At 69.6% G+C, this 57,671-nt stretch carries 48 protein-coding genes and 3 pseudogenes (2 of these 51 cut by a window edge); 15 read left to right on the top strand and 36 right to left on the bottom strand.

Going from position 1 to position 57,671, the window contains the following annotated elements; all coding sequences use genetic code 11:
* The 4 genes from ACIRL2_RS28530 to ACIRL2_RS28515 form a co-directional block, all read right to left on the bottom strand.
* Positions 1-1,246, bottom strand: partial view of a multicopper oxidase family protein gene (locus tag ACIRL2_RS28530; protein WP_395868500.1) — the 5' portion only. The gene continues 374 nt to the left of window position 1, outside the view; only the first 1,246 of its 1,620 coding nucleotides appear in the window; it begins with the start codon at positions 1,244-1,246; the stop codon falls past the left edge of the window.
* Positions 1,243-1,605 (bottom strand): hypothetical protein, encoded by a 363-nt coding sequence (locus ACIRL2_RS28525; protein ID WP_402235663.1) that lies wholly within the window; start codon positions 1,603-1,605, stop codon positions 1,243-1,245. The genes ACIRL2_RS28530 and ACIRL2_RS28525 overlap by 4 nt, the downstream gene beginning before the upstream one ends.
* 302 nt (positions 1,606-1,907) lie before the next feature.
* Entirely contained in the window at positions 1,908-2,087 is a 180-nt protein-coding gene (locus tag ACIRL2_RS28520; RefSeq protein WP_395868504.1) for a hypothetical protein, read from the bottom strand.
* Positions 2,088-2,524: 437 nt separating this feature from the next.
* Complete coding sequence (locus ACIRL2_RS28515; protein ID WP_402235661.1) at positions 2,525-3,256, bottom strand: PLP-dependent transferase; 732 nt, start codon at positions 3,254-3,256, stop codon at positions 2,525-2,527.
* A 205-nt stretch (positions 3,257-3,461) separates the two neighbouring features.
* Between ACIRL2_RS28515 and ACIRL2_RS28510 the strand changes: the two genes are divergently transcribed.
* Entirely contained in the window at positions 3,462-4,088 is a 627-nt protein-coding gene (locus tag ACIRL2_RS28510; RefSeq protein ID WP_402235658.1) for a permease-like cell division protein FtsX, read from the top strand.
* A gap of 182 nt (positions 4,089-4,270) precedes the next feature.
* Complete coding sequence (locus tag ACIRL2_RS28505; protein ID WP_402235727.1) at positions 4,271-4,711, top strand: Scr1 family TA system antitoxin-like transcriptional regulator; 441 nt, start codon at positions 4,271-4,273, stop codon at positions 4,709-4,711.
* 951 nt (positions 4,712-5,662) lie between these two features.
* On the opposite strand, the gene ACIRL2_RS28500 is transcribed toward ACIRL2_RS28505, so the two are convergent.
* The gene (locus tag ACIRL2_RS28500) at positions 5,663-6,997 is read right to left on the bottom strand and encodes a GH1 family beta-glucosidase (RefSeq protein ID WP_402235656.1); all 1,335 of its coding nucleotides are present in this window, start codon (positions 6,995-6,997) and stop codon (positions 5,663-5,665) included.
* A 60-nt stretch (positions 6,998-7,057) separates the two neighbouring features.
* Between ACIRL2_RS28500 and ACIRL2_RS28495 the strand changes: the two genes are divergently transcribed.
* Positions 7,058-7,696, top strand: coding sequence for a TetR/AcrR family transcriptional regulator (locus ACIRL2_RS28495; RefSeq protein WP_395868512.1), 639 nt, complete (start codon positions 7,058-7,060; stop codon positions 7,694-7,696).
* A 170-nt stretch (positions 7,697-7,866) separates the two neighbouring features.
* Here ACIRL2_RS28495 and ACIRL2_RS28490 read toward each other — a convergent pair whose 3' ends face one another.
* From ACIRL2_RS28490 to ACIRL2_RS28470, 5 genes and pseudogenes are all read right to left on the bottom strand, one after another.
* On the bottom strand, positions 7,867-9,129 hold the full coding sequence (locus ACIRL2_RS28490; RefSeq protein ID WP_395868514.1) for an MFS transporter: 1,263 nt from the start codon (positions 9,127-9,129) through the stop codon (positions 7,867-7,869).
* Positions 9,126-11,186, bottom strand: a complete 2,061-nt coding sequence (locus ACIRL2_RS28485) for an alpha-galactosidase (protein ID WP_402235652.1) — start codon at positions 11,184-11,186, stop codon at positions 9,126-9,128. The genes ACIRL2_RS28490 and ACIRL2_RS28485 overlap by 4 nt, the downstream gene beginning before the upstream one ends.
* Before the next feature lie 130 nt (positions 11,187-11,316).
* Positions 11,317-11,427, bottom strand: a pseudogene (locus ACIRL2_RS28480) (transposase); the annotation flags it as partial.
* Between the two features lie 78 nt (positions 11,428-11,505).
* Complete coding sequence (locus tag ACIRL2_RS28475; RefSeq protein ID WP_395868884.1) at positions 11,506-11,886, bottom strand: hypothetical protein; 381 nt, start codon at positions 11,884-11,886, stop codon at positions 11,506-11,508.
* 117 nt (positions 11,887-12,003) lie between these two features.
* Complete coding sequence (locus tag ACIRL2_RS28470) at positions 12,004-13,305, bottom strand: phosphatase PAP2 family protein (RefSeq protein ID WP_395868518.1); 1,302 nt, start codon at positions 13,303-13,305, stop codon at positions 12,004-12,006.
* Between the two features lie 37 nt (positions 13,306-13,342).
* Here ACIRL2_RS28470 and ACIRL2_RS28465 point away from each other — a divergent pair, with 37 nt between their 5' ends.
* The gene (locus ACIRL2_RS28465; RefSeq protein WP_402235649.1) at positions 13,343-13,813 is read left to right on the top strand and encodes a hypothetical protein; all 471 of its coding nucleotides are present in this window, start codon (positions 13,343-13,345) and stop codon (positions 13,811-13,813) included.
* A gap of 869 nt (positions 13,814-14,682) precedes the next feature.
* The gene (locus ACIRL2_RS28460; RefSeq protein ID WP_402235646.1) at positions 14,683-15,039 is read left to right on the top strand and encodes a CAP domain-containing protein; all 357 of its coding nucleotides are present in this window, start codon (positions 14,683-14,685) and stop codon (positions 15,037-15,039) included.
* A gap of 182 nt (positions 15,040-15,221) precedes the next feature.
* On the opposite strand, the gene ACIRL2_RS28455 is transcribed toward ACIRL2_RS28460, so the two are convergent.
* Complete coding sequence (locus ACIRL2_RS28455; protein WP_402235643.1) at positions 15,222-15,980, bottom strand: LPXTG cell wall anchor domain-containing protein; 759 nt, start codon at positions 15,978-15,980, stop codon at positions 15,222-15,224.
* Positions 15,981-16,587: 607 nt separating this feature from the next.
* Between ACIRL2_RS28455 and ACIRL2_RS28450 the strand changes: the two genes are divergently transcribed.
* On the top strand, positions 16,588-17,421 hold the full coding sequence (locus tag ACIRL2_RS28450) for an arylamine N-acetyltransferase (protein ID WP_395868526.1): 834 nt from the start codon (positions 16,588-16,590) through the stop codon (positions 17,419-17,421).
* 481 nt (positions 17,422-17,902) lie between these two features.
* On the opposite strand, the gene ACIRL2_RS28445 is transcribed toward ACIRL2_RS28450, so the two are convergent.
* The 4 genes from ACIRL2_RS28445 to ACIRL2_RS28430 all read right to left on the bottom strand — a co-directional run bounded on the left by ACIRL2_RS28445 (position 17,903) and on the right by ACIRL2_RS28430 (position 22,566).
* Positions 17,903-19,237 (bottom strand): alpha/beta hydrolase, encoded by a 1,335-nt coding sequence (locus ACIRL2_RS28445; protein WP_402235640.1) that lies wholly within the window; start codon positions 19,235-19,237, stop codon positions 17,903-17,905.
* A gap of 456 nt (positions 19,238-19,693) precedes the next feature.
* Positions 19,694-20,680, bottom strand: coding sequence for a tetratricopeptide repeat protein (locus ACIRL2_RS28440; protein WP_402235638.1), 987 nt, complete (start codon positions 20,678-20,680; stop codon positions 19,694-19,696).
* Between the two features lie 252 nt (positions 20,681-20,932).
* Positions 20,933-21,658, bottom strand: coding sequence for a HEAT repeat domain-containing protein (locus ACIRL2_RS28435; RefSeq protein WP_402235636.1), 726 nt, complete (start codon positions 21,656-21,658; stop codon positions 20,933-20,935).
* A 470-nt stretch (positions 21,659-22,128) separates the two neighbouring features.
* On the bottom strand, positions 22,129-22,566 hold the full coding sequence (locus ACIRL2_RS28430) for a DUF4259 domain-containing protein (protein ID WP_402235633.1): 438 nt from the start codon (positions 22,564-22,566) through the stop codon (positions 22,129-22,131).
* A 397-nt stretch (positions 22,567-22,963) separates the two neighbouring features.
* Between ACIRL2_RS28430 and ACIRL2_RS28425 the strand changes: the two genes are divergently transcribed.
* Complete coding sequence (locus ACIRL2_RS28425; protein ID WP_402235630.1) at positions 22,964-23,383, top strand: hypothetical protein; 420 nt, start codon at positions 22,964-22,966, stop codon at positions 23,381-23,383.
* Between the two features lie 1,188 nt (positions 23,384-24,571).
* Here the strand turns inward: ACIRL2_RS28425 and ACIRL2_RS28420 are convergent.
* The 4 genes from ACIRL2_RS28420 to ACIRL2_RS28405 form a co-directional block, all read right to left on the bottom strand.
* Complete coding sequence (locus ACIRL2_RS28420) at positions 24,572-25,489, bottom strand: DUF6891 domain-containing protein (protein ID WP_402235627.1); 918 nt, start codon at positions 25,487-25,489, stop codon at positions 24,572-24,574.
* Between the two features lie 448 nt (positions 25,490-25,937).
* Positions 25,938-27,149, bottom strand: coding sequence for an amidohydrolase family protein (locus ACIRL2_RS28415; protein ID WP_402235625.1), 1,212 nt, complete (start codon positions 27,147-27,149; stop codon positions 25,938-25,940).
* A gap of 31 nt (positions 27,150-27,180) precedes the next feature.
* Positions 27,181-27,426 (bottom strand): hypothetical protein, encoded by a 246-nt coding sequence (locus ACIRL2_RS28410; RefSeq protein ID WP_402235623.1) that lies wholly within the window; start codon positions 27,424-27,426, stop codon positions 27,181-27,183.
* A gap of 5 nt (positions 27,427-27,431) precedes the next feature.
* The gene (locus ACIRL2_RS28405) at positions 27,432-29,117 is read right to left on the bottom strand and encodes an amidohydrolase family protein (RefSeq protein WP_395868543.1); all 1,686 of its coding nucleotides are present in this window, start codon (positions 29,115-29,117) and stop codon (positions 27,432-27,434) included.
* A 337-nt stretch (positions 29,118-29,454) separates the two neighbouring features.
* On the opposite strand from ACIRL2_RS28405, the gene ACIRL2_RS28400 reads away from it, so the two are divergent.
* Complete coding sequence (locus ACIRL2_RS28400) at positions 29,455-30,006, top strand: MarR family winged helix-turn-helix transcriptional regulator (protein ID WP_402235620.1); 552 nt, start codon at positions 29,455-29,457, stop codon at positions 30,004-30,006.
* A gap of 308 nt (positions 30,007-30,314) precedes the next feature.
* On the opposite strand, the pseudogene ACIRL2_RS28395 reads toward ACIRL2_RS28400, so the two are convergent.
* Both ACIRL2_RS28395 and ACIRL2_RS28390 read right to left on the bottom strand, forming a co-directional pair.
* Positions 30,315-30,827, bottom strand: a pseudogene (locus ACIRL2_RS28395) (ATP-binding protein); the annotation flags it as partial.
* A 32-nt stretch (positions 30,828-30,859) separates the two neighbouring features.
* A complete protein-coding gene (locus ACIRL2_RS28390; RefSeq protein ID WP_402235617.1) occupies positions 30,860-31,150 on the bottom strand; it encodes a hypothetical protein in 291 nt (96 codons plus the stop codon).
* 62 nt (positions 31,151-31,212) lie between these two features.
* Between ACIRL2_RS28390 and ACIRL2_RS28385 the strand changes: the two genes are divergently transcribed.
* On the top strand, positions 31,213-31,845 hold the full coding sequence (locus ACIRL2_RS28385; RefSeq protein WP_402235616.1) for a TetR/AcrR family transcriptional regulator: 633 nt from the start codon (positions 31,213-31,215) through the stop codon (positions 31,843-31,845).
* 633 nt (positions 31,846-32,478) lie between these two features.
* Here the strand turns inward: ACIRL2_RS28385 and ACIRL2_RS28380 are convergent.
* The gene (locus ACIRL2_RS28380; RefSeq protein WP_402235614.1) at positions 32,479-33,120 is read right to left on the bottom strand and encodes a hypothetical protein; all 642 of its coding nucleotides are present in this window, start codon (positions 33,118-33,120) and stop codon (positions 32,479-32,481) included.
* A 996-nt stretch (positions 33,121-34,116) separates the two neighbouring features.
* On the opposite strand from ACIRL2_RS28380, the gene ACIRL2_RS28375 reads away from it, so the two are divergent.
* The gene (locus ACIRL2_RS28375; protein WP_402235613.1) at positions 34,117-34,809 is read left to right on the top strand and encodes a hypothetical protein; all 693 of its coding nucleotides are present in this window, start codon (positions 34,117-34,119) and stop codon (positions 34,807-34,809) included.
* A gap of 403 nt (positions 34,810-35,212) precedes the next feature.
* Here ACIRL2_RS28375 and ACIRL2_RS28370 read toward each other — a convergent pair whose 3' ends face one another.
* From ACIRL2_RS28370 to ACIRL2_RS28355, 4 genes are read right to left on the bottom strand one after another with little or no spacing between them, the layout of a single operon-like run.
* Positions 35,213-35,809 carry a GTP-binding protein gene (locus ACIRL2_RS28370; RefSeq protein ID WP_395868556.1) on the bottom strand — a complete coding sequence of 199 codons (597 nt, stop codon included), beginning with the start codon at positions 35,807-35,809 and terminating at the stop codon, positions 35,213-35,215.
* Positions 35,790-36,173 carry a DUF742 domain-containing protein gene (locus ACIRL2_RS28365; protein WP_402235611.1) on the bottom strand — a complete coding sequence of 128 codons (384 nt, stop codon included), beginning with the start codon at positions 36,171-36,173 and terminating at the stop codon, positions 35,790-35,792. Before ACIRL2_RS28365 ends, ACIRL2_RS28370 begins: the two co-directional genes overlap by 20 nt.
* The gene (locus ACIRL2_RS28360; protein WP_395868560.1) at positions 36,170-36,604 is read right to left on the bottom strand and encodes a roadblock/LC7 domain-containing protein; all 435 of its coding nucleotides are present in this window, start codon (positions 36,602-36,604) and stop codon (positions 36,170-36,172) included. Before ACIRL2_RS28360 ends, ACIRL2_RS28365 begins: the two co-directional genes overlap by 4 nt.
* On the bottom strand, positions 36,601-38,946 hold the full coding sequence (locus ACIRL2_RS28355) for a nitrate- and nitrite sensing domain-containing protein (protein ID WP_402235608.1): 2,346 nt from the start codon (positions 38,944-38,946) through the stop codon (positions 36,601-36,603). Before ACIRL2_RS28355 ends, ACIRL2_RS28360 begins: the two co-directional genes overlap by 4 nt.
* Before the next feature lie 839 nt (positions 38,947-39,785).
* Between ACIRL2_RS28355 and ACIRL2_RS28350 the strand changes: the two genes are divergently transcribed.
* A complete protein-coding gene (locus tag ACIRL2_RS28350; RefSeq protein ID WP_402235606.1) occupies positions 39,786-40,895 on the top strand; it encodes a phosphotransferase in 1,110 nt (369 codons plus the stop codon).
* Between the two features lie 638 nt (positions 40,896-41,533).
* On the opposite strand, the gene ACIRL2_RS28345 is transcribed toward ACIRL2_RS28350, so the two are convergent.
* The gene (locus ACIRL2_RS28345; protein WP_402235603.1) at positions 41,534-42,589 is read right to left on the bottom strand and encodes a WD40 repeat domain-containing protein; all 1,056 of its coding nucleotides are present in this window, start codon (positions 42,587-42,589) and stop codon (positions 41,534-41,536) included.
* Between ACIRL2_RS28345 and ACIRL2_RS28340 the strand changes: the two genes are divergently transcribed.
* Complete coding sequence (locus ACIRL2_RS28340) at positions 42,584-42,922, top strand: hypothetical protein (protein ID WP_402235601.1); 339 nt, start codon at positions 42,584-42,586, stop codon at positions 42,920-42,922. The genes ACIRL2_RS28345 and ACIRL2_RS28340 overlap by 6 nt on opposite strands.
* A 368-nt stretch (positions 42,923-43,290) precedes the next feature.
* Here ACIRL2_RS28340 and ACIRL2_RS28335 read toward each other — a convergent pair whose 3' ends face one another.
* The 7 genes from ACIRL2_RS28335 to ACIRL2_RS28305 all read right to left on the bottom strand — a co-directional run bounded on the left by ACIRL2_RS28335 (position 43,291) and on the right by ACIRL2_RS28305 (position 52,034).
* Positions 43,291-44,118 carry an MBL fold metallo-hydrolase gene (locus ACIRL2_RS28335; RefSeq protein ID WP_395868573.1) on the bottom strand — a complete coding sequence of 276 codons (828 nt, stop codon included), beginning with the start codon at positions 44,116-44,118 and terminating at the stop codon, positions 43,291-43,293.
* 743 nt (positions 44,119-44,861) lie between these two features.
* Entirely contained in the window at positions 44,862-46,682 is a 1,821-nt protein-coding gene (locus ACIRL2_RS28330; protein ID WP_402235598.1) for a hypothetical protein, read from the bottom strand.
* Between the two features lie 723 nt (positions 46,683-47,405).
* Complete coding sequence (locus tag ACIRL2_RS28325) at positions 47,406-47,672, bottom strand: hypothetical protein (protein WP_395868577.1); 267 nt, start codon at positions 47,670-47,672, stop codon at positions 47,406-47,408.
* Between the two features lie 57 nt (positions 47,673-47,729).
* Positions 47,730-49,214, bottom strand: a complete 1,485-nt coding sequence (locus ACIRL2_RS28320; RefSeq protein WP_402235595.1) for a glycosyl hydrolase family 18 protein — start codon at positions 49,212-49,214, stop codon at positions 47,730-47,732.
* Positions 49,215-49,617: 403 nt separating this feature from the next.
* Positions 49,618-50,622, bottom strand: a complete 1,005-nt coding sequence (locus tag ACIRL2_RS28315) for a hypothetical protein (protein WP_402235593.1) — start codon at positions 50,620-50,622, stop codon at positions 49,618-49,620.
* A 251-nt stretch (positions 50,623-50,873) separates the two neighbouring features.
* Positions 50,874-51,110 carry a hypothetical protein gene (locus tag ACIRL2_RS28310; RefSeq protein ID WP_402235591.1) on the bottom strand — a complete coding sequence of 79 codons (237 nt, stop codon included), beginning with the start codon at positions 51,108-51,110 and terminating at the stop codon, positions 50,874-50,876.
* A 417-nt stretch (positions 51,111-51,527) separates the two neighbouring features.
* Positions 51,528-52,034, bottom strand: coding sequence for an Lrp/AsnC family transcriptional regulator (locus ACIRL2_RS28305; protein WP_402235588.1), 507 nt, complete (start codon positions 52,032-52,034; stop codon positions 51,528-51,530).
* 205 nt (positions 52,035-52,239) lie between these two features.
* Between ACIRL2_RS28305 and ACIRL2_RS28300 the strand changes: the two genes are divergently transcribed.
* Both ACIRL2_RS28300 and ACIRL2_RS28295 read left to right on the top strand, forming a co-directional pair.
* Positions 52,240-53,415, top strand: coding sequence for a MalY/PatB family protein (locus ACIRL2_RS28300; protein ID WP_395868586.1), 1,176 nt, complete (start codon positions 52,240-52,242; stop codon positions 53,413-53,415).
* 788 nt (positions 53,416-54,203) lie between these two features.
* On the top strand, positions 54,204-55,046 hold the full coding sequence (locus ACIRL2_RS28295) for an NAD(P)H-binding protein (RefSeq protein ID WP_395868588.1): 843 nt from the start codon (positions 54,204-54,206) through the stop codon (positions 55,044-55,046).
* A 275-nt stretch (positions 55,047-55,321) separates the two neighbouring features.
* Here ACIRL2_RS28295 and ACIRL2_RS28290 read toward each other — a convergent pair whose 3' ends face one another.
* Positions 55,322-55,630 carry a DUF4190 domain-containing protein gene (locus ACIRL2_RS28290; protein ID WP_395868590.1) on the bottom strand — a complete coding sequence of 103 codons (309 nt, stop codon included), beginning with the start codon at positions 55,628-55,630 and terminating at the stop codon, positions 55,322-55,324.
* A gap of 440 nt (positions 55,631-56,070) precedes the next feature.
* Between ACIRL2_RS28290 and ACIRL2_RS28285 the strand changes: the two are divergent.
* Positions 56,071-56,505: pseudogene (locus ACIRL2_RS28285) on the top strand (MSMEG_6728 family protein); the annotation flags it as partial.
* 760 nt (positions 56,506-57,265) lie between these two features.
* Here the strand turns inward: ACIRL2_RS28285 and ACIRL2_RS28280 are convergent.
* Positions 57,266-57,671, bottom strand: partial view of a hypothetical protein gene (locus tag ACIRL2_RS28280; protein ID WP_402235584.1) — the final stretch only. 443 nt of this gene lie beyond the right edge of the window; 406 of the gene's 849 nt are visible here — the last part of the coding sequence; its start codon lies off the right edge, out of view; it ends in the stop codon at positions 57,266-57,268.

Below are 57,671 nucleotides of genomic sequence, written 5' to 3'. Positions count from 1 at the left end.
CGTCACCTCGTGTCGGCAGCCTCGGCTCCGAAAGCCGTTCGGGAATCCGGGACTCGTCACGGGCCCGACGTACCACCCGGAACCGCATCACCTCGCGGGTGCCGGCGGTCTCGCCGAGCATGTTGCGCACCGTCACCTCGGTGCCGACGGGGTAGCGACCGAAGTCGACGACCAGGTCGAATCGCTCCGCCGGGGAGATCGGCACCCGGTCGTGCCCCACCGGCCGCTCCAGCAGGCCGCCGTCGCTGCCGACCTGCACGAACGCCGGGCTCCCGTCCGGTGGTTCGGGGTCCAACCGCAGCCCGTACCGGCGGGCGTTGGACGCGTTCAGCACGCGCAGCCGGTACCTGGTCGCCTCGACCTCCAGCACCGGCCACGGCGCCCCGTTGACCAGGACGACGTCGCCCAGGACCCCCTCCATGAAGTCGTCCTCGACACCGGGTCTCCCGATCAGGGTGGGGTCCAACGCCGGGTAGCGAAACTCCCCGCCGGCCTCGAACGCGCGGTCGCAGATCATCAGCGGGACGTCGCGTTCGCCGGACGGCAGCGGCAGCGCCTCGTCCTCCGCATCCGTGACCAGGAAGAAGCCCGCCAGGCCGCGCCACACCTGCGGCCCGGAGAAGTCCATCCGATGGTCGTGGTACCACAGCGTTGCCGCCCGCTGGGCGAGCGGATAGACGTAGTCCCTGGTGTGGGCGTGTGTCGTCCACTGGTTCGGGCGCACCACCATCGCCCCATGCCCGCCGTGCCCGCCGTGCCCGCCGTGCCCGCCGTTCTGTGTTGCCTGGTGGACGGCGTTCACGGCCGGGCTGTACCCACCCTTGGAGATCACCAGATCGGTGGGGTAGCCGTCGGACTCGGGCGGGGTCACGCCGCCGTGCAGGTGCGTGGACGTCGGCACCACCAGCTCGTTCCGCACCCGTACCACCGCCTCGTGTCCCGACCGCAGCCGAAACGTCGGGCCGGGAAACGTCCCGTCGTAGCCCCACACCGTGGTCCGCGTCCCCGGCAGGATCTCCACCTCGGCCGCCCGCTGCACCACCTCGAACCGTGACGCCCCCGACCCGTCCACCACCGGAACCGCCTGCGCGGGAATCGGCAACGGCACGGTGAACGGTTCGGGCAACCGCGCCCGGCTGCGCAACAACTCCCCGCTCGTCGTGGTCGTCGAACAACCGACCGCCGCCGACAGGGCCACGCCCCCGCTCAACCCCAGGAATCCCCGACGCGACAAGTATCGGCTCATATCGTCGGCTCCCGATGCCGACGAAACCCGAACGACCAGGTCAGATTCCAGGCCGCGACTCCCACGAGAGCCGTCCCGAGCGGGATGTGCAGGGCGAGATTGCGCGCGCCGCCCGCGCCGATCTGCGTGACGACCAGGACGAACAGCACAGGCGGATAGGCGAGGTACCAGACGGGGCCACGCCCGAACCACCACAGCAGCACGGCCGCGACCATCTGCACCATGGGAAACAGGACCAGCGACCCGCCCACGGCCCCGTGGACCCGGAGCAGATCCACATCACCGGTCACGAACCGGCCCGCCACAATCGCCTGGGTCAAAGTCCCGACCGCGAACAGGACGCCCAGTACGCGCACCACGACGACGGGCCACGCCCTCGGTCTGACACCCGATCGACGCGAACTCACCCGCCCCCGGCCACGTTTCCCTTTCAGCGCGGAGAACCGCGCTTCGTAGCGATCCGGTGGTACATGCATCGCGATCTCCTCGTTCCGGCGCAACCGGATCGCATGGGTGGGGGCATGTCGCCCACCCCGGGGGGATGGTCGTTTTCCCAGGTGTTGAAGCAGCACGACAGGCCCTTCGGGTCGGACGAGTCGCGACCGGACGTGCGTGCGTTGTGAGTCGACGTCCGGCCGGGGCAGCCGGGGCGCGAGGCCGCCTACTCGACGTCGATCAGCGCGGGCATTCCTTCGGTCCCCAGTGGCAGTTCTCGACCCGGGATGCGACAGCCGCGGGGGTGATCGTGCATGTCGGCAGCCGCCGCGGACGGCACGGCGCAGCAGAGGACCGCGACGGCGGAGATGACGCCCGGAAGACGGGTGGTGTTGGAAATGCGCATGGCAGTGCTCCCCTGGTTGTTGCCGCGTTGGGCCGCCGTCGGCGCGTCGAGGAAAGCGCCATCCTTCGGGAAGACGCCGGGACTGTGGGCATGCGGGACCTCGAACCACTCTGAAAACGAGGTGGTTTCGTGGGCCGACCCACTCGGTTGCGGAGCGATTCGAACTGAGATCAGTTTGTTCGACGGCTCGTGTGACGCCCTCATGAGCAAGAACGAAGTGCGCCGGCACCGGACGGAGTAGATCGGCTGCGCCGGCCACAACCGAGGTGGTACACGCACCACGTGCGCTCACAACTCCGACCGTACGAACACCCCGAGGCCGTCTCGGGATGGGTTGGCCGTAACCACGTTCTCCTCCCCGGCCGAACGGGCCCCGCTCGCCCAGGGCGTGAGCGGCGTACGAGCGGGGGCGGATGTCTACGAGCCCTGTGTCCGCGTCAACGCGTACGGGTTGCGGTGATGGCCGTGGTGAGGTCGTCCCACAGGTCTTCGACGTGTTCGCACCCGACACTGAGGCGAAGCAGGCCGGGCGGGACGTGTTCCTGGCCGAGGAGTTCGGCGCGTCGCTCGATCGTGCTCTCGACGCCGCCGAGACTGGTGGCCGAAGTGACGACGCGCACTGCGGCGCAGACGGCGTCGGCGTGCGCCGCGTCGACGAGTTCGAAGCTGTGGCCGCCCGGCGGGCGGAGACGCTGAGCGGATGGTCGGGGCCGAGCACGCGTTCGGTGTCTGCGGCCCATCGGAGGTGTTCGTCGCGTATCAGGGCGCGGGCCTTCCGCTCCGCGTCGGCCATCGCCGACGGCCACGTGCGTCGAGCCGGCGGCGCGCACGCGCAGGGTCAGCTCGTGGTCACGGCCCAGGACGCGGGAGGCGTCCTCGACGACCTCCCGCAGCAGCTCCCGGCAGAGCAGCACGTCGCCGGCCGCCGCGACGGTCTGCGCATGGATCAGCCGTACGGCGAGGGTGTCGACCGTCCGACCGCCCGCATCCGCGGCCCACTGCGAGGCGAGCTCCGCCAGGCGCTCCTTGCACGACGATGCGGACGCGGCACCGCACGCCTCTACCGCGGCCCGCGCTTTTGCGGTGAGCATGTCCTCGACGCCGTAGACGTGTTCCCCGGCCCGCCGTTCGCCGCGTTGCTGCGCGCGGGCGCGCCCGCGCGCAACCATGAGAGCACACGGTGCGCGCCGCCCGGCCCGGTCCGCGCCTATTGGACACCGACACCTGCGGCACCTGGCTGTGGCGGGCCCGCGGGACGAGTACGTGCGGTCGAGGAGCACGAATTCGCGCACCCGGGACGCCTTCGAAGGTGCGGTCGGATCCGGTGAGAGGCCCACCAACTACGCTCGGTACCAGACACGTTCACATCGGGGGATGAGCATGGGCAACCGGAACACATCCCGCACGGGCGGGGTCGCCATCCGATGCGCGACCGTGCTCCTGTCGATCACGACGGCCGCCGCCTGCTCCGGCGGCGACAACGGGAAGGCACACCCGAAGCAGCCGAAGGCGGCCCCCTCGGCGGTCGCGGGGTCGGCCGGGCCCGGCTCCGACGGCGGGGCCGGGGAGGCTCCCGTCTGGGGCGCGGACAACCTGCCGCCGGGTGTCGACTTCTGGGCCGGGAAGGTGGACTTGACGGTGTTCCTGTGCCGGGTCTCCGACCCGAAGACGGGCGGCTGCTCGAGCGGCGCCGTCACCAACGCCCAACGCGAGGAGATCCTCGCCGCGCTCAAAGCCATGCCGCAGGTCGAGCACGTGTACTTCGAGGACCGGGGACAGGCATGGGAGCTGTTTCGCGCGCAGAACGCCGGCAACCCCCTCCTCCTCGACGCCATGACGGCCGAGCAACTCCCGGAGTCCTTCCGCATCAAACTCAAGGACCCCGCCACCATCACGACGGTGGCGTCCGCGTTCGAGGAACGCCCGGGAGTGGCCTCGACCATGAAGCGGACCCCCTCCGGCCCGCCCGCCTCTCCCCCGGCCCCGCCACGGCGCCGCTGACCCCGGAACGGGCCAGGCGCGCCGTGCTTCGTGAATCACTTGGGCCCTGGCTCGAAACCGCGGGGCGTCGTGACCGACACCGAGCCCAAGCCGGCCGTCGCACCGTACTCGGGCCTCAGCTGCGCAGGGTGTAACCGTGCCCTGGCGGGTGCGCCGACCGGCCCGATCGCCGCGCTCCTGGGATCGACCCGACGCTTCCGAGGCGTTCGGGACGACGTCGCGGAGGCGGTGAAGGCCCGGTTGGAGCGGTCGCGGGTGCTCCACCGCCCCGGCCACCGCTTCGCGCGGTGATCGAGGAACGGGTGCTGAGGCAGCGGTACGACGACGCCGCGACCATGGCCGGTCCGCTCGGGCACCTGCTCACGGCGATGGCCTGTCCGCAGGTCGCGCTCGGCGTCATACCGTTCGGCGCGGCACGCGAACACATCCGGGGCGTGGAGTCGTTCACCGTCTACGACGAGGACCGGGTCGCCATCGAGTGGCCGAGAGCCGAGGTCGACATCACCGCTGCCGGCGACGTCGAGGACTGCGTGCGGGCTTTCGCCGAACTGACCAAACTCGCCGCCGTACACGGGACCCGGGCGCGCGCGCTCGTCGCTGCCGCGACCGATGCCCTGGAGTAGCCCGTTCGAGTGTTCCCCGCGGAATTTTGTGGAACTTCCTGGCCGCCGGGCCCGGCGCCGCGTCACGGTGGACGCATGGCCGCATCCGGCAGGTTCCCGAGGTCCGCGCGCTCGCCCCCCGATCACCGACATCAGGTTCCGCGTGTGCTCGATCGAGGCGGACGGGTCGGTCCGCGACGGTCCGGCGGGGAGAGCGCCGAACGTCCCCGGTCAGCCTTGCGACAACCACTGTGCCGGTCACCGCATCGCCCTCATCCCCGGGGATCCCTGTCGGTGCCTCGCGATCGAGGGATCGCGCCATGGTCGAACTCGGTTTTCGGACTCTGCGCCGCGGGTCACCGAGACGCGCCTCGGTGGGCCGCCCGCAACGCGAAAGGACAGGTCGGCGCCGCCACCCCTGGCAGGCTCGGCCGCGCCGACATCGGATGGCCCACCGCCTGACGATCCCGCGGAGGGACGCATGGACTTCGGCACGTGGCCGCGCCTGCTCGTCGTCGACGTCGAGGGCAACGGTGCCCAACCGCCGGACCTCGTCGAAGTCGCCGCAATCCCTGTGGCCGATGGCCAAGTGCGCTCGGAGTCCGCGCGCTCCACGCTCGTCCGCCCGCCGCGGCCGATCACCGCCTTCGCGACGGGCGTTCACCACATCACCAACCAGGACGTCGAGAAAGCCGCATGCAGGCCGAGCAGTACGACACCGCACACACCACCGACGAAGAACCGACGCGTGGCGGCCGACCACCAGACCCGGGCGGGAAGTCACCCGTCTGAGCGAACCGAGCCGGGCGTGCGGTCGGCCCCTGCGGCACCCGCGGGCCGAGTCCTGGACGGGCCCGCGTTCCGCGTCGGGCGTTCGGCGTGCAACGTTGCTGCCGATCCGGCTCGGGCGCGAGTTGGACGTCCGGGATCCGCCGGAGCTCGTACGGTGTCTGCGCGAACTCGGCGGGGTGTTCAGCCGCGCCGGGCGCGGATGAGGTCGCGATACCAGAGGAAGGACGCCTTCGGGGTGCGGATCTGGGTGTCGTGGTCGACGTGGACGAGGCCGAAGCGCTGGTGGAATCCCTCGGCCCATTCGAAGTTGTCCAGCAGGGTCCAGGTGAAGTAGCCACGGACGTCCACACCTTGGGCCACAGCGGCGTCGACGGCCCGGAGATGGGTGTCCAGGTAGTCGATACGGTCGAGGTCGGGGACGGTGCCGTCCGCGGTGACGACGTCGTCGACGGAACAGCCGTTCTCCGTGATGTAGACCGGAGGGAGCGTCGGGTAGCGCTCCTTGAGGCCGACGAGCAGTTCACGCAGGCCGTCGGGGACGACGGGCCAGTCGAAGGCGGTGCGGCGGTAGCCCTCGATGGGGGCCTCTTCGAACGGCAGGCCCTCGGACGTCGGGGCCTGAATCCGGGTCGGGTTGTAGTAGTTGATGCCGAGCGCGTCCAACGGAGCCGAGATGAGTTCGAGATCGCCGTCCCGGACGGAGCCGCCGAGGGTGGCGTCCGCGCCGTAGGCCGACAGGTCGGGGTAGGCGCCCGTAAGGATCGGGTCGTTGAACAGGCGGTTGTGCAGGTTGTCGTAGGCCTGCGCGGCGGCGCGGTCGCCGGGGGCGTCCGAGGCGGGCCAGACCGGGGTGCAGTTGTTGGCGATCATCACCTGAAGGCCGCGTTCGCGCAGCTCCCTCAGCGCCAGACCGTGGCCGAGCAGCTGGTGGTGGGCGACCGGCAGGCAATCGAGGAACAGGGTGCGGCCCGGCGCGTGGGTACCGAGACCGTAGCCCCAGACCATGTGGATGAACGGTTCGTTGAGCGTGATCCACTTCCGGACGCGGTCGCCCAGCCTGTCGGCCACGATGGCGCAGTACTCGGCGAAGCGGTACGCGGTGTCGCGGTTGAGCCAGCCGTCGTCGTCCTCGAGGCCCTGCGGGAGGTCCCAGTGGAACAGGGTCGGGACGGGCTCCACGCCGCGCGCGAGCAGACCGTCGACCAAGCGGTCGTAGAAGTCCAGGCCCCGGAGGTTGACATCGCCTCGGCCGGTCGGCTGGATTCGGGGCCAGGCGATCGAGAAGCGGTAGCCGGTGAGGCCCGCCTCGGCCATCAGCGCGAGGTCCTCCTCGTACCGGTGGTAGTGGTCGCAGGCCACGTCACCGGTGTGCCCGTCGCGGATCGCGCCGGGGCGGGCGGTGAAGGTGTCCCACACCGACGGGCCACGGCCGTCCTCCTTGGTGGCGCCCTCGATCTGGTACGACGCCGTCGAGGCGCCCCAGATGAAGTCCGCGGGCAGATGGTCAAGCGCCACATCAACCTCCAAAACATGAGTAGTACTCATGTTAGTGCGGATCGATGGGATGATGGAAGCGTGAATCAAGATCGCACCTCGGGGACGCTGCGCCGGCGGCCCGTGCAAAGGCGCAGCGCCGAACGATTCGAACGGCTGTTGGACGCCTGTGCCGAGCTCCTGGACGAAGTCGGCTACGTCGCGCTGACCACCAAGGATGTCGCCCGCAGGGCCGAGGTGCCCATCGGGACCCTGTACCAGTTCTTCTCCGACAAAGAGGGGCTGATCGGCGCGCTCGCCGCCCGCAACCTGGGCGTCTTCCTCGAGCGGGTCTCGGCCCGGCTGGAGAGCGAGCAGCCCGAAGACGTCTCGGGCATCGTGGAGGTGACCGTCGACGAATTCGTCACCATGCGTCGGACGATCACCGGGTTCGGCGTGGTCGACTTCGGAGCGGAGGGCCGGGACCACACCCTCGATCCGGCCCTGGACAACAACACCGCGGTCGCCGGACGGCTGCTCGGACTGACCGCGGCCCTGACCGGGGCTCGGGACGACGCCGAACTGGAGATCGTCGTCCGAGTGGCCCTGGAGTGCGCGGACAGCCTGCTGAAACTGGCCTTCCTCACCGATTCGCAGGGCGATCCCCGGCTGATCGCCGAGTGCAAACGAGTCCTCAACAGCTATCTGAACGATCGAATCCGTGCACTGACAACACGGTAGTGGCATGACACGCTTGACCGTTGGTGGCATGACACACGCTTGGCCGCCGAAGGACACGAACGGCGCTGCGGCGACTGCCTACACGAACGCGGCACCCGCCCCCCGCCGAGCCGCGCGCGTCCGATGTGACCGTCCGGCGCCATCCGACCGTGCCGCGGGAGCGCGGACCGCTAACGAACGCTCGTGACCTTCCAGACCAGTGCCGCGCCCAGCACGGACATGGCCGCGGAGCAGAGGAACAACGAGCGGTAACCCCCCAGTTCGCCGAGCACGACCGAGGCGATCGGGGGGACGAGCACGTACGGCAGGGAGGTCATCAGGTTGGCCAGCGCCATATCCTTGCCCCGGTTCCCCGAGGCCGGGAGCACTTCGGTGACCAGAGCGGTATCGACGGCCAGGTACACGCCGTAGCCCAAACCCAGAATCACGGCCGCGACCAGCGTCATGGTCCAGGTGGGCGACAGGGCGAGCGGGACCGCGGCGACGGCCATGGTGACGCCGCCGAGGAACACCGGCATGCGGCGCCTGCCCAGCCTGTCGGAGAGCCAACCGCTGAGGACGACCGTCGAGATCGTGGCCAGGCAGTTGACGCCGATCACGATGAGCAGGCCGTCCTCGGTGGACTGGCCGGGGAAGAGCTGTTCGTAGTGCAGGACATCGTCCAGGAAATACGGCAAGTACAGCGTGCCCAGCCCGTAGCCCAGACCCATGACGAACCGGGAGCCCATCGCCCAGACGAAGTCCGGGTGTTCGCGAGGGCTGATCCGGTAGCCGGCCAGGAAACCGCGCAGCGAGAAAGACTCGCGGTGGCTGCCGGGCAGCGGCGGGTCCTGCGAGACGACCGCGAACAACACGATCAGTAGCGGGAAAGCGGCCATCAGCACGTACTGCGCGGAGAACCCGACGACGAGGCCGATCGACAGCCCGCCCACGATCAGGCCACCCGCCTGCGGGACCGTGGCCCAGCCCAGCACCACGCCGCGCTGCCCGACCGGGACCCGGTCGGGCACCACCGGGGCGAGCCCGGCACCGATGATCATGAAGCCGGCGGACAGTACGAGAGAGCCGAGTGCGACCCCGACGACCGTCGTCTGAACGCCGGTGCAGACCAGCGCCGCCATGCAGGCCAGCGAGCCCGCGATCATCCACGGCCGGCGGCGACCGAACCGACCGGTGGTGCGGTCGCAGAGCGCGCCGGCCAGCGGCGCGACGACGATTCCCGAGATCGCGCCCATCGCGCTGACCCAGGCGTAGCTGCCGACCTTTCCGTCCGGGTCGATCCTGGCGATCTGTTCGGGCATCAGGAACGTGGTCGACACCAGCATCGGGATGTACATCCCGGCGTTGGCCAGGACGTACAGGACAACCCAGCCGGGACCGACCCTGCGGGTCGGCTCGGCGAGGGCCTCGGGCCGTACGGGGGCGAGGGTCATCGGGGCACTCTGCCGAGGTGGACGAGCTCGCTCGTCCGGTCGAAGGACAGCAGCGGCGGGAGGCCGTGACCGAGCAGGACGGCACCTTCGTGCACGGCGCCGGTGGCCTCGTCCCGGTAACGGGCGTCGGGATCCAGACCCTTGAGCCGGGTGCGGGCAACCGAGCGCATCAGCGCGGACGGCTGGAACCGGAAGACGACGACCTCATCCCGGGTGAGGTACTGCACGGCGTGGTCCCCCAGGCGGTATTGGACACCGCCGTGCACCACGGGCCGGATCCGCTTGTACTGCTCGACCAGCGTCCGGGACCAGGCCATGTCCTCCTCGCTCCAGTTCCGCAGGTCGCCGCCGATGCCCATCGCTCCGGCCATCGAGACATGGAAGCGGTACCGGATCGAGGTCGGGCGGGCGGTGAAGCTGTTCGGGCTGTCGGTGACCCAGGCGCCCATGGTCCGGGCGGGCAGCATCTGACAGTGTCCGTGCTGGATCGCGACCCGGTCGGCGGCGTCGGTGTTGTCGGACGTCCAGACCTGGTCCGCGCGGGCCAACACGCCCAGGTCGGCCCGGCCGCCGCCGCCCGCGCACGACTCCAGGTACAGGCCCGGGCGGGCGGCGCGCAGCCGGTCCATCACCTCGTAGACGCCGCGTGTGTGCTCGATCCACACCCGGTCGGGGTCGGCGGCCCCGGGTTGCCCGGCCTCGCTGAAGGGCCGGTTCATGTCCCATTTGAGGAAGACGACGTCCAGCTCTGTGACCGTCCTGACCAGCCATTCGACCGCCCATTCACGGACGTCGCGGCGGGCGAAGTTCAGTACGTGCTGCTTACGGCGCTGGGTACGGGCGCGGCCGTCCTGGCACAGGATCCAGTCGGGATGCGCACGGAACAGGTCGCTGTCGGGGTTGACCGCCTCGGGCTCCACCCACAGGCCGAAGCCCATGCCCAGCGCACGAACGTGGTCGGCGAGTGGGCTCAGACCGTCCGGGAAGCGGTCCGGGTTGGGCCACCAGTCGCCGAGCCCGGCCATGTCGCTGGTGCGGGCGCCGAACCAGGCGTCGTCCACCACGAAGACCTCGACACCGATACCGGCGGCCAACTCGGCGAGTTCGGTCTGCTGCTTCTCGGTGATGTCGAACTCGGTGGCCTCCCACGAATTGAAGATCAGCGGGCGTTCGGCCGGACGGGCGGGCAGCACCCGGCGTTCTATGTAGGCGTGCCAGCGGCGGCTGGTGCCGCCGAAGCCGTCGCAGGCGTAGAGCCCGGTGAAGACGGGGGTCTCCAGGCTCTCGCCGGGAGCCAGTTTCCAGACCAGGCCCTCGTGGCCGAAGCCGCCGGTCCAGGAGGCGCGGCCGTAGGGGTCGCGGCGCAGGGTGATCCGGCGGCTGCCGCTCCAGGCCAGGGCCGCGCTCCAGACCTCGCCGTGCTCCTCTGCGGCGTCGTGCGCGTCGAGCATCAGCCAGGGTCCGGCGTGTTGTCCCGTGATGCCGAGGCGGCTGGTGAGCACGGTCTCCCCGACGGGCAACCGGTCGCGCTGGAGCTGGAACTCCCGGCCCCACTCCCCCACGACATGACTGACGCGGTAGTCGTCACGGGCAGGCAGTGTCCAGGCGGCGGAGTCGAACCGCATGACGTCCACGGCCTCGTCCGCGGTGAGGACGGCCCAGCGTTCGATCTGGTCATCGCCGTCCCGAATCCGGTAGTTCAGGTCGAGACCGAGGGAGCGGACGCGGTCGGTGAAGTGGAGCGTGAGCCGGCCGTCCTCGGCCGTGTGCGAGACGAACCTCCACTCGAAGCCGCGGACGCCGTCCTCGAACCGGACGGTCAGCGACGGCGCCCCGAAGCGCAGTGCGCCCTCGACCGCGTACTCCTCACCGCCGGGATCGTCGCCGCCGGGATCCTCGGCGGGTAGGTCAGCCGCTATCACGACGGCCTGCTCCAGGGTCAGCGGCCGACCCCAGTGCACGTGCCGGGGGACGTCGTCGGCGTCCAACCGGAAGGCGTAGGAGGTGCCGGGCGTGCTCAGCAACCACAGGCGGGCTTCGGAGTGATGAGAGATCATACGGAACCCTTAAATATGAGTCGCGCTCATGTTTCGCTCACATGTTAGGTACGCGCACCCACGACGCCAAGCCCTTGACGGGGGCTGTTGTCGGGAAAGGGGGGGATGATCGCTCCCCAAGGGCGGGGCATCCCAATGCTCGGTCCGAGTCCCGCGGCACCGGCGCGAGCCCCGCGTGGGCAGCGAGGTGCCCGGCGTCTCGGCCCGCCGACGTGTCGCCGACCACGGCAAGGAACTCGGCAGCCGCGGCCATCCTCGTCGGTCCCCGCCGCACGACGGATCCGACGCAGACTGGCAATGCCGTCGGTGACCTCGCAGATCAGGGTCCGGCTGCGCACCAGGCGCAGCGACACGGGCCCCTTGGACAGTCCCCGCCGACTTCCGTTCCTTCGGTCGCGGGCAGGTAGCGGGCCGCCGCGGTGAGGGCCGGCGTCGGGGGAAGGGCACGAAGCAGCGGCCCCTGCTGCAACTGACGGGCCCGGTCGTGCTCCGCGTCGTAGAGCCGGGCCCGCGCGAGGGCTTGGGCAACCAGCAGCGGGGCGGGTGGGAGTTTCGCGTCGCCGAGCCTCGGGGCGATGCCGATCCCTGGTCGCACCGGCAGCAGTTCCGGCGGAGCCTTCGACCGATCGTCGATCCGCACCCGCACCCGCACCCGCGCGTAGAGTGCGGCAACGAGGGTGTCCAGTCTCCGTGTTCGCACACCGAGCCTGGACACCCTCACCTCGTGTCCGCGGGGACCCCTTGCATCAGTCGTCCAGGGGCCGTGAAACCACCGCTGAGCACACGGTCGGTGGTGACGTGACCGGGTGCACAGCGATCACGCCGGTTGGAGTTGCGGTTCCACCTGCTCCGCCGGCGCGGCCTTCGGGTCCCACACATTGGTGGTCCGCGCATAGGCGTAGATGACCGAGGTCATCGCCAGAATGAGCAGTGGTCCAAACACCCACGGATATCTGGCCATCTCCATCGGCAGATAGCGGTACGACACCAGGAGCACAGCGAAAACCGTCGCGCCGTAGATGACCAGACAGATTCCTTGCCAGTCCCAGCCCCGGTCGAGCGAGCGCATTGCAGTCTCGATCGTGAGCGCAAAAACCACACCGGCCACGAGGTCCACGCCGTAGTGGTAGCCGAATCCCAGCGTGGCCGCGAGCGTGGCAATCAGCCAGAACGTTCCTGCGAATCGGATAAACCGCGAGCCCTTGCGAGAGTGAACGAAAATTATGGTAGCCCACGCCGTGTGCAGGCTGGGCATGCAGTTGCGAGGGGTGATCTCGTCGAACTGCATCGAGAGTGGGGTACTGATCGGCGGCGGCGTGTTCGGCCACAGGTCGGCCATTGCCCAGGGCCCGCCGTCGGGGCCGTAGGCGAAGACCGGTCCGACCACCGGGAAGATCATGTAGATGCTCGGCCCGAGCAGGCCGATGGCCAGGAAGGTGCGCACCAGGTGATGGCCCGGGAAGCGGCGCTCGACCACTACGTTTCGCAGTTGGTACAGCGCAACGATGGCCGCTGCCAGCGGAAGCTGACCATAGACGGTGCCGAGCACATCGGAGCTGATCGGGTCGGTGGCCGCGACCATCCGGCCGGCCAGCCACGACGGGTCACCCAGCGCGTGATCGGCAGTCGCCACGTACTGGTCGAGCACAGCCGGGCGGGTTTCCGACGTGATGAGCAGCCAGGTAGCGCCGGTCTTGTGGCCTGCCACCAGTAGCAGTCCCAGTCCCGCGCCCTTCAGCATCAGGACGCGTTCCCGGCCGGTGCGGCGCGTGAGAGCAAAGACCGCGCAGCCAAAAATCACCCACAACGCGCCGTTACCGTAGTTCATCCTGGCGTCGACCACCCACCGCACCAGCCAGAAGACGATGTCGATGCCGATTGCCGCACTCACCGCAATAAAACGTTGCCGCCAGGTGAGCACCACCATCGTCAACGTCAACCCGGCATACAGCAGCTGCCCCGAACGGGGAGCGAATATCACCTCGCGCGCCTGGCTGGTGATCGGCCCCGGTAGGCCGTAGCGACGGGCGAACATCTCCATGGTGATGAGAAATCCGAGGACCGCCACACCCACTGCGACCCACGAAATCGCCTGCGGCCGGCGCTGCACGGCGACCATGGTTTTGCGACGTATTCGCGAAAATATTCGCGGTATTATGAATGTCAATTACTCGGCCAATTTGTTAGATTCCAGTAACAGATCAAAGTCCACCGGCGCACTGAAGCCGGGCTCCAGTATCGCGGCCACGGCCTGCTCCGGGTTCTCGGGGGTTCGCCACACATCGACCGGGCGGGTCCGGTCGATCGCGCAGGGTGAATCCCGGTCTCAGGACAGGTTCGCTTCGGGGGCGAAGGCGGGCAGCTTCTCGAGACTGCTGCGCACGGCCTCGGCGCCGTACTCGAACATCCGCCGCTCGTACTCGCTGGTCCGGCAACGGCGCCGGCACCAGGACCAGGAATGGGTACTCAGCCGCGAGGAGTTGTTTGACCGCTTCACCGCACTGCCTGCCGAGAAGTTCCCGCAGACTCGACGCCATGCCGCCGAGTTGATCTCCGGCACCGGACACGAGCGCTTCGAGTTCGCCCTCGGCCTGCTCATGAACAACCTGCGGCCCGCATCCGGTTGACCGGCGGAGCGCGGTGGCCACATGGACGCTTGGCGGCTTGGCCGTCGTGCTCACCGACTACGTCGGCAGCGACGTCATCCGTCATAGCGAGTTCTCCGGGTCACACCACGACGCGCGACCCACCCAGCCGTCAACACTGCCGGCGACGTCGACGTCGACCTCGTCGGGACCCTCGCAAAGCCGGGGCACTACTCCGAACGCGGTGTCGCGCGCGAACACAAGTCGTCGACGGCCGACCGCGCCGCTTCCACCGAACCGGCGGGGCCGAGGCGGATTCGGAAATCGGCTCGGCTTTTTCGTTATGCCTCTCCGGCCACCCGGTCTCCTATGTGTCGGCCGCTCCGGGCCGGCTCACAGCAAAGGGGCGCAGGTACGTGAACAACGACTCCCGCACCGCATCAAGGCGGCGCCGTTCGGGCCGGCGGCGCGCGGCCGGGTCCGGACACCGCCGGCGCGGGCACAACACCGCCCGCGCGGTGGCGATCACGGTGGCCGTGGCGGCCGTCGCGACAGCGGCCGCAACAGTGGGCGGCAGTGGTGGTGACCGCACGGCGGCCGACCGCAACTCGCAGAGCGCCGCGCTAGCGTCGGGCGACTCGCCCGCCCACGCTGTCGCCGCGACCAGTCCCGCAGCGGTGTCGACGGCGGGCACACCCAGCCCGATACGCACCGATCCCCCATCGGCCGCCTCATCGCCGTCCGGTTCCGGCGGCAGCACCCCGGCGGGGGCCACCACCGCTCCCGGCACCCAGCGTCCACCGGGCGAAACCGGCCCGGACTCCCGGAACACGTCGCGAACGGCGAAACCGTCGCACCCGGCCACCACCGCGGCCGGTTCTGCGACGCCGTTCGCCCGGCAGGTCGTGGAGTTGACCAATGCCGAACGCGCCAAGCACGGCTGCGGGCCGCTCACCGACAACGCCAAGCTCCAGGCCGCGGCGCAGGGGCACAGCCACGACATGGCCAAACGCGGCTACTTCGACCACATCAATCCGGACGGCGCCGATTCGAGCAGACGTATCAGCGCGGCCGGCTACCGATGGAGCGCATCGGGCGAGAACATCGCCGCCGGGCAGGCGTCCCCTGCGGCGGTGATGAACGCCTGGATGGCCAGCTCGGGCCACCGGGCCAACATCCTCAACTGCTCGTTCAAGGACATCGGCGTGGGAGTCGACTTCGCCCCCGGCGGCCCCCGCTGGACCCAGAACTTCGGAGCCCCCCAGTGACGTGACCTGCCCCGCACGGGGGCGAAGCGCGGGGCGTCGGTGAAGGATCCGGCGCGGCAGGCACGGTAGTTCGGGCGAATCCTCGTGATCGGTGTTCGTCGTCCCGTCCCGCCGAGTATCAGCTCGGCGGGACGGGACGATCGACGGGGTCCGTCGTTCACGGTCGAGCCCGATTCGGACCGTCAGGCAGCGTGGTTGCCCCGGCGCTTGCGCAACAGGATGCCGCCGCCGACCAGGATCGCGGCGGTGGCTAGGAGTCCGCCCACCGCGACCGTGCCGGTCTGCGCGAGCGACTTGCCGCCGCCTCCGGTCGTCGCGGGCTTCGAGGTCGTCGGGGCCACCGAGTCCGAGGCGGTCGGCGACGCGGACGATGAAGGACTACCGGTACCGGCCGACGAGGTGACGGGCGCGGGGGTCTTCGTGCCGTCGACCGGCGGCTTGCTGGTCGAGGGAACAGTAGTGGTCGGCGGCGCGGTGGTCGGCGGGTTGGTCGTCGGGGGCTTGGTGGTCGGCGGCGTTGTCGGCGGCTTGGCCGGGCAGGCATGCGAGAGGTTGAACCACTTCACCTCGCCACCCTTGACCTGGGCGACCGCGGAGGTCAGCGTGGCCCCGGCCGGCGACGCCACGTACGCGTGCTTGTCGCTGGGAGGACCGAAGGTGGTTATCACCTGCTGACCGCCCGGCTGGAAGGTCACGGTCAGCTTGACGAAGTCCGTCCCGTTCGTGGGAAGCACGAAGTGCCACCCGTCCTTGTCGGCGGGGATCGTGTTCGGGCACTCACCCCGCTCCACCCCATCGCTGGTGGCGGTCAGTGGGAGCTTCTGGTGCAGGTTTACGGTGTACGTGTCGCCGGTGGCGAAGGCCGGCGCCGTGCCGGCGGCCAGGACGAGCGGCACGGCGAGTGCGGTGGCCCAACGCGTTGCCTTGGAAGGCGAAGACATGGTGATACCTCTTGGGCAGAAGTAAGTTGCGGCCCAGGGAATCCGTCGTGCCGCCCGGCACGAGAGCCGCAGCCGAGACCTCTCGACACGCTCGCCCGGAAGACCGTTTCGTCCGCCCGGAACCGAAAAGACCCTCGATGAGGGGAGCCGAGATTCCCATCACGGAGAGTTCCACGTCAAGATAGAATTGTCCGAGTAGCAGTAGATATTCGCTTCATCCACCTTGCTCGGGTATAACGATTTCCTACAACACGGTATTTTTTGGCCGTCGCAGCACACCCGGACGCGTTGACCGGACCCGATTTCACGCCAATATGCCCCATTTCAGCACATCGCGAAGCCCTGCGATGCCGAACGAACCATGTCGGCCGAGCATTTCCGGCCACTGAACGCGCGCCGCACCCTCGACGCCTCCTCGATCCACGCACCTCGAGGCGGCCGAACGGCGACAATCCGGCGCTGCGGCGAAGTCGACGCGGCGAGCACGTTCGCCTCTCGCGAGGTCGACGGTGTCGTCCGGGCCGACTACTTCGGCGGTGACATCCGCGCGGTCTCCTCGTCGACACCCTCCAGACAGGCCGGACCCGGGCACTGGTTGACTGGCTGCGTGAGTACCGATCTTTGGCAGGTTGGCGGGCTCGATCTCGACGGCTACCTCGCGCGGCTCGGCCTCCCGGCGCGGACGCCGGGGCGGGAGGCGCTGGACGAGTTGCACGAGGCGCACGTACGGACGTTCACGTTCGACAACATCGACGTGTTCCTCGGGCGGCCCGGCGGCATGGACCTGGCGGCCGTACAGGACAAGTTCGTGGGCCGAGGCCGAGGCGGCTACTGCTTCGAGCACTCGACGCTCTTCGCGGCCGTACTGGAGCGGCTGGGCTATGACGTACGCCGCCGTCTCGGGCGTGTCGGCGACCCGGCGGACGGCAGCCTGCAGGGCCGTACCCACATGGTCGTCGAAGTGGCGCTGGACGGGCAACGGCTGCTGTGCGACCCGGGATTCGGGATGAGCGTGCTGCGCCCGATCCCGCTGGCGGACGGCGCGCAGGACGACCACCTCGGCTGGCGCTACCGGGTCGACCACTCCGACGGCGTGTGGGAGATGCGCCGCCGGCGCGACAACAGCTGGCTGATGATGCACTCCACCGACGAACTGGCAGTACTGCCCGTCGACGTCGAGATCGGTCACTACTACACGAGCACCCATCCGAAGTCGCACTTCAAGCGCACGCTGATGGTCACCCGCCACCTGCCCGACCGGCATGTCACCGTCACCCACGCCACGCTCACAGTGCGCCGGGCCGATGCGCCCACCGAGCACCGCCCGCTCCGCGACGGCGAACTCGCCGACTGGCTGCGTGTTCTGGAGGTCCCGCTCACGACGGACGAGGAAAAGCGCCTTCTCGAGCGGGCCGCAGAGGCGGTTGCGGCAAACACGTGATCACACGCCTGCCTCGCTGCCCGGCTCCGCTGACGGTTCAACGAGTCCGGGGCGTGACCACCGGCTTTTCCGCAGGTCGGGAGCCTCTTCACGCTGTGATGTGTCGATCGGTGCCGTGGGATAGCCAGGCAGGCAACGACCGGAGAAGCACGTGATCGATCGACGTCGACGTCTTGCCGGGGCCGGACGGTCGGCAAGAGCGAACACCACGCAATCGCGCCGACACCCCGGCTGGGTCGGCGGGCTGACGATCCATGTTCGACCTCGCCGTACGCCGCTCACGCAGGACCTCGCCGTGGTCGGCGACAAACCACGCGACCCGGCCGCGCTATGGGGGGCGACGGTGGTCGATCGTCCACTGCCGACCCGCACCTGATGTTGCGTCAGGGCCGGGCCCTGGGCGCCGGGCGCAGCGCGAGCGGTTGGTTTCACGGACCCGGACCCGGCGGGCCGCTCCTGGTCGGCCCGCCGGTCCGTGTGCTCAGCCGGCCGGGCCGGGCCGGCTCACCTGGGCATCGACCACGTCGGCCGGCACCCCCGGCGGGCGCCGCGTACCGTCCAGGATCGGGTCGAACGTGGTCTCACCGTGGAGGTAGCGACGGAAGAACGCCGAGGCGTACGCGGACGTGAGAGTGCGTTGAGCGGGCTCGGTCAGCTGGATCTGGTCGAGGTTGCGGTCGTCCTGGGAAAGGCAGGTACCGGGCTTGCTGCCCGGTACCGCGTCGTCTTCCGCGCTGACCTGGCCGCTGCTCGGCGACCACTGGGTGTTGAAGAAGGCGTGATTGGCCCCGCGTACGGTGAATTTGTGAATCGGGACGGTGTTCCGCCCGGCGTTCCACTCGAAGTAGTTGCCGCCGCGCACCGCGTCGCACGTGCCCCACATCACCGCGAACGGGATGTGGGTGACCGGCTCGTTGTCCCAATTGCTGGTCGGCGCCAGACCGAACACACCCTTCACCGTCACACCCACCGGCCAATTGCCCCGGCGGAGGTCGGCGGCCTGCTGCATGACCCCGCCGCCGCCCATCGAATGGCCCATCGTGCCGACGTTCGCCATGTCCAACCGTCCGCGGAAGTCGATCCGACGGGGCCTACCGTCGCGCGGATCGGTGAAGCGGTGCGCGAGTTCGCCGCCACCGGTCGCGGACAACTGTTGCCACATGGCCAGATGCCGATTGAGCAGGGCGGCCCGGGCGTGGTACACCGTGGGCGCCTGTCCGAACGACGTCGCGTTGATGCCATTGGTACCGATCGACACCACCACGAAACCCTGCGCGGCCAAGTCCCGGGCGAGGTAGTCGTATCCGCTCTTGCTGGAGATTTGCCGTACCCCGGGCGCACACGGCCAACCGCGCAGCCTGTCGCCCGCGACGTCGGCCAACTTCTGCTGTCGCTCGGCCTCGACGGTGTCGCCTGCGGCAATGGCCGCGTCCCTGGCCTTGAGCGCCGCCGCGAGGTCGACGGAGGCCGGGCGGTCGGCGCAGGTGTCCCACAGGCCATGCTGGATCACCACCAGCGGGAAGCGCCCGCGCGCCAGGTCGGTCGGGTAATGCACCACCCCGGCAAGCTCGTTCACCCCCAGGTACTGGCCCGCCTCGACCGGCGGCGGCACGAATGCCCGATCGCCGAGGTTGTACTGCACCGACGCGACCCGGTGCGAGCCGGCTTGCACCGCGCCCGCTGCCTCCGCCGACGCCGCCGCCTCGGCCGGCGCCGGCGTCGGCACCACGAGCAGCGCCGCAACGCCCGCTGCGGCCAGGCACGTTCTGACCCAACCACTACCGATCGTTGCTCGCCGCAAGTCGCGAAACCTCATGCATGCCTCCATGTCTCCGCGCACCGGCCATCTCGACGACTTCCGGTGATCTCATAGGCATACGTGAGTGGGACGCCGAAGGGTTGCACCGGACGTCGAGCCACCTGTCTGCGCTTCGTGCGCGGGACGCCGAGCCCGCCCGCGTCGAGTCGCGTCCCATCGCGTCGCGTCGCGTCGCGTCGAATCCGCAACGCGGCCGACGCGAACCGGCATTCGACGCGGCGAAGGCGGATGCACGTCGGCGTACTCGCAATTGCCCGGCAGGTCGGAGGGATCGTCGTCCCCACCCGGGACAGACCCAGGGCCGTCGCCGTTGCAAGTGACGACGAGGCCGCCGCCGGGTTCAGCCGGACCGGGCCCGGTCCGGGAGAAGAAGGTCACCCCGTCCCGCGTCCCGAAGTCCACGCCGTAGACGAGGGTCGTGCTCCCGCCCCGCACCGTGTCGGAAGCGGTGTCTCAGCCGTGGAGGAGACGACGAGCCTCGGTGATCAGCTCGGCAGGCAAGGTGGGGCCTGCGCACGCGTGATCGATCAGCAGTGCCCGGTACGAGTCGTTGGGCAGGTGGGGGACCAGGGCAATGAGGTCGCGGAGTGCGTCCGGCTCACCGGTGTGCCGGGCGCGGTAGGCGGCCTCGGCCGCACGGAGCGTGGTTTCCGTCGGGCCGTACTTTATCCCCTCCCCCGCAAAGCGCGCCGCGGCGGCGAAATCGCCCTGCTCGGCGTGCAGGTCGGCCAGGTCGAGGTACAGCGACCAGTTGTCCGGCTCCAGGGCGAGTGCGCGGTGGAACGCCGCCGCGGTCTTTTCCGGGTCACCCAACCTGCGCCATGTGCCCGCCCGTACGACCTCCGTCAGCATGACTCGTTCCATCGAGTCGGCGCGGTCGCAGAGGGCGAACGACTCGTCGGTGAGTCCACATGCCCGCAGGAAGATCGCCATCTTGGCCATCGCCTCCGGTAGCGGCTCGCGGTCGCAGACCACGGCGACGGCATCGAACCAGGGAAGGAGCCCTCCCCGCACCGTTGGTGTGTCCAGGTCGTGGCCGTGGTCCATGGTCCGCATGACCGCCTCGGCCACCGCCTCTGCGCCCACCGCGCCGAGGAAGCGTGCGTCACCGAACCAGGGAGCCTTGGCCCAGGCAACGGTGGGTCGCGCGCCGGTGACCGAACCGAGTGCCATCACCGCGACGTTCATGTCGTTCTCGAGAAAAGCGACATAGGACCGCGCCAACACCGCCGGCAGCGAAGTGGCCCCCTCGAGTGCCGCGGCCAGACCCTGTCGTTGTTCCTGCCACAAGTCGACGAGTACCGCGTACGGCTCCGGGGCCTCGGGCGCCGAGGCGATGGCGCCCGCCAGGTACCGGACGGCCGCCCCGGGATCGCCCCCACAGTGCGCCATCACTCGGGCAAGGCCGACCCCGGCAACAGCCGTTCGATTCAACATCATCCGAAGATAGTGGAGACCCGGGACCGCCGGGCCACACGTGCATCGGCACCTGCATATGTCCATTCGCCACGAGGGGCCAGGACCGATCGGACGGACGTCCCGCCCCGGTACATCGCCACCGGCGTCGCGCCGGCGACCTCCGGGTGCCGGCGACGACCGGTCCACAACCGGTCCCACGAGGCCAAGTCGTCGGGGCCGGCGTGGTGTCCGGGCTCTTGGTGGCTCGTTTCCGGAGTCACGGCCGAGGACCGATCACAGATCGGCGGCGTCGATCCAGCAGATCGTCGCCACCAAGTCCCGAGCTGTGCCGGTGGATTCGGCCGCGAGCAGAGCCCACTCCCGGCATTCGGCGACGATCTGCGGCCAGAGCTTGCCGCGGTCGATGTTCCAGTCGATGCCGGGTCCGTGACCTCCATACACTCCACCGTCTGCCTCGATCTGCCAGACCTGAAAGGAGAGCACCGCCTGCCCGTGGCCGGCGAGATCCTCGATGGCCTCGGCAAGATGGGCGGTCGGCCATGCGGAACCCAACCCCGGAACCTGATGCCGCAGCGCGGCGGCCCGGGCCGGAAGCACGACGTCGCGGGCACCGAGCTCGGTGAGCGCCCAACGCAGCGCTCCGCCTTCACAGTCGTCGGGATCCTCGCCCCGCCGCCGGAAGGCTTCATAGGCCTGCGACAGACACGGCACGGCACGGTGGATGCCGAGATCGCCCAGGGCTTCGGCGGCCCACTGCCGGACCACGCTGTTGTCGCTGCCCAGCATGCGCGTGAGAGCGTCCCCGGGACGCGGATCGCCCAGCGCGGTGAAGACCTCGATGGCGCACAGCTGCCCGAACGAGCCCAACCCCGGTGCTGCCGCGATCAACTGGTCCAGCACCCGCGGCCCCAGGGCGATCAGTGCATGCTGCGCGTCCTCGGCCACCTCACCCGAATCCGCGTCCAACTCACCGACCCGCCGCGCGATCACATCCTCCATGGGCGTCGAGTCTGGCCTACGGGTATCCGGCACGCCGGCGAAATATCCCCGGCCCGCGAGTCCACCGCGCGCCACTCGCCAAGCCGCGCGCAAATCCGACCGATCTTCCCTGCACGTCCTTGACCGCACGACGACTGAGCCAATACACGGCAATTGCCATCCTCGACGGGCACACGCCTGCGACCACGCGCTCAGGATGCGCGATAGTCGTCACCGGATACGCGTGCCTCTCCTCGCCAACGCACGGGGAAGTACGATTGCCGCAACCCGCTGCAGGAGGCGCCGAACCACCTCGCCCGGTGCCGGCCCGTAAAGGCGTTCGAACATCGCGATCTGCCGGTTGGCGGAGGGGGAAAGCCGCGGATGATCGAGGGCCGACGCGCCTTGATGCGCCGTGAGAGCCGCGCTCTGATCTCGCCCGGTGAGCGGCGAGCCATGGGAACTTCCCGACGGTCGTGTGCGCGCTGAGCCTACCGGTCGAGCAGACGATCGGGCGCGGGCCGGCCTCGAGTATCGATGATCCGCCGCGTGTGGGTGATGTTTCGCCGCCATCGGGGACCGTCGCCGGTCTCGTCCCACAGCTCGGCGAGTTCGCTGTCCTCCGCCAGGACTCGGTCGAGCGCGTCGAGCGCGAGTGCGCGCAGGTCGAGGGAGAGTGGCGGGATCGACTCCTTGGGGCCGTGGGAGGAGGTGATCGGTGCTCCTCCCGGGCATTGGGCCGCGATCAGTGCGGCGGCAGCGACGGCTTCCGTTCCCTCGAAGGCGTCGAGGTAGCCCCGGGTGGCGATCGTGGAGGTGAGCGCGGTGCGGACGATGTTCTCGCGCTCCGTTTCAGGGGCCTCGTCCAGGGTGTCGGCGAAGTCGGCGCCCATGTCGTTGTCGAAGGGGCCGATGTCCCAGCTGCCCATGCCGTTCCTCTCGCAGCGTTCTCTCGCGCATGTTCGCATTGATCACCGACACACGGCCGGCGACGCGAGCGCGGCGTGTTCGAAGCCGTCGGCATCGCGTGGAAGCGGCAGTTGACAGTGGGGCAATCGAAGCCTGGCCCCACGAGGATGCCGTTTCCGATTGCGGGGTTCGGTGTCTGGGCACCGGTCGGTGACCTCCATCAGCCCGGGCGGGACGACCTCCAGCTCCTCGAGGAAGTCGGGGACCGCGGAAGGGGCCGCGCCTGGCCCCAGTTGCCGTGGGTGGCCTCGCCCATGAAGTCGGTGACACCCCAGCCTCGATGAGTGGGGACTGCGAGGAGGCGCGGACGACGATGGCTGACCTTGTCGTTTACCCTCGTCTCGGTTGGGGGTGGGTATGGATCAGGCTGTCTTCGAATCCGTCCGGTACTCCGCGGTGTGCCAGGACTGCGATGCGGAGCTGGGGTGCTGGGGAGTCCAGGCCCTGGTGAATGGCCGGTTGCGCTGGGACGTCGAGTCGACCTGTTCCACTTGTGGCTTTGCTGTAGCCGTGTGCGGTGGCACCGTACCGACGGAACGGCGGGATCAGATGCTCGCCGAGCATGGGCCCGCGTGGCTGCAGGTGAGCACTCCGCCGGCGACGAGCGTCGCCATCATGCGCGTGCTGCGGGCCGAGCTCGGCGTTGACCTGATGAACGCCAGGGCTGTGCTGCGCCAAGTGCTGGATGGTGACTACTCAGGAACGCTTCCCGAGATGGAGTATCTGGCCCGCGCGCTTCGGAAGTCCGGCGTCCCCGCTGCGGCTACTCGTCCCTAAGCGTCTGACCTGGCGATCTATGCCGCGTAGGCGGTTCCGACAGCCCCAGCCGCCCATCGCTCGGCGGCCGAAGTGCTGATCCCGAGCAGGCGTTGGAGAACCCCTGGGGATCTGTGTGCCCCTGGCCCGCGCCGGCAACGGCAGGGAGCCGCGCCGTCGACGTGAGCGCACGACGGGACTTCGGGGATGGCCACTCGCCGCGCGCACCCGACCTCCGGCGGATCGCTGCCCGTAGAGCGCATGAACGACACAGGGCACAGCGGACGACCCGCGCGACAGCCGCCGGCGCGCCGAGAGTCGACACCCGACGATTGATCAGCCCGTCCGGTGGGGCGGCACGGGCCCGAGGAGTGGTGACGCGGGGGTGCTCGGGGCCGCGCGGGGCGCAGCAGTAGGGTTGGGCGTCTTCTCCCGTTCGTAACGGTGGCGGGCCTCACCGGTCGTGGGGGACGTCGAGACCTCGGCCACGAGTACGTCCCAGCACGCCTGCGAGGACGGAGAGCCGATCAGGGGGTCGGTATCGACGTGCGCGACCGTCGTGCGCGAGGACGCGCGGGCGGTGGCCGGCGCGGCGCGGAACTCGGCGAGCCCACTCACCCGGAGCACATCCGCGCCCAGGCACGTCGCGTTCGCGGCCAGGCCGACCGGCAGGATCCCACCGAAAGCCGCCGCCCCCGCCGCCCGATCCCAGTGCCATGCGCCGTCCTCTCCCCACGCCGACCCTGTCCGCCTTCGGCCTCCTCGTCCGGTCCGGCTATCGACTCGTGGCCGGCGGGTCCAAACTGGCCAGGACCGTTCCGTCGGCCGCGTAGGCGACCGCCGTCAGTCCTCCACCGCCGACGAAAGGGCTGTTGACCAGTAGCCTTCGGATCGAGCAGCAGCCCGACCGGCGTCTTGACCGGCCCGTCCGCGCACGGCAGAGCATCCGCCGGGCTTGAGCAGCGCGTCCGAGCGCCGGGCCGGACAGGCAGGCAGGCAACTCACCCTGGACGTACGACAGTTCCGCGAGCGCTTCAGCGCGTTCTCGCCTGTGCGGCAGACAGCCTCGGGCGCCACGGGCCTTCGCCCCGATCCGTCATGTGGCTCTTGGTCGAAGCACAGCATCAGGCGTAGGCCGCCCACGTCACATGTGATCGCCGAAAGCCCGGACACCTGCGCGGCAGGCTGCCATCGAGGCGTTCCCGGTTGCTATCCGACCAGGCGGCGGCGCCAGTCCAGGGGGCTGACGGTGATCGCCCGACCGGGGTCGCGGTCCCACTCGACGGCCAGGCCGGCCGCTTCGAGCGCGGCCACAACCTCGTCGCCGACGGCTGCGGTGGTCTCGGACGAACCGTCGAAGCCGCCGTAGAGGAGCGACAATCCGTGGCCTGCCGCCGCCGAGTCCGTGCACTGGGTGTGGAAGTAGACGTATCCGCGGGCGCCGGGCCCGCTTTCGCCGCCGATCTCGGAGTCGCCGCAGGTGCGGCAGCAGGTGAAGTGCTCACGGGCGGTGATGCCGGCCTGCTGAAGGACGGCGAACGCGCGGGCAAGCCGTTCCGGGTCGGTCTCGCCCTGCCACTCGGCCTGCTCCGCGACGCGCTCCAACCACAACCGATCGGCCAATGCCGCCCCCTGTTCACGCGAAACGGGACGGCGATCCTTGGTGACCAGGTACTCCTCGGCGAGTTCCGCCAGTTCAGCGCGGGAGGCGTAGCCACCGACCAGTTCCTCGCGCACCCGCCTCTCCAACAGCTCGTAATCGCCTTCATCCAGGTCGAGCGGCGGCACCTCACACGACGGACCCATGTCCAGCACCGCCCAGGCCAGACCGGCGTCCCAGCCGGACTCCTTGCGGGCCCAGCCGGTCATTGCCGCGATCACGGCCTCGGGATTGGCGACCGTCACCTGGAAGTGCCGGTCGGCGGCGCCGTCGCGGTGCTCCAGCGTGTAGTCCCCGCCGGCCGCGTGCCAGACCTGAGCGAAGACATCCGGCAGGTCGGGCACCCGCTGGACCACCAGGAATCGATCACCTTCACCGCCGATCCGCCGAACCAACTCCGCCAAGTCCTCGGCGGACACACGGACATACCGCCGCCCGCTCTCCGTCCCCACCACGATCTCGAGCATGCCCAGACTCTGACACAACCCCCTGACAACAACGCACCGGCCTCGGGGGGCGAGCGGCAAGCCGACACTTCCCGTGTCGCAGCGACCGCCATCTCGTATGGATGGGCTGGAGGGGCGACCGGGCCTCGGCCGTGGCATCCCGACCGGCACGCTCGGACCCATAGGCGCCCACGCTACGGGGACGCCGAACACGGACCCCCTGGTCGGCGCCGTCCGTATGCGGGCCGAACGAAGTGATTCACGCGTCCGGCCGACGTCGCCGAACGCACCGAAACAGATCTTCGGCACTCGGTCCTTCCTGGCCCACCGCCTCGGCGGGCCCGCCGCCGGCCTACCCCGCACAGCCCGCGCCCCCACCTCGATCGCCGCCGCCAGGTCGGTGAAACGCGGCACAAGCGGATGAAGAGAAGCCGGTTGCCCGTTCAGCGCACCTCGCGCAGCAGCCGGGTCAGGGCGTTGCGACGGTGTGCCGGTAGAGCGCAGCGGCATTTCCGTGAGTCATGCGCTCGACCTCCTCGTCCGGAACGCCGGCGAACTGCCGAGCGAGGACTTCCTGGCTGTCCGGCCAAGTGGAGTCGGGGTGCGGGTAGTCGGTTTCGACCATGATGTGATCGACGCCGATGAGGTGCCGCAGCCGCATGGTCGCGGGGTCGGAGAGCACGGTGAACCAGAAGTTGCGGCGCAGGTAGTCGACGGGCGAGTGGGTCCCGAAGTCGGCGCGGTAGTCGAGGTCGCGGCCCATGAACTCGATGCGGTCGATGAACATCGGCACCCATCCGATACCTCCCTCGGACAAGGCGATCTTGAGATCCGGGAAGCGCACCGGGATGCGGGCGAAGAGCCAATCGGCGGCGGTCGCCATCGAGTTGATCGGGAACAGCACGCCCAGGACCGCGGCCGTCGAGTCGCGGGAGGGGACGATCGTCTCGGAGGACGAACCGACGTGGAGGTTCACGACCGTGCCGGTCTCCTCGCACGCGCGGAAGAACGGATCCCACGCGTCGCTGTACAGGGACGGCAGCCCGAGACGCTCCGGGTTCTCGCTGAACGTGACGGCGACGAAGCCGCGTTCGGCGTTGCGCCGGACCTCGGCGGCGGCGAGTTCGGGGTCGCCGAGCCAAGGGAGCTGACAGGCGATGAATCGTTCGGGGTACGGAGTGATCCAGGCGTCGAGCAGCCAGTCGTTGTAGGCCCGCAGGGAAGCGAGCCCCAGGTCGTGCTCCCTCATGGTGAGAAAACGTCGTCCGGCGAAGCCGAACGGCGCCGACGGGAAGTTGAGTTGTGCGGCGACGCCGGCGGCGTCCATGTGGCGTACGCGTTCGCCCGCGTCGTATGTCGCGGGGTGCAGCTCGTCGAAGTTGACCGGGCCGAGGTAGCCCTTGCCCGCTTCCCAGCCGCGGATGGCGTCGGAGCCGAGCAGCGGGACGCGTTCGTTGTCGAACACCCACCAGTCGTTGCCTGCCGCGTCGCGTTCGAGGTGCGGCGCGGCGTCTCGCATGCGCGCGGGCACGCGGTCGCGGAACAGGTCGGGGGTTTCGATGAGATGGTCGTCGACCGAGATGATGTGGAATCGGTTCGTGCCGGTCGGGACTTCGCCGCGCAGCACGAGGTCGCCCTTCGGACCGGCGTAGGCGAGGATGCGTTCGAGCAGGTCGGCCATGGGATGCCTCCGGAGATTCGGGGTGCGGTGATCAGGGCGCGCTGATGGGGGTGCCGAGCGGGGCCGCGTGGCCGTCGAGTTCGACGACCGCGCCGTCGCGGCGGAGGAAGAGGGCGTGCGGCGTCGCGCCGGTGATGCCGTGTTCCTCGAACGAGTGCGAGCGGTCGATGGTCGGTTCGCGCGCTTCGGTGACGCGGCGGTTGTCCCGGTGGAAGCGGCTGGACCGGTCCGTGTCCGTGACGCGGATCGTGATGGGGGCCAAGCGGTCGCAGGGCATCGTGCTCACTCCGCGTCCCGGGCGCCGCTGCGCAGGATGGTGCCGGGCAGGCGGTCCAAGCGGTCGGTGACCTGCGTGCCGTGCTCGCGGATCGCGACGCCGGCCACGAGGATGTGGTCGAGTCCGGTGGGCGCGTCGGCGATGAGGCGTTCTCCGTCGGCGGGCAGGTCGCGCACCCGTCGGGTCGGGCCCGGGGAAAGGGCGTCGTAGTCGACGACGACGAGGTCGGCGTGGCCCCCTGGGCGCAGCCGTCCGCGGTCGACGCCGAGCACGTCGGCGATCTCCCCGGTGAGTTTGTGGATGCCGTGTTCGAGCGGCAGGACGTCGCGGTCGCGGACCCAGTTGGCGAGGAAGTCGGTGGGCATGACGGCGTCGCAGATCTGTCCGACGTGCGCTCCGGCGTCGGACAGGCCCATGATGCAGCCTTCGCCGCGGATGAGTGTGGTGACGCCGTCCTTGTCGTCGTTGGCGAAGGTGACGGTGAAGCGGCTCGCCAGAGCGTCGTCGAGGGCGAGGTCGCAGATGACGTCGAAGGGCGTGGTGTCGCGTTCGGCGGCGATCGCCGCGACCGGCGCGCCGACCAGGTCCGGGCGCGAGGGCGAGTGTGTGACCGTGATGGTCTGCCAGCGCGGGTCGAGCCACCGGCCGCTCTCGAACTCGTCCCAGGCACGCGCCCTCCAGGTCCGGTCCCGGAAGACGGTGTCGCGGCGGTCGACGGGCACGGCGACCAGGTCGGCGAACGCGGGCAGCGCGTAGAAGGAGGTCGGCTCGGCGACGGAGAACTCCTGGGTGATGGGTCGACAGGTGACCTGCGCCCAGACGTCCGCGCCGTCACGGCGGCCCCGTAGATGATCGGCGAGCTTGTCCCGGTACGGCGCCCGGGAGGCCGTTCCCTCCGGGTAGGTGAGGATCGACGTCCAGGTCAGCGGGCGGCCGAGGCGGCGCTGGAAGTCGTACACCCAGCGGTAGTTCTCCCCGGTCGCGATGTGCACGATGCCGAGGCCGACCTCGGCGGTGACGGACGCGAGCGCTTCGACCTCCTCCTGGGTGGCGACCATGGACGGGACCAGGCGGCCGCCGTCGCCGAGGTGGAAGCCGGCGCGGTCGCTGGAGAATCCGAGGGCGCCGCCGCGGAGCGCGTCGGCGACGACAGCGCGCATCCGGGCGAGTTCGTCGTCGGTGGCGGGGCGTTCGTACGCCTCCTCGCCCATCACGTACGTGCGGACGGCGGTATGCCCCACGAATCCCCCGAAGTGGATCGCCGTCCCGCGCCGCCGCACGGCGTCCAGGTATTCGGGGTAGGTCTCGAAGTCCCATGCCACCCCGGCCGCGAGGGTCGCGCCGCGCATGTCCTCGACCATCTCCAGCGTGCCGAGCAGCGAACGGCGGTCCTGTGGACGGGCGGGGGCGAGGCTGTAGCCGCAGTTGCCGGCCACGACTGCGGTGACCCCGTGCCACGACGACGGCGTCAGGAGCCCGTCCCACAGGACCTGCGGGTCGTAGTGGGTGTGGATGTCGAGGAAGCCCGGCACGACGAGGCGCCCGGTGGCGTCGATCTCGTGCCGGCCCGTCACGGTGTCCTCGATCTCGGTGACGCGCCCGTCGCGGATGCCGATGTCGGCGCGGCGCGAAGGTCCGCCGGTGCCGTCGACGACCCTCCCACCGCGCACGGCGATGTCGTTGGTACTCATGTCTGTTCTCCCGGTCGTTGCGTTCGGCGCCGGACGCGCCGGAGGTGAGTGCGCCGGAGGTGGGTTCGCCGGAGGTGGGTGCGCACCGCGCCCGGACGGTGGTCTGGGGTGGCCGCCATGACGTCCACGACGACCGGCGGGTCCTCCGGCGTGCCGCGGCGTCTCTGCGAGCCTGCGGAACGCCGGGGAATCCCCGACGGCCTCGCCCGTTCCTTGCCCGCAACGTATCCGGAGTAGATGTCCAAGGCAAGAGTTGCCCTAGGCATTCCTTGAATGTGAACAGGCACCTCGGACCAGGGGAATCACCGGTCAGCCGGTCAACCGGTACCGTTCTGCCATGGTTGATCGCCGTGCCCGCAGCACACCGAACGCTTCCCGACCCCCGGCCGAACCCGCCGCCGCGGACGCCGGCGGCGAGGATTCCGGCGACCGTGTGATCCGGGCCATCCAGCAGTTCTCCCGCAGCCCGGCACACGCCGAGCTGGCGCATTCGCTGTACGGCTCCGGCGGAAAGGAACTCACTCCCACCCAGGTCGACGCGCTGGAAACCCTCGCGTCGCGGCCCGAGTGGCGCATGCACGAGTTCGCGGAGGCACTCGACATCGACCGGGGCGCGGCCAGCCGCACGACCGACCGCCTCCTCAAACTCGGCTTGGCCGAACGGCGGCCGGACGAGGGCGACCGGCGGTACGTCATCGTCCAGGCCACCGCCGCGGGTCGCCGCATCAGCCGCCGGATCCAGCGCGACCGCTACGCGCTCATGCAGGAGGTCCTCAGCGGCCTTTCCGGCCGCCAGCGCTCGGAACTGGCGGAACTGCTCGAATACGTCACCGCCGCCATGGAGGCGACACTGAGCCGCCGGGCGGCCGCGGGAGAAACGCCGACCTGATCGGACATGCCCCGGTTCGAACGTCGGCGGATGCCGAACCCACGGATGAACAGCCCTTCCCGCGAGCACTCGGTGCGGAATCCGGGTGGAGCCGTAACGCCGGAACCACCTACCAAACCCGACGGGGAATGGTCTCCGACGGCACCGCGGACCAGAGCCGGGCCCGCCGTCCGGCCCCCATGTCCCAGACGCGTCCGAGCACTCGCGCGGCCACCGGCAGAACGCCGACGTCGATGTCGGTGGGGGGCGAGCCGGGATTCGCAGGGCGAGGGCGCGGGACACGGCGCGCACCGGGGCCACGGCTGCCCTTACGGCATGATGCCGCCCAGGGGTTGCTCGGTCCAGATGGTCTTCCCCGTGGGGCCGTAGCGGCTGCCCCACCGGGTGGTGAGTTGGGCGACCAGGAACAGGCCTCGCCCGCCTTCGTCACTCCACTTGGCACGCCGCAGCCGGGGCTGGGTGTTGCTGGGGTCGGACACCTCGCACACGAGCATCTTGTCGCGGATCAGGCGTAGCACCACCGGCCCGCCGGCGTAGCGGATCGCGTTGGTCACGAGTTCGCTGGCGACGAGTTCGGTGGTGAAGGCCGCGTCCTCCAGCCCCCACGCGGTGAGTTGTCGGGTGACCAGCTCACGCGCACCGGCGACGGCGGCCGGATCGGCGGGGATCTCCCAGGCCGCGACGTCACGGGAGGCCACGGTTCGTACCCGCGCCAGAAGCAGGGCGATGTCGTCGGCCGGGTTGGCCGGGCCGATCTTCGCGACCAGTTTGTGGGCGGCTTCGTCGAGGTCCCGAGCGGGGTCGTGAAGCGGGGCCAGCCTTGGCGGGCGGTCGCTGCCGCTGTCGGCGAGTGTCAGTCGCCGATCCAGGCGTCGACCATCTCCAGGTGTTCGACCACGGGCTCGGGGGGGCGGAAACCCAGCGCCGCGGTGACCACACGATCCACGACCGGATGCAGGCGCTCCCCGGCGAACCTCCTCCAGTGGGCCTCCGACTCCCAGACATCCGTGTACCGCAGCCCGCCCGGTGTGCGGTGGACGAGGTGGGCCACCAGCCCGGGGGGCTTCTCCGACCCCAACGCCTCCTTGATGCGTGCGTAGGTGGCCGGGTCGATCGGCACCTCGAAGGTGAACGCGTACGTCACGGAACCACATCCCTCATATTCAACCGAAGCTCTTTCGGATGAATACGATTAGCATCGACCGTGTGGACAGAGAGCACAAGAGGCAATACGACACCAGCCGCCGCCGAGCGGCGGCGCAGGAGACCCGTCGCGCGATCCTGGACGCGGCCACGCGGCTGTTCGTCGAACACGGCTACGCGGCGACCACCATGGCGCAACTCGCCGAGTCCGCGGGCGTCGCGGTCGACACCGTCTACACGGTCGCCGGCCGCAAACCCGCGCTGTTCCTGCACCTGGTGGAGGCCGCCGTCTCCGGCACCGACGACGCCGTTCCCGCGGCTCGACGCGACTACGTGCGCGAGATGCGCGCCGAGCCGGACGCGGCCCGCAAACTTCGCCGCTACGCACGGGCCATCCGGGAGATGCACGCCCGACTCGCACCGCTGCTGCGCGTCGCCCGCACCGGACCCCCCGAAGTCGCCAGGATCTGGCAGGACATCACCCTGCGCCGCGCGGACAACATGCGACTGCTCGCCCGCGACCTGGCAGCCACCGGACAACTGCGACCCGAACTCGACCCGGACGAGGTGGCCGACGTCATCTGGGCCACCAACTCGCCCGAGTTCTACTGCCTGCTGGTCGAGGACCGCCGCTGGCCACCCGAAAGGTTCGAACAATGGCTCGCCGACACATGGTGCCGACTACTCCTCATCTGACAAGCAAGAGCGGCCGGCAACGGCGTCGACGACGCGGCCGGACACCCCGCCGGCCGTCCATCGTTCCCGTAGCGGAAGGCTGACGCGGTGCTTGACCTCTACTGGACTTGAACACTGGCCCTCCTCCGGTGGATGCGCGCGTTCAACCAGGCCCACCCGGACGATCCGGTCCGCCTCGTCGGGGCCGGCCTTCACGCGAACCCCCGCACCCGGTCGCCGACTGGCTCGCCCGGACCGCCAAGACCCGGGTCGTCGGACCGCGCCACGACCCGGCCCACGACACCGCCCACCACATGACGGGAGGATCCCTGGCCGAGTGGGTCGACATCCTCGTCCACCTGCGGCACGTGACCCCGGCCCGCCCGCTCCGCCGCGTGTAGTCCCCGCTCTGCCGTGCCGCCGGCCGGCGACCCCCGTGTGTCCGCGTACAACTCGATGCGTTCGGCAGAACGGCATCGGTACGCGGCGGCGAGCGTTCACCGGTGACGGAAGGAGCGGTTCTCCCGCTCCTACCGCCGGGGCCCGTGGGTCGGTGAACCACCCGCGCCGGGGCCGGGTTGACGTAGACCGGCGGCCACCGGCCCCGGCACCCCTCATCACGCCGACCGCACCGTCCGCAGCACGGCACGGGCGTCACGGGCAGGAGATGCGCACCTCGTCCCCCTTCGCGTCCGCCGCCGCGCTCGGCGCGCCCTCCAACGTGGCGCTCGCGACTTCGTAGCTGCCGTCCTGCCATTCGCTGGAGGCCTTGCTCATCGCCTCGGCGTTGGCTTGGTACAGGTCCCGCCATTCCCGCAGCGGGCGCGCCTCGTTCGGGTCGGTCGGCAAGGCAACGCCCTTGATGCGCGTCGTCAACGCGGCAAGTTCCGTACTTGCCTGGGACAGACTCAGACCGACCGCGTTCAGGTCCTGATCGGCGACGGCCTGGTTGAGTTCGGTGACCCGTCGCGTGATGCCGTCGATCTTGTCGCCACAGATCCTGTTCACCGTCTCGACGTACGCCGCGCCCGTCTGCGCCGGCTTGCCGTCGTCCCTGAGACCCGAGTCCCCACCGGCACGCGGGTTGTCGACCCCTCCCCCGCTCCCGCCGTCGCCCGTCACGTCGAGCGGGCCGATGCCCAGCGCGACCAGCACACTGAGCACGGTCGCGAGCGTACCCACCAGTGTGAGGACCAGCATGAGCCTGCCGTGTCCCTCCTCGCGTCTGCGCTCGCCCCCGGGCGGCGGCATCTGCTGCGGATACGACTGATAGGGCTGTTCCTGTCGATAACGCATTCTGTCTCCGGATCCCCGCGTTTCCCAAAGCTTCGATACCCCGCGCACGCGCGCGCCGGGTGGACTTCAGGCCGTGCCGGATCCCGCCCAGTCGTCCGCAGGACCCCCCTCGCGGAAACCGCCGACTGGACCGGGCCCCCCGCTCCGACCCCTGTGTGACTTGTGTGGGGTATTCGCATCGTCGACCCGGGCCGAAGCCGTATCGACGTCGATGTCCGGATGGACGGCACCGCACCGGCGGCGGTTCCCGGAGCGGGCCCCCGGAGACCACGACGAGGGATGACCATCGGCGAAAGCCCGGCCGCAGACGCCCGAACCAAGACATGGCGCGCATATCCGGTTCTGCCGAAAGGCGAGCCGAACCTCCGGCGGGGATTCCCGACTTGCGGCCGCTCCGCCGCGACGCACGAAGGCTGCGTCGGCCTCGACGGCCGCGCGGCGATCCGAAGAACCTCGCGAGGACGACCACTCGAACTCCTCCCATCCAGGCCGCTCTGCCCGCGAGGTCCACGCCGTGGTGTCGGGCCGTACGCACAGACGCCGTCGGCTCGGCCGAGCCGCCTGGTACTCCTGTCGGATCCCTGTCCGGAACCTTCGTGGCACCTCACCCGACCGGCGAATCAGCGTCGTGGGACGGTGAGACAGTCGTCTCGACCACCTCCAAAGGCCCGTTTGCGCGTTCTCATCCGTATTCCGCACGCCCGGAACCGCCCTGCTTGACCGGATGTCCGCCAACGATCATGGTTGTTGCGCACTGTTCGTTCAGGTCCGGGAGGTCCATCCATGTCCGGCGATTACCCCGGACGGCCACCGCGGCCCGAGACGCCTCCACCGGGCGGGCCCCAGCCCGGCATGAGTCCGCCTACTCCGCCCCCGGGGATCTATTCGGGTCCGCCTTGGCAGCCGACGCCGGCCGGGTTCCATCCGGGTGCGCCGCAGCCGCCCGCCCCTCCGCCGCGCGGTCGGCGTGGCCTGGTCGTCGGACTCGCTGCCACCGTGGCGGTCGGCGTCATCGCCGCCGTCGCCGTGATCGTCATCGGCGACGACTCGGACCCGGATCCCGCATCGCCGCCGGCAGCCGTGCCCACGACCGGCGCGACCTCCTCGGCCGCACCGTCCGCGCCGGGCGGCGCGCCCACGACCGCCGCCCCGGAGCCGCAGCGCACCGGCCCCTGGACGCCGGTCGTCAACGATCCGTCGACCTGGCCCGACGCCTGCATGCTCCTGAAGGCCGCGGAGGTCAAGGCGGCCATACCCGGGGCCACGGAGGTGATCGCAACCGGCGAAGTGGTACCGGCGGACAAGGACGATCCCCGCCCGGTCGTGCACAACAACACCTGCCACTTCGCGGTGAAGACGGGACAGGCCGCCGATCCGGTCAAGGACCCGATCAAGCTCGACCTCAACCTCCTCGACGTCAACACGGAGCCGGTTCTCGCGGCCGACTACGCGGAACGCAAGTCTCGGTCGTCGAAATACGATTCGATCTTCAAGGACCTACGCCGCACCTTCGGCGCCGATGACGCGTTTCTGGTCTCCGGTGACGTCGTCTTTCGGAAGGGCCCCTATCTGTTCGGTATCGCCATCGACGGAGACCTCGTCGGAACGGACGGCGAGGATCTGGGCACCTTCGACTGGGGCCCCGAGGTCACCCCGCCTCTGGCGATGTTCGTGCTCGAGAGGTTGTGACCGAGGCCGCCCCGGCCGACGAAGATGCCGAGGCGAACGTACCCGGGCGCCCTCCGACGGTGTCCGAGCCGGCAGCCTCGCGTTCGGCTGAACGTCCGGCTGTGCACCGGCGCGTGCACACGAGCCCGGACGCCGGCGCGGGCACGCGGGCGGGGTCGGCACGACGCCGGCGCGACGGAGTCGATCCCGCACGCGTTTCGTCTGTTCCAGGATCCCGTGATGAGTGCTGAGCTTCTCACCCTTACGGTGGCTCCCCACGACGGACCACGCGAGATCGTCGGCGCCGAGGTCGTGCCGGTGGACCAACGGTCGGGCCTCCACACCTGCCTCGGGGCGGTGACGCCGCTCGCGGCTTCGCCCGCCGTCCGAAGTCTTCGGACGCGGGCGAAGCCGTCGTGGCGGCCTACCCGGGGGCGCCGGCCTCGGCCATCATGTGCTCGACGAAGGTGAGCAGCAGGTCACGGCAGGAATCCCGGCGGCGGACGTCACAGACCATGCTCGGCACCCGAGGATTCAGGCTCAGCGCCTCGCGGATCTCGTCCTCGGTGTACTCCATCCGGCCGTGGAAGTTGTTGATCCCCACGACGAAGGGAATACCGCGGCGTTCGAAGAAGTCGATACTGCCGAAGCTGGTTCCCAGCCGACGCGAGTCGACCAGGACGACCGCGCCGAGCGCACCGACCGCCAGGTCGTTCCACATGGACCAGAAGCGCTCTTGGCCGGGTGTGCCGAAGAGGTAGAGCACGAGGTCGTCGTTGACGGTGATACGACCGAAGTCGAGTGCGACCGTGGTGGTGACCTTCTCCTCGATGCCTTCGAGGTCATCGACACATGCACTCGCCGAGGTCATCACCTCCTCGGTGCGCAACGGCGGGACCTCGCTGATCGAGCCGACGAGTGTCGTCTTGCCGACGCCGAAGCCGCCCGATACGAGGATCTTGACGGCGGCTGCGTTCGCGGGGACACCCCCGCCGCCCGGGTCATAGTCTGCGGAGACCATCACGCACTTTCCTGAGTATTTCGAGGTCGGGGGTCCGGGCCATGGCGACCGGTGGGCGGACGTGGACGTGTCCGGCGTCGAACAGGTCGTCGATGATCACCTTCGCGATGCTGACCGGCAGGTCGATACGCGCGGCGATCTCCGCAACGGCCTGAGGCTCACGGCACATGCGCAGGATCGCGAGGTGCTCCGGGTACAACTCCCGGCGTTCCGCGGCTCCTTCGGCGTCCTTCTCGACGGTCGTCACCAAGGTGATGAGCGTCAGGTCGTCCCGGGCGGCCCGGGTGCGTCCTTGCGTCAAGGTGAAGGGACGGACCAGCGGTCCGGCCTCGTCATCCCAGGCCGGCTCGGTGAGGTCGGTCACCCAGGCCCACCTCTCGACGGGTCGTCGGCGTCGTCCCGAGGAGCCGTGCCGAGGAATTCACCGACCTTCTGTACCAGGGTGTTCATCTCGAAGGCCACGATGCCGACGTCCGCGTCGCTGTCCGCGAGAACGGCCAGATGTGCGCTGCGGCCGGCACAGGTGACGAAGAGGAAGGCGTCCTCCATCTCGATGAGCGTCTGGGAGACGGCTCCGCCCTGGAACCCCCGTCCGATACTCCGCGCCAGACTCTGCAGTCCCGAGGTGGCGGCGGCGAGCTGTTCCGCGTCGTCGCGTCCGAACGTCTCGGATTGGCTGATCATCAGGCCGTCCTCGGACAGGACGACGGCGTGCCTGGTCCGCGGAACGCGCTTGACCAGGTCTGTCAGCAGCCAGTCGAGTCGGCTGTTCGTGGCGGTCGTGGGCTGGCTCATCGTGGTTCCTCAATCGCCGATGTGCTGTCGATCGGATCTCCGTCCGACGCCGGCGCGGCGTCCGTACGGACTACTTGTGGGGCCTGGTGTCCCGCGCGGGCGCGTTCGGACGCGGTCCGGAAGGCGCTGACCATCGCGGCTGCCGATTCGGGGGACCTCGGGGTCGACTCGCGTGGCTCCTTCGCCGGTTCCGGTACCGGGGCCTCCCCCCGCAGCGGTGCGGGCAGGTCTGCCTGGGGTACTCGCCGTGGTAGGGGTCTGCGCCCCGAGGGCCGTTCTTCCTCGCCCCGCGCGGGCATCACGGTGACGGTCTGTCGCTGCGGCGAGGAGGGCGGTTCGAGCACGGTCGCCGGGGCGTCCTGGGACGACTCGGCGACGTCGATCTCGCCCCGGGCACTGCTCGGTTCGGGCCCCGATTCCTCGCGCTTGCCGGCCTCGTCGTCACCCGGTTCCGGCGACGGTTCGACGTTCCGTTCTCCGGAGAGAAACACGATGGCGAGGGTCCCTCCGTAGGGTGAACTGCGCAGGGTCACCGTGATGTCGTGCTGCGCGGCGAGTTGGGCGACGACGAACAGGCCGATGCGCACGTCCTTCGCGAGCGCCACCACCTCGAACGGAGCCGGATTGGCCAAGTTCGCGTTGATCGCGTCGAATTCGCTGTCGGACATGCCGAGACCACGATCCTCGATCTCGATCACGACGCCCTTGGCGGCGCTGGACGCACGGATCTGCACGGGCGTCTTCGGCGGCGAGAAGGAAATGGCGTTCTCGATCAGTTCCGCGAGGAGGTGGACCACCGCTCCCACCGACGGCCCGGCGAGGGCGGTGCCGGCGTCCGCGGTGACCGTCACCCGTTCGTAGTCCTCGATCTCGCCGAGCGCGCTGCGCACGACGTCGATCACCGGCACCGACTTGCTCCACCGACGTCGCGGTTGGTGCCCGCTCAGGATGACGAGGTTCTCTTCGTACCGGCGGACGCGGGTGGCGAGGTGATCGAGGGTGAACAGGTCCTTGAGTACGTCGGGATCCTGGTGGCGTCGTTCCATGCCGTCGAGTTCACTGAGCTGACGACTGATCAGGGATTGGGTGCGCAGGGCGACGTTGTAGAAGACCTTGGCATAGCCCTGACGTTCGTGGGCGAGTTGCTCGGCGCTGTCGAGAGCGACCCGCTCGGTCGCCTTGAACGCGTGCGCGATTTGACCGATCTCGTCGTTGCCGTAGGGAAGTTCGGCGCCGCCCGCAGCCGCGCGGGCCTCCTCGATCGATTCCCCGCGGCGGAGCCGTTCGACGACGATGGGCAGGCGCTCCTCGCCGAGTTCCACGGTCGCGGACCGGAGGCTGAGCAGTCGGCGGCGCAGCGAGCGGGTGATGCGCCAGCAGAGAACCGCCACGACGACCACCGCGAGGAGTCCGAGGACCGCCACCAGCCGTGCGGTGAGCTCCAGTTCGTCGGCCCTGTCCTTGTTGACGCCGTTGGCCCGCAGCGCTGTTTGATTGGCGAACCGGTCGAGTGCCGCGTTCACTTCGTCCATGGCCGCGCGCCACTCGGCCGCCCGTACCGGAACGGTGAACCCCTGCTCTTTCCCGGAGACGACCGGACGCGCGGTCATCATCGCGTTTTCGGCGGCGACCATCCGCTCCCAGGCGGGAGTTTGGGTGATCGCGACGAACGCGTCTCGAAGGTCCTTGGGCGTGAACGTCAGCATCTGGTCGTACAACGTGCGTCGACTGCCCACGGCTTGGAGGAACTCGGCGTAGTCCGCGGCCGGCATGACGCCGTTCCTCGGCGAGTACATCAGCAGCACGTCTTCGCGCGCGATCATCTCGTCGGCGCGGAAGGCGTTGACCGGCATCTGGGACAGGAAGACCAACGGGCCGTCGTCGAGATACGTGAACGCGTTGAACATCGTGACGTGCAGATTCACGCCATTGTCGTAGAAGCGCAGCAGGTCGGTCTGCCCGCCTTGGCGGGCATCGATGCGGGAGCGCGCCTCCGGCAGCAGCGACAGGGCGCTGCGGATCGTGTTCGCATGTCGCCGGACGTCGCCGAGGGAGTCCGGCAATCCCTTCCGGGCGAGCGTCTCGAATCGTGCCGCGACCGAATCGGTCTGCGCCCGTTGGGTTTTGAGGGCCCCGAGGGTCCGCGGATCGTCAGGCGCGGTGAGCCACGCGGCACTGAGCCGCCGTTCTTCCTGCAGTGCCCCCAGGACCAGGAGCGTGGGGAATCCCGCCCGTTGAGAGAGCTTGTACTGGTTGTTGAGGTTGTCGCTCTGTTTCCACAAGCGCTGCGTTGTGAAGCCCCACAACAGCAACAACGTCAGGGAGGGAATGACCGTGAGCACTATCAGAAGCGTGCGGATCGACGCGCGGCGCCTGGTTCGGTTCCGCGGGCCGTGCGCCCGATTGAGTAGGTTCATGCTCTCTTCGTGGGGCTAGGGCGGTTGCCGAGCTGCCATGGACAAGTCGCGAATCCGCTGTCCGACGTGGTGAACCCGGATGGGCGCGGGAGTCGTGTCGCACCGCCCCCGTCTGGTTCTCCATGCCTCGGCCAGGCTGTCCTTCCTCTGGAAGAACCGGGCTCATCGTCGTACCGCATCGCAAGCCGAAGCCGCCGGGCCGTGTGGATAACCCGTGGCGCCTGCCGGCAAAGTTGATCACAGCCGCGTGGCGACGCGCCACAATTGAGCCACAGCGTTCGTGTTTCGGACAGCGCCGGCGCATTTCGTACCTCTGCGTTTTTTCGACGAGATGTTCTGGATAGTCTGCCGCCGGCGTGGCGAACGCCCGGGGCCGCAGGATGGCTTCGGGCGGGTTCACGGACGGGTTCGGTCACGGCGTTGCGGGCCGACCGCACCCCTTGCACGTCCCGGTGGAGCCATCGGCCACGGTTGCCCGAATCCGCGGATCGTGAGTCGATTTCCGGCCGGCCGTCGCCGGAGGGTTCTCGATCACGGTGAAGTCCCGTTGCCCGACGGTGCCTTCGCACCCGCCGTGTGGACCGCCACGGCCCAGTCGTCCCGATGTCGACGCCACCCGCCGACCACGGCATCAGCCCGACCCGATCTCGCAAAGGACGCTCATGGCACCCCGAACACACGCCGGTAGTCCCGCCCTCGACATGGCCAAGGGAGTTCTGCGCTACGGTCGCCACTTCCTCCTGGAGCGAATCTCGTCGCCACGTGTGAACGGGCCGACCGATGTGCCGGTCTTCGGCCGACAGATCACCAGGGAATGGTTGACGGCGGTCCTGTGTGAGGGGCATCCCGGCACGGCGATCGAGTCGTTCCGGGTCGAGGACGCGACCAGCGGTACGTCCACCCGCCTGCGCATCCACGTCGCCTACAACGAGGCGGGCGGCCGTGCCGGGCTTCCGGAGACACTTTTCGCGAAGACCACCGCTTCCTTCACCCAGCGCCTGACGCTGGGACTGGCGGATGTCCTCGAAGGAGAACCCGGGTTCTTCAAGCACCTGCGGAACGATCTCGACATCGAGGCGCCGCATGGATACCACGGAGCCGCCGACAAGGCGTCCGGACGGTCGATCGTGCTGATGGAAGACCTCGGCGAGACCAAGGGGGCCACCTTCTGCACGCCCCGAACGCCCATCTCGCGCCCGCAAATCGAGGATTTGGTCGCGAGTATGGCCACCTGGCACGCGCGTTACTGGGAGGCCCCCGAACTCACCGAGCACGCCTCCTGGTTGAAGCAACCCAGTGATCACTTCCACAATCTGGATCGGCTGATCCAGATGCGGAAGCGCTCCAAAGTCGGCACGGAACGAGCCGCGGCCGTGATTCCGGACGCGCTGACACCCTTGTTCGACTCTCTCTATGCAGGGCTCGAAGCGTCGCTTCGGGTCGCCGACGAGGGCCCGCAGACCCTTTTGCACGGCGACGGCCATGTCGGCAACACATACGTCACCTCCGCCGGCCGGATGGGCTTCACCGACTGGCAGGTCGTCATGCGGGGGAACTGGGCCTTCGACTACACCTACACCGTCACCACCGCGCTGGCGGTGGAGGACCGGCGCAGTTGGGAAAAGGATCTGCTGAGCCTCTACCTGGAGAAGCTCGAAACGGCCGGCGTCAAGGCACCGGACTTCGACGCCGCGTGGCTCGCCTACCGTCGTCAGACGTTCTATCCCTGCTTCGCCTGGTTGTACACGATCGGACGTGGCCCCCTCCAACCGAAGATGCAACCATCCGAAACCAGCCTCAGCATCATCGAACGCACAACCAACGCCCTGGTGGACCTGGACTCACTCGACGCGCTCGACACCGTCGACCGGTAGCCCGTGGCGCCATCTCGACGGGGATCGGGTCGACCGGACGACGCCGGGTGAACGCGGGCGGGATCGCCGCCCACCCTCGACCTCGAAAAGACACGGGCCGCGAAACCCCACCGCGGTATTGGAACTCCGGCTGCCTCGGGGCTCGTACGCGAGGACCGGGTCGGTGACCGCGGTGGGGCTTCGCGTGGCGGGGCGTGACTTCCGGTGGACGCGGACGTAATCGACGGCGAACGTGAGCGGATCGTCGTCACTCGGGCACTACGCCGCAGGTCGTGTCCGTGTCGTCGCGCCGCGCGGGTCAGGATGGTGAGGCTGATGGGGAGATAACGGGACCCGCTCCATAGCAGGGATGACCCGAAACCGCATGATCACATCAACTCGCCCGGAAATGAACGAAATTGGATGAAACCGGAGAAGCGCACCGTTCCCGTTGCGGTTACCGTGCCCCGTCCGCGAATGGTTCCCTACGTTCCCTTCTCTGAACTGACTGCGCTGGATCAGTACTTGGCTGGGCGGGCCGGTGCAGGCGCACATGGTTGATCTGCTTGATCCGCTAGGTCATCAGACGGACTTCACCGACCATCCGTACCGCACGTCGGCGCAGCTCCCCAAGTAGGGGTACTTGGGGCGGCTCGTGATCATGTGGGCAGACCCCAAACGCGTATCACGCCGTCCTGGCCGGCGCTGAGCGCGACATCGCGGCCACGCAGCACTGCGGTCTTTACGGCCAGCACGCGGCCTTCGTGGTCGACCAGTCGGCCGCCGACCGCGACGCCTTCGGCCAGGTCCCAGACGCGCACGGTCGCATCCTCGGATCCGGTCACCGCCAAGGGCCGGCCGCCGACCATGGCGGTGTCCACCGCTTCGATCCGGCCGTCATGGCCGTTGATCGGCTCGTACCGCGGCTTGATCGCGTCGTCCTCATGTTCGCGGTCTTCGGCCGTGTCGGGCAGTTCCCAGACCCACAGTTGCCCGGGATCGGCCGCCGCGACCACCACAGGTCGGTTCTCGACGCGGGACCACGAGACGGCCCAAGTCGACTCGGTCGTGTTGAATACTTGCTTCCGGTCGGGTCGGGCGAGATCCCAGGCCAACACGCTCGATCCATCGGCTCCGGCGACCAGTGAGCGGCCGTTGATCTCCGCGGTGGCGAGACTCCAGACGTGCACGTCCTCCGCAAGCAGTGTCCAGGAGTCGAAGGGCTCCTCCCACAGCAGGAGGACATCGGAGTTGTGTCCCGAGGACACGAACCGGGCCGGCCCCGGACCCCGCACGGTGGCGACGGCCCCAAGGTAGTCGTCCTCGCCAAGGGTTGCGCGGCGAAGCAGCTCACCGGTTTCCAAGTCCCAGAAGGAGACGGGCTGTTCGTCGTGACCGGCGGCCAGCACCACGCGCCCGCCGGCAACGGTCACCGCCACCTGGTCGATCTGGTTTTCGGCATCGGGGTAGTCGTCGATGATGTCTTGGTCGTATCCGAACGGCAGTGGCCGTTGCCGCCAGACATCCCGCAACGGATCCCAGGTCCACACGCGGTAGGACACATCCACGCAGACGACCAGGGGATCGCCGTTCATCGTTACCACCGCGAGGTCCTCGATTCGCGTCGAGGAAGGTATTTTGCTGGCCAGCAGGGGCGAGTTGTCAGGCATGCAGCGGAATCTAGCCGATGCACGGTTCCACTGAGGCCGGTGCATTGGCTACTGCCGCAGATCGACGGCCGGCCAGAACCCGGACATCAGATCGATGCAGCATTAACAGATCTCGTCCCCGACGGTCAGGCCGGCAATTCGGCGGAACGTCGGGACGCCGAGGTCCACGCGCTGCTGCCGCCGGGCTACTTCGGCGTCGAGCTGCGCGATTTTGTCGCGGGCGCCGCGGCGAGGCTGATCCGCAGTCCCTCGATCTCGCCGAGCCACGCTTCGCGTTCGGCCTCGGCGATGCGGGCGGCCAGGTTCTCGCTGATCTCGGCAAGCCGTGTCCGCTGCGCCGGATCCGGCCGCAGGAGCGCTCACAGAAACATGCCCTGACCTGCGAAAATACCGCGGATAGTTCAGTCGACAGGGCGCCAGGCCCTCACCTTGCACCGACCCGAGCAATGGAGCGCCGTCGAGCGCCGGTCCACCCCGGCCACCCGGCACGCCCCGCACACCGGGCACATTGCCTCGCCCACGCCGCGTCTCGGCGACCGTGCGCAACCGCAGACGCCGCCCTCTCCCCCACGACCTGGCCCGACACGCCCCCGAGCAGTACACCGCCCGGGGTCCCGCTCCCGGCCGCAGCCGCTCGCCGCACCCCGGACAATCCCGCTTCCCGGCCTGCCCGACGTCCTCGGACGCCCCACCGGCGTACGACTCAACCGACCCTCAAATCCGGGATCTGACACAGGTTCCGATCGCTAGCCGGGCGTCCCGTCGTGCTCGCTTCTCTGGGCGTGGCGCCGGAGTTGCCCCGTGTGAATGTCACGCACCCATTCCCAGCCGGGCTCTGCCGCTGGGCCGATGCGCGGGTCGTCGGGAGTGTGACCCTCCCGCAAGGCATGGGCGTACGCCCGATCCCGGTCGATGCGTGCGCGTAGCCGGTCGGCCCCGCAGACGGACCCGTGACCGGGGACGAGGACATCCACCTCGCCCGCCACGCCCTCGAGCAGCCGCAGTCCGACGAGGTAGTCCTCGATCGGGTCGGCGGTGTCGTCGAGCATCGGAATCAGGACGTCGGAAAGCATGTCGCCGGCGACGAGAACGCCGCGTTCCTCGATCAACAGCGCCGCGTGGCCCGGGGCATGAGCCGGATGCTCGATGATCCGGACTCGAGGGCCGTCCCAGGGAATCCACGTGGTTCCGGCGGGCAGACCGGTGACGAGGCCGAACAGGTCCAGCGGTGTCTCCTCGGCGATCTCCGGCGGCAATCCCTCGGCGACGCGGGCCTTCCAGTCCGCGTTCGACAGCACATCCCGCATATGAGCCGCACAGCCGGCCGTACCGTAACGGGGCGCTTCGCCGAGATCGGCGTGCCAGAGCACGTGATCCCAATCGGGATGCGTCGCGAAGCCTGCGACGACGGGCTGACCCAACTCGCGAAGGTCGTTCGCGAGGCAGGCCATCTCGTCGCCCGTGATGCCGGGGTCGACGACCAACACGCCCGCCCTGCCCTGCACGACAACGGTGTTGTTCCGAAGCAACGCACTCTGGTGGACCAGCACGCCCTCCGCGACCCGCCTCAGCATGGGGACTCCTTCCGCTTGTGATTGCCAACCGTTTGTCGAGACCGTATGGCCTGACGGTGGTGGTATGTGCCTTCCGGCACACCGGCCGGGACGGCGAACCTCACGACCGGCGGACGGTTCGGCTGCCGCCCTCAGGGCCCCGGGGTCGGAGAAGGGACCGGCTCGACGTACTCCGAGCCCTACTGCCAGGACTCGCACGCTAGACCCGACCGCCGACACCACCACACCGGCGCGGGGCGAATTCCGTCGACATCCGGTACCGAGGTATCGATGCGGATGTCCCTTGGATCCTGGACGAACCGACCCCGATACGACCGTCGGCAGGCGCTGTCATAGTCGGCGGCATCACCTCTCCGAAGCAGCCCGTGCAGCCCACGTTTTGTCAAACCCTCGCCGCGTCACTGGGGACGGCCTCGACAGGCGGCCTGGAGGACGTGATCTCGGCCCTCCGCAGACTGGAGGACGCCGGCCGCAGCGCGGCACCGATGCCGGAACCGGCCGAGCCACTGACCGAGATCGACATGGTGACGCCGCTGCCCCGGACACTCCGTGCCGGCATCCCCGACGAACTGGGCTGGGATGCCTTGGACGAGGCCGCCGCAGAGCTCGACGGCGAGAGCTGGTGCCGGGCGAGCCGGCCGATCCTGACCGTCCACGACCGCAGGAGGGCAATCGCGGTGGGACCCGGTAGGCGCATGACGGAGCACCGGCCGCGAGTACCGCACGGTTGGTCGGCCGGCCGTTCATCGCCCGCGCGACGGGCGGGTCGGCTTGTGCCCGAATCCCTTGTCGTATGCGGCAGTTCGACCCGGGTCATGCCCGGTGCCGATCCCGGCGTGCGGGGCGTTGGGGGCGGTTTCCGAGCGAAGTGCCGGCTTGGCTTCGAATGCGCGCACCGGCGAGAAGCCTTTGGCGGCCGACGTGTTCACGAGGGCGATTGACGGGGCCGGTTGTGTCGTGGGGGTGCCTGCCGAGGGCGAGCGGTCGTGGCGGGCCGGGGTGAATCGGGCCTGATGTTGGTGGGGCATGCCAGGCGCGCGCCCCCAGGTGGTCGGGTCGTTGAGCGACACCTGGCCGGACTGGGCGCCGCGCACCAGAGCCTCGGTGGCGCGGCGGTCGAGGTTGGCCCGGCGCAGAGCGATGTCAAGGCCGAACGCGGCACTGGTATCCGCGGCAAGGCGCGGTGCGACGGACGTTGACAGTTCGGTGCCGTCGAGCACCTGCCGGGCGTTCCGCCCGCTGAGGCGGGCTACTTCCGCCGCGGCCTGGATCTGCGCCCCGTTGATCTTCCGCAGGGCGGTGAACATCCCGGTGTTCATCGTGATTTGCGCGGCCGCACGGTCGGCGGCGTTCCATGGGCCGGGGGTGGGCAGGACGCCGCGCAGTTCCCAGGCCCGCATCACCGGGAACCGCCCGGCGGTGTGGGCGAGGTCGGCCGCGATGCGTTCCGCGGGAGCGGCGGGCAGGCCCAGGATCGTCAGCAGGGAGCGGGTGGCCCGCGCACCTATGTCCGGTGACAGGCGACCCTCGGTGCCGCGCAGGAGGTCACAGGCGAAGGAGTAGGCCAACCGGTAGGCGCTCTCCCGCGCGAAATGGTCCGAGGGGATGTGCCCCTGTTGGGGGTGGGTGGCGCGGGTGGCGGCGGATCCCACGCCCGCTTGGGGGTTGGCGTGGATCCAGCGGTCCGCGGTGGGGCGCCACTGCTGCGGCGTGGTGGTCGGGGCGAGGGCGTTTCGTCCGGTGAGGTTGAGTTCCTGCGCGAGGTCCATCACCGCGGCGTGCGAGGGGGCGGCACGGGTGACCGCGGCCATATCCCAGTCGATGACGGCATGCAGGACGCCGTTGTGCAGACGGTTACCCGGTTTGGGGTCGTTGTGCACGATTCGCGGCGGGCCGTCGGATGTTGTGGCGGGCATGTGCGGCCCCAGCACGGCGCGGAGTTCCTCGATCGGGGGGACTCCCCAGGACCTGAGCAGGCCCGGGATCCGCCGCTCGAGTTCGCCGAACAACCGCCAAAACGCCGGTACCCGGCCGGCGTCCCACGTCGACGGGCCGTCGAATACCAGCGGGTGTTCCTGGCGGGCGGGGTCGCGCATGGCATCGATCACCGCGGTCTGGGCCTGTTCGAGCCGGGCTGTCTCCACGCCGGCCATGTCCGCATAGCACTCGGCCTGCGCGGACTCGCCGTCCCTCTGATCGGCCTGCGTCGCCTCGGTGTCCCCGGCATGCAGGAGCTCTTGGTGTACCCGGCCATCGCCATCGGTCCACTGGTACACCAGCGGGTCCACCCAGCTCATCGCGGGGTGACCGGAGACGGCCTGATGCACCGCCCCGGATGGCAGGACAACGAAGTCGTAGGCGTCTCCGGCGGTCTTCTGCACCCGCTCGACGCGGAGGATCGGGGCCGTCTCCCCGCCCGGAGCGGGCAAGCGTTCGACCGTGATGTCGACCTGGTTGAAGCCGCCCTCGGCGCGGTTGTGCAGTCCGCTGACGACGAACTCGTCGTCTTCGCCGACATCGGCACCGTCCGCCGAACGGGGCACCGAAGAACGCCTGGAACTCACTCGGCCTCCCGATCCGCCGCACGTGGCGTGGCGCGAAGCATACCGAGCCGCGAAACCGCACGTACGCCAAGGCGCGGGTACCCGTCGCCGCGCTCTCGCCCGGCAGACCGACCCGGCCATCCGGGTGGCGTCCGGCCCTTCGCCATCCGCCCTCGCGAAAAGACGGCCCTTGCGTGCCGCACCTGTCAGGACCTGGCTCCGCGAGGGCCCACATCCCCACAGGAAGAGCACGCGCCACTCGGACATCGGGTCTGTCGATGACGCCGCCCAGGTCCTGATCGACACCGACGTCACCCGTTGGTCCCCCACCGCGACCGCCGTCATCGCCCTGGCCTGCCCCCGATCACGCTCCAAGGGGCGGAAGTCGAGCCTGGGCCCGCGACTGATTCCAGCGGCGACCTCCCGGCCGTGGGCCGGTTCGCCGGGGCGAACCGGCCCACGGGCGCAGTGGTCCCGCGATTCGGCGGCCCGCAGGCCGCCGGTCGACCGCGGCACGATCCGGCCGGGGTACAGCGGCGCGGCGGGCGCCGGGCCTCGGTGCTGCCGACCCGCGGGCCGAAACCGGCCGTGTCGCCGACCACGTACTCGCCTCGAACAGCAGCCTCGTGGGACCTCACCGGCGGGTCGCGGGACCGGCCGGGTGTGACGTCGTACGCGGGGAAGAAGCGCGGGAGTGGTTCTCGAGCGACGCGTCGTGCGGGTTGCCGGCGGTCCGGGGTGCTCTCACCCTTCGACGAAGCGGATCGCTTCCACGTCGTGGCCGCCGGCGAAGACGGCGGTTTGCCCCTTGGCGAGGGTGTGTGCGGGTTCGCCATCGGTGTCGCTACCGGTGTAGAGCTCGGCGACGAACCGGTCGGATCCGTTGGTGGCGGCGTGGGCCCGGAACGGGGTGGCGAGATCGACATCGTGCGGGTTCCCGTCGCCGGGCACGGACACGTTCAACGGGTCCCCGATCCTGCCGATGTCGCCCCACAGTTGCAGGTGGGGCACGGTCGCGGCCGGCCTCGCTGGGTCCGGCCGCGACCGTTCTCGGGTGCGGCGGGTGGGTTATCCCAGTCCGCCGTTGAGGGCGGCGGCGAGTTCGCCGTTCTCGGTGTCGCCGCTCAGCTCCCAGAAGAAGGCGCCGCCCAGCTTCTGTTCCTTGGCCCACTTCGTCTTGACGGCGAGGCTGGCCGGGGTGTCGTAGCCCCACCATTCGTTGCCGCAGTGGCCGTACGAGGTGCCGCCGGCCAGGCCGGTGGCGGGGCAACGAACCTTGAGCGCGCGGTAGCTTCCGTCACCCGACGCGGGCGCGGTCGCGGTCCCGCCCGGTTCGCTCTGGGTGACGCCCGTCCACCCGTGGCCGTAGAAGGGAATGCCGAGCAGCAGCTTCTTCGCGGGTACGCCCTTCGTCCGTAGCTTGGCGATGGCGTCCGCCGAGTTGAAGCTCGGCACGGGGATACCCGGATACGACGTCAGCGGCGAGTGCGGGGCGGTCGGGCCCTGCGCCATCCACGGCCCGAAGAAGTCGTACGTCATCACGTTGTACCAGTCCACGGCCCCCGAGGCGCCGCCGTAGTCGGCGACGTCGAGCCTGCCGCCCGGGGCGGCGTCGGCCGTGATGGCGGCGGTGACCAGGTTGCCGGTGCCGAAGCGGGCACGCGTGGCGTCCAGCAGGGTCTTGATCGACCCGAAGCCGCTCGCGTCACAGGTCAGACCGCACGCGTTCGGATACTCCCAGTCCAGGTCGATGCCGTCGAACACGTCGGCCCAGCGCGGGTCTTCGACCACGCTGTGGCACGACTCGGCGAACGCGGCCGGGTTCTGCACGGCCTCGGTGAAGCCGCCGGACCAGGTCCAGCCACCGAACGAGTAGAGGATCTTGATGTGCGGGTACTTCTTCTTCAGCTCGCGCAGCTGGTTGAAGTGGCCCTTCAGCGGCTGCTCCGGGGTATCGGCGACCCCGTCGACGCTGTCGGCCGCGGCGTAGGGCCTCTGGTAGTCGGCCCAGGGATCGCCGACCACGCACTTGCCACCGACGACGTTGCCGAACGCGTAGTTGATGTGGGTGATGTTGCGGGCCGTGCCGGACGTGTCGATGTTCTTCGCCAGGTAGGGGCCCCAGTTGGTGAAGTAACCCAGCTTGATCTTCGCTTCGCCGGTGGTGCGTACCTTCAGGGGGGCGCCGGCGGGACCGACCTGGTCCCTCGTGTCGCGCGCGACGACGGTGTAGGTGTAGCCGGTCCCGGTGTTGAGGCCGCGGTCGACATAGGACGTGTGTCGAACGGTGGCGACCTTGACGCCGTCGCGCAGCACGTCGTAGTTCCGCACGCCCCGGTCGTCCCAGGCCGCGCGCCAGGAGAGCTTGACCGACGTGTCGGTGACGTGGCTCGCGTGGGGCCTGCCCGGCGCGGTCGGCGGCCGGTCCCTGCCCCAGTCGGAGCCCCGTTCGGACGTCTCCGAGCCGCCGGTGCCCTCGGCATGGGCCGGCCCGGTCAGGCCGACCATGGCCCCCAGGGGCAACAGCAGGGTCGTGAGCAGAGCGATGAGCATACGACCGCGCCTGGTGCCCGGCCGGTCGGGGTCTCGCGAGTGTGCGACGGGTCGTGCGGTGCCTGTGCTCAAGGGAACTCCTCGAACTCGGTCCGAACGTGCGGGGACGCTGCGCCGCCACGCGGGCGCGTCGTGAGCTTCGACATACCCGTCGCGGCTGCCTGAGCCTAGGAAAGGTCCGAACCACCGGTCAATGGTCTGAACCAGATTGGTCTGGACCAGAGTTCCACGACATCCGACCCTCGACGGCAGAAGCCTGGAAATATTCATCCTTCGTTACGCCCCCTCCCCGACGACGCGGCGTTGAGCAGCGCCGCGGTAGGCGCGGCATTGATCATCCGGCTCCGCACATGATCCGCAGGACGAAACCCGGCCGGCGCCGCGTGCCGCGCGTTCGGACGTGTCAGGGTGCGGGAGGTTCTTCGCCTCGGGCTGTGCGGCGGAGGGTATCCGTGGCGGCGTTGCGGATGGCTCGGGCGCCTCGCGATGCGCGTCGGCGGCTCAACTCGCGCAGGATCGGGCGCGGGGTTCGCGGATTGGCGGCCAGCAGGACGAGGACGTCCGGGGCATCGCCGGCGGCGAGTATGGCGGCTTCCTCTGCGTCGAGGGACGAACTGGACGCGAGCCTGCGGTGTTCGCGGCGGCGGAGCGCGTCGGCGACGTGCGGGTCGGTCGAGGCGCAGGCGCGATCTTCGAGCAGTTCGTTGCGTGCCGGGTCCGGGACGGGCGACTCGAGCACCAGGGCGAGGACGTGCGCGTGGGGGTGCCGGTCGAGGAAGTCCGCGAGTCGGACGGCGTCGCTTGCCTCCGCGTTCGCCAGGTGCCGGGCGTGGAACGCGGCCGCGTTCCACGCGAGGTCCGTCGACGCGGCGCCGAGTATGTCTTCGTACGCGGTCTGTTTGCGCGTCGAGTCGGGATCGATCTCGGCAAGCGCCCGCAGCAGCCAACCACCCGGGACATCGTGGTACCGGCGGACGAAGGCGGCGAACTCGTCGGGCCGGACGGCGGGATCGCGATAGAACTCCAGCCCCACGGTCAGGATCGACTCCGGGTACCGGTGGACCTCACACATGCGCAACAGCAGGCTTCGAGGCCCGGTGCGATGCCCCAACGCACCGATGAGCACGCCACGGTCGCACAGTTGGAGAAGGTACGCCTCGGACATGCTCGGGTTGTCGAGGAATCCGGCGCCGAGGTCTTCGTGCCCTTCGGCGACCACCGTCTCGACGATCCGGCGAAGTTCCGCGGCGGACACGGCCGCAGTCGCCGCCGCTCGCTCGATCGCGTTCCTCAGTGGCGCGGTGTTGTTCGGGGTTTCCAACGTCAGGTAGAGGTCACGACGCCAGGATGGGCACGCCATCCCGGCAACGAGCGTCGCGGTACTCACGTCGTCTTCGGTGATCACCATGGTGACCGCAGCAGCTTGAGTGTCCGGTGCAATGGATTGTTTCCTTGATCGAGAATGACGCTGGAGCTTCCATCATTGAAGCAGGGTCGAGGAGCACGGCCCTCGACGACACCGGCGACCACGACCACGACCCACGACCCACGACGAACCCAACAACCGGCCCTGCGCGCCCGGTCCGGCGGCGATCACGGTCAGTCCGAGTCGTTGAGTCGGCCGGCCGGGACCTCAGCTTTTCCGGGGTCCCGACCGATCTACTCCAAGGCGGCTACCGTCACCAAATGAATCTGCTCCGGCGGCCCCGGTGCCAGCGGTTCCGTAACGCGCCCGTCGACGGTCGGGAAGGCCGGCCCCAGGGCAATGGCGACTTGGTTCTGCTGTGGGCTCTGCCCGATTTTCTGCCAAGTCGGCGAGCCACAGAGGTAGTCATCGACCTGTACCCCGCCGGAGATCTCCGTACGATCGGTGAAATTCCACTCGACGGCGTTCATCGCCGAACCGTACCGTTCAGGGGCGTTCGGTCCCCGCCGGGCCACCAGGGCCCCGGCCACCACCCTGCCGTCGCGGAGGATGACGGCCGTCGGCATGAGTGCCCCCTGGAGGAGACGCGCTCCGGTGTCCGACCGCAGCACGTAGTCAACCAACGGGGGGCGGTCTGCGGCCGGCCTGTGGACTCCACGTATCTCGACGGACAATCGACTGTCACCCGACGCCTTACCGTCGAATGTGTCGCCGCAGCCGATCGGCCCGTGTGCGCGGTCGTCCGGTCCCCGGCCGGCGGCGCGCCGGCGGCATTGCCGCCCGCAGACCGGCCGTTGCGGCAGACGCCGCGCCCCGTACGGTCCGGCGGTCCCGTCCGCATCGGCCCTCGCGCAGCGCCCGCAGCGCCGGCAGAGCGCGAGACGACGTCACGGATGACCCGCGCTCCCCGGCCCCCCGGTGCCGGGGAGCGGAAGCTTGAATCCCGACTTGACCTGTTCGTGCGTCAGGAGGCTTTCGTACCTGCGCACCGTCTTGTCCTCGATGAAGAGCTTCCGGGACACCTCGCGGTATGCCGTGAGGTCGGGCGTCACCAGCACGACGACGTAGTCCCATTGGCCGAGGACGGAGTAGCACTGCTGTGCCGTCGGCTCCGCGCGCAGCCGTGCGCAGAAGGCCGTGTGCTGCGCGTCGTCGTTCTCCACCAGTTCCACGAGCGCCACCGTCGTTAGGCCCAGTCCCACCGCTTGTGGATCGACGACGGCGACTTCGGCCCGGATCACGCCCGTGCGGCGCAGTCGGCTCATCCTGCGCTGTACGGCGCTCGGCGACAGTCCCACTTTGTCACCCAGTTCGTGCAGGGGCTGGGCCGCGTCGGTCTGCACGAGGTCGAGCAGCAAGTGATCGATCTCGTCGAGAAAGGGGGTCGGGGGCACGCAATAAAGTTGCACCAAGCCGCCAAAATCGTCAATCGCATGGACCGCTGTCCGTCCTACGATCATCGAACCCAGGCGCATTCCGCGCCCGAGAGCGGCTTTCCCGCCGCCACCGCAGCATCCCTGCGACCGCCCCCCGATGGACGGGCGGGCGAGGCGCCGGCGCCCTGCTCTGCGGCCGGCCTTCAATGGATCGGAGCCCCCTGTGTTCGACGCTGTCACCCTCGAGTCCCTGCGGCAGCGGCCAGGCGTCAAGTGGGGCGCGGTCGCGCCCGGTGTTCTGCCGGCGTGGATCGCGGATCAGGACTTCCCCGTCGCGGCCCCGGTGCGTGACGCGCTCCTGCGCAATCTCGACGCCGACCTCGGCTACCCGGCGTGGGACGACCACCCCGAAGCGAACCCGCTCAACCAGGCCTTCGCCGAACGGATGAAAAGCCGCCACGACTTCGTGCTCGACCCCGGACACGTGCGTCTGTTCACGGACCTGATTCAGGCGCTCCAGGTCGTTCTCCATGTCGCGACCCGTCCCGGGGACACCGTCGCGATGCACGTGCCGGCCTATCCGCCGTTCCTGCAGACCCTGACCGACATGAATCGTCGGCTTCTCCCGATCCCGATGGTCGACGACGGCGACGGCTGGTCCTTCGACACGCAGCGATTGGCCGAGGACGTGGCCCGTCACGGCTGCCGGGTACTCCTGCTGGTCAACCCGCACAACCCCACCGGGCGGGTGATGAGCCATCGGGAGCTCTCCGCGTTGGCGGAGATCGCCGCCCGCCACGACCTCCTGGTCATCTCGGACGAGATCCATGCCGACCTCACCTACGAGCCGAACCGGCACATCCCGATCGCCTCCCTGAGCCCGGACACCGCCGCTCGCACGGTCACCCTGACCTCGGCCGGCAAGGCGTTCAATCTGGCGGGTCTACGCTGCTCGGTCGCGCACGTCGGGGACGAGCGCGTCCGGCGGGCCCTGGAGAGTCAGCCGCCCCTGCTGTTCGGTGAGGTGAGTTCGCTCAGTGTGTTGGCCACCCTGGCGGCGTGGCAGGAGGGCGACGCCTGGCTGGCCGAGGCCCGGGCGACCCTCACCCGCAACCGCCGCATGGTCGCCGAGTCGTTGCCCACCGGGATTCGCCACCACCTTCCCGAGGCGACCTACCTGGCCTGGCTGGACTGCCGCGCGCTTGGACTCGACACCGATCCGACCGCGTTCTTTCTCGACCACGCCGGGGTCCGGCTCAGCCCCGGCTCCGACTTCGGACCCGGCGGAGACGGCTTCACCCGCCTCAATTTCGCCACCTCCCGAGGAGTCCTCGAAGAGATCCTGCACCGCATGCGCACCGCCGTCGACCGACGCGCCCCCGACCCGGCGACGAGGTAGCCGAGCGCGCGCCGGCCAGGATGAGGTCGATCATCGCAAGCCGGATCGTGGCTTCGGAACGGCGTGGACAGGTCTCGTAGTGGCGGGCGAGCCGACGATGGTGCACGAGCCGGCCGAGGGAGCGCTCAACGATCCGGCGCCAGGCGACGACCGTGAAGCCGCGGCCACGGTCGTCGGGGGTGCGGCGGACAACCTCCACGCCAAACGGTCAGTCCGCCGGGTCGGGTGGTCAGGGTCCCGGTTCCGGCGGTGTTCCCGTCGACACCCGCAGTCCCCGGCCGGCGCCCGGCCCGTCATCCATGCCGCCACATCGGCCGGCGCCCCGCGGACCTCCACCGGCTCCCCCGCCCCCGAAGTAGGGGTGAACGCGGCATCGTCCGTGTGCAGGACGAGTCGGACTCCGTTCGGTGTCCTCGGCTCAAGGAAGGAGAGGGCGTGGAGCGCGAATTCGGCAAACCAATGGCGAGGAGAGCAGCCAAGGCCCAGATCGACCGCGCGGAACTCGGCTTCCCGCCAACGCGCCCTCACCGTGTCCAGCACGGTGGCATGACGAAAGCGAACCGGCCGGCCCCAGTCGTCGGCCGTACACCCCGCCCAGGCGGCTTCGAGGCCCCTTTGCGCGCTGCCCAAGTCCTCGCGCAGCTCGGCCGCGGTGCGCGAAGCACCCCGATCGATGGACGCGTCACGCGCTGATGCCGCTCCGGGCCGGGCTCCATATAGGAACGGAACCTTCCGCATGCGTGGCTACAGTCGTGCCGTTCAAGCAGCCCAACCCTTATGGAGCCGTCGTGATTCTGATCGTCGGAGCAACCGCGCATTTCGGGCGTGAGACCGTCGAGACCCTTGCCGCCGCAGGCACGAAGGTCCGGGCGTTGTCCCGCACGCCGGAGAACGCCGGCCTGCCTGCCGGGGTCGACGTGGTGAGAGGCGACCTCACCGACGCCGCATCACTGCGCCCGGCCCTCGACGGCGTCGAGAAGGTCTTCCTCGTCCTTCCCTACGGAATGGACCCGAGCACCCTGCTCACCGAGGCCGCCGTCGCCGGGGTCCGGCACGTCGTGTTCCTCTCCTCGGGAGCGGTGGTCGGCGACGCGGACTCCGTGCAGTCCGACGTGATCGCGGCCTACCACGCCGGAGTCGAAAGGGCCGTCGTCGCCCGCGGTCTCGACTGGACCTTCCTGCGCCTGCTGTTCCCCGCCATCAACACGCTGAGCTTCGCCCCGCAGCTCAAGGAATCCGACATCGTCCGCGCCCCGTATGCCGGTGCCGCCGCCTCCGTGGTCCACGAGCGCGACGTCGCCGAGGCGGCCTCGGCCGTCCTCACCGGCGACGGCCACGCCCAACGCACCTACGACCTCACCGGCCCCGCCTCCCTCACCCAGACCGAGCAGGTGCGCGTCCTCGGCGAGGCACTGGGGCGCCCCTTGGCCCTCGAGGAACTCGACGACGGCCCCGTCCGCGAACAGATGAGCCGCTTCCTGGACGCCCCATTCGTCGACGCCCTGTTCGACTTGATGGCCGCCACCGTCGACACAGCCGCGCCGGTGAACGACACGGTCCAACGACTCGTCGGACACCCCGCACGCACCTATGCCCAATGGGCCACCGACCATCGCGCGGACTTCTCCTGACCTGCGCACGAACCCGCCCCCGACTCCCCACCCCTGTCCGGACACAGGAGAACGGCCGGCGAACGACGGACCGGCGCCGCGGCGGGATCAGCTGCCACCGCATGCCGGCGACTACGTCCGGCGCGTGGACGGCCGCACCGGCTCAGGACTGGGAACGCCCGCAGGCGCGGGATCGATCGAGTGGTGGTTCAAGCGCGTGAATCGACGGCGGGGCCGCACCCAAGATTTGCAATGGGTGTGGCTCCGCCGTCGATTACGCGCGGACCGTAGGGCGCTCAGCCGTAGTTGAAGTAGAAACTGCCGCCGTTGTTCGCTGCCGCTATCAGGAGGACCACGAACAGTAGGACGTCCACAACACCGAGCACGATCGCGGCGATCGACATGCCCCGCCCACCCGCGCCCGCACGGCTGCGCCGCAGCCCGACCGCACCGAAGATCACGGCGAGCGGGCCAAGGATGATGTTGAACAGGAACACGCCCACGACCCCACACACCAGACCCGCCACCGCGAGACCGTTGGTGCCGGTGCGAGCCCCCGATGCCGCCCGGCCGGTGCGTTCGTAGGAACCGCCATAGCCCGTCATGTCGACGCCCTTCCCGTACTGATCGAATGTCGTGCCTGCCTGACCGACGCCTGCCCCGACGCGGGATTCCCATGCCGACGACAATGCGTACCGAGCACCCGAACAGCGAACGGCCGCGATACGAACTCCCCGACGGAACAGGCCGATACGCGACCTCGACCGCCTGACCACGATCCCGAGGGATCGGCGGGAAGCGCCTCCGATCCGAGTCGGGAGCCCCCATACCAGCCCAGGATCCGGCCGCGGGATGCACTCCGCATCGCCGCAGATCTCGTCTACGAGTGCGGTGTGGCACGGGACGCGCGCGCTCTCGGCGCAGATCGGGTGACGGGCGCCCTTGCCCACACCGCTGTCGTTCCGCACGCGCACGGCGCCGGTCGACAACCGGTTCCGCGGTGTCGGATCGGGTACTCGAATCCGATCCTTGCGAAGGAGCGGATGTGCAGACCTTTTTGCCCGACCCCGGGTTCGAGGCGACCGCGAGGTCACTCGACGATCGCAGACTCGGCAAGCAGCGCGTGGAGACCTTCCAGATCCTGCGGGCGCTGGTTTGGCCGACCTACGGTTGGAAACATCACCCCGCCGTCGCGATGTGGCGGGGATTCGTCCCGGCACTGGTCTGCTACGGCCTCGCCATGTGCGCCGAGTGGACCCGTCGTGGATTCCGCGACACGGTCGCCGCGCAACTGCTCGACTTCACCGCGGGTCGCGTCCCGCACCGGCCCCGCCTGTACCGGGAGGGCATGCTGCCGCCGTGGCTGGGCGATGAAGCCCTGCACCTCAGCCATAGATCGAAGCTGGTGGCCAAGGACGAGGCACGATACCGGCGGCAATACGGGCCGGATGTGCCCGCCGATCTGCCGTATGTGTGGCCGCTCCCCTGTTTCCCCCGGTGGCCGATGCCGGTGGGAGCGGCGGCCGCGTTCGAGTTGGCCCCCGCGTTGCAGGTGTTGGATCGCGATCGGGCAACCACGCTGGAGGAAGGGGCGTTTCGGGCGATCACCCGGGGACGCGACTTCGAGGCCGAGGCGTCTGGCGCGCAGGGACGAGACCTCGCACTGCTCGTGAGCCTGGGGCGGGCGGGGCCCACCGTGTGGTTCACCGGCACGCCGCTGCCCGACGCGAACGAGGCCACGGACAGCACCCGGGTGCCCGTCCCCGAGGACACTCCCGCAACGGGCGGGTCGATTGCCCGGGCACCGGACCCGGCCACCCTCCAGGCCGTGCACGACCAGGCGAGAGCACCGGTGCGGGTACGTTTTCTGCGGCCCGGCCAGCCGATCGTGGATCGCTGGGGAAAACCGGGACTGCTCGTGGTGAACCACGGTGACGGCCCGATTCGGCCCGCACGTCCGAAGGGGGTACCCGTCCTGCGGCTGCGGGCGACGTGAGCCGACCGCGGATGCCTCAGCGTGGACCGTCGCTCGGCACGATCCGGTGCTGCTTGGCGGTCGCCCATGAACGCGCGGAGCGCGGCAGCCGAACTGCCGTTGCCACGGACCTGCTTCCCGCAGGAGGAGTCCGCGACCTTCCGAATGGAACTCGCGGTCGCCTTGTCCGGGAAGATCGGGAAGCTCGGGAAGCTCTGGTACCGGTGCGCTCGACCGAGCCTCGTGATGTGCCGGTTCGGAGGTGTCAGAGCGTGGGGTTCAGGATTTCGCCGAGGCGTTGGTGCGCGAGGTAGTTCTTGGCGAGGTGAAAGTCGAAGGCGCCGATGACGGTGTGCTCGTCGGTGTCGACACCCTCGAAGGTACGGCCGATCCCGCCCCTGGGAACGGCGACGATGTCGCCGGGGTCGGCGAGGTTGGCCCAGCGGGCCACTCCGGGCGGGCGGGCGCCGCGGCCGTCGATGGGCGCCGGGCGAAGGCGGGGCAGGACCGCGTGTGGCAGGGCCAGGGGCGAGCCGAGGGTGACCAGGAGGTCGATCCTCAGGTCGGGGCGTGCCCACAGGGCCTCGTAGGCGACGACGGATCCGAGGGAGTGGGCGATCACGACGCGGGCGCCGGTTCCTTCGATGGCGTCGGTGACCCTGGCCCGGGCG

The sequence above is a fragment of the Embleya sp. NPDC127516 genome, from assembly GCF_044765325.1.
GTDB lineage: Bacteria > Actinomycetota > Actinomycetes > Streptomycetales > Streptomycetaceae > Embleya.
The sequence above is the reverse complement of the archived record's forward strand: the minus strand, read 5'-3'. Positions and strand labels throughout refer to the sequence as shown.

Coding starts and splice junctions, on each gene's coding strand:
- ACIRL2_RS28520 (WP_395868504.1), bottom strand. CDS start 2,087: ATGCGCATTTCCAACACCACCCGTCTTCCGGGCGTCATCTCCGCCGTC.
- ACIRL2_RS28515 (WP_402235661.1), bottom strand. CDS start 3,256: ATGGTTGCGCGCGGGCGCGCCCGCGCGCAGCAACGCGGCGAACGGCGG.
- ACIRL2_RS28510 (WP_402235658.1), top strand. CDS start 3,462: ATGAGCATGGGCAACCGGAACACATCCCGCACGGGCGGGGTCGCCATC.
- ACIRL2_RS28490 (WP_395868514.1), bottom strand. CDS start 9,129: ATGACCCTCGCCCCCGTACGGCCCGAGGCCCTCGCCGAGCCGACCCGC.
- ACIRL2_RS28485 (WP_402235652.1), bottom strand. CDS start 11,186: ATGATCTCTCATCACTCCGAAGCCCGCCTGTGGTTGCTGAGCACGCCC.
- ACIRL2_RS28470 (WP_395868518.1), bottom strand. CDS start 13,305: ATGGTCGCCGTGCAGCGCCGGCCGCAGGCGATTTCGTGGGTCGCAGTG.
- ACIRL2_RS28465 (WP_402235649.1), top strand. CDS start 13,343: ATGAATGTCAATTACTCGGCCAATTTGTTAGATTCCAGTAACAGATCA.
- ACIRL2_RS28455 (WP_402235643.1), bottom strand. CDS start 15,980: ATGTCTTCGCCTTCCAAGGCAACGCGTTGGGCCACCGCACTCGCCGTG.
- ACIRL2_RS28445 (WP_402235640.1), bottom strand. CDS start 19,237: ATGAGGTTTCGCGACTTGCGGCGAGCAACGATCGGTAGTGGTTGGGTC.
- ACIRL2_RS28440 (WP_402235638.1), bottom strand. CDS start 20,680: ATGATGTTGAATCGAACGGCTGTTGCCGGGGTCGGCCTTGCCCGAGTG.
- ACIRL2_RS28435 (WP_402235636.1), bottom strand. CDS start 21,658: ATGGAGGATGTGATCGCGCGGCGGGTCGGTGAGTTGGACGCGGATTCG.
- ACIRL2_RS28430 (WP_402235633.1), bottom strand. CDS start 22,566: ATGGGCAGCTGGGACATCGGCCCCTTCGACAACGACATGGGCGCCGAC.
- ACIRL2_RS28425 (WP_402235630.1), top strand. CDS start 22,964: ATGGATCAGGCTGTCTTCGAATCCGTCCGGTACTCCGCGGTGTGCCAG.
- ACIRL2_RS28420 (WP_402235627.1), bottom strand. CDS start 25,489: ATGCTCGAGATCGTGGTGGGGACGGAGAGCGGGCGGCGGTATGTCCGT.
- ACIRL2_RS28415 (WP_402235625.1), bottom strand. CDS start 27,149: ATGGCCGACCTGCTCGAACGCATCCTCGCCTACGCCGGTCCGAAGGGC.
- ACIRL2_RS28410 (WP_402235623.1), bottom strand. CDS start 27,426: ATGCCCTGCGACCGCTTGGCCCCCATCACGATCCGCGTCACGGACACG.
- ACIRL2_RS28405 (WP_395868543.1), bottom strand. CDS start 29,117: ATGAGTACCAACGACATCGCCGTGCGCGGTGGGAGGGTCGTCGACGGC.
- ACIRL2_RS28400 (WP_402235620.1), top strand. CDS start 29,455: ATGGTTGATCGCCGTGCCCGCAGCACACCGAACGCTTCCCGACCCCCG.
- ACIRL2_RS28380 (WP_402235614.1), bottom strand. CDS start 33,120: ATGCGTTATCGACAGGAACAGCCCTATCAGTCGTATCCGCAGCAGATG.
- ACIRL2_RS28370 (WP_395868556.1), bottom strand. CDS start 35,809: ATGGTCTCCGCAGACTATGACCCGGGCGGCGGGGGTGTCCCCGCGAAC.
- ACIRL2_RS28360 (WP_395868560.1), bottom strand. CDS start 36,604: ATGAGCCAGCCCACGACCGCCACGAACAGCCGACTCGACTGGCTGCTG.
- ACIRL2_RS28345 (WP_402235603.1), bottom strand. CDS start 42,589: ATGCACCGGCCTCAGTGGAACCGTGCATCGGCTAGATTCCGCTGCATG.
- ACIRL2_RS28335 (WP_395868573.1), bottom strand. CDS start 44,118: ATGCTGAGGCGGGTCGCGGAGGGCGTGCTGGTCCACCAGAGTGCGTTG.
- ACIRL2_RS28320 (WP_402235595.1), bottom strand. CDS start 49,214: ATGCTCATCGCTCTGCTCACGACCCTGCTGTTGCCCCTGGGGGCCATG.
- ACIRL2_RS28315 (WP_402235593.1), bottom strand. CDS start 50,622: ATGGTGATCACCGAAGACGACGTGAGTACCGCGACGCTCGTTGCCGGG.
- ACIRL2_RS28310 (WP_402235591.1), bottom strand. CDS start 51,110: ATGAACGCCGTCGAGTGGAATTTCACCGATCGTACGGAGATCTCCGGC.
- ACIRL2_RS28290 (WP_395868590.1), bottom strand. CDS start 55,630: ATGACGGGCTATGGCGGTTCCTACGAACGCACCGGCCGGGCGGCATCG.